The organism is Parvibaculum sp., from assembly GCF_002684405.1.
Lineage (GTDB): Bacteria > Pseudomonadota > Alphaproteobacteria > Parvibaculales > Parvibaculaceae > Parvibaculum.
On the sequence record NZ_NYVD01000002.1, the window covers coordinates 1 to 56,209 of the forward strand.

Genomic DNA, 56,209 nt, shown 5'->3' on the forward strand with positions numbered 1-56,209 from the left:
CCGTATGGCCGGGTGTGCCGCCCCGGATTCTGCCGGCCTGGAGGCGCGACATGGCGTGGACATGGCTGACGGCGGCGCGCTGCGCTTCCTTGCTGACTTTTTTCGCTTTCGCTTCGCCGCCGAACATGCCCTGCCGGTTGTCATAGACGAAGGCGATGAAGCAGAGGGCTGCGAGCGTACCCACCGAGATGCCCGCGCCCTGGTTCTGCAAGAGGATCAGTACGGTAAGGGCCGCGCCGCCAATGGCGAGAACGCCTGCCGTGAACATTCGCAACATACGCATGGTGCCACCTCCCATTTCGTCCTGCCGCATGGCGCATGGGCGCCCGATTGAGGCATTATAACCGCTCATATGGCGATATAGCGACGAGATTGATAGCGAGCGAGGCGAGATGTTCTACGATGCGGAAAAGAACGAACACGGGCTGAAGCACGACCCGTTCAAGGCGCTGGTGGTGCCGCGGCCGATCGGCTGGATTTCGACGCTGGACAAGGAGGGTGTCGCCAATCTCGCGCCCTACAGCTTCTTCAATGGCGTGGCGACCGATCCGCATATCGTGATGTTCGCAAGCGGCCTCCGCAAGGACAGCCAGCGAAATGCGGAGGAGACGGGCGAATTCGTCTGCAATTTTTCCGGCTGGGCGCAGCGCGAGGCGATGAACGCCTCATCCGCCTCGGTGGCGTCGGAGGTCGATGAGTTCGAGCTGGCCGGGCTCGAGAAGCTGCCTTCGCAACTGGTGAAGCCACCCCGCGTGAAAGGCGCTCCCGCGCATTTCGAATGCGTCTATCTCGATACGATCCGCCTGAAGGACCGGCATGGGGAAAAGCACCCGCTCTTCGAAGTAGTACTGGGACAGGTGATCGGCATTCATGTCGACGACCGTTTCATCGCTGACGGCATGGTCGATTCAGCCGCCATGAAACCGCTGTCGCGCCTCGGCTATATGGACTATGCGGTGGTGGAGGAGGTCTTCCGGATGGATCGGCCGAAATAGGTGGGGGCGATGGGGAAGACGGTGGAGATCAAGGGGCTGCTGTTCGACAAGGACGGCACGTTGTTCGATTTTCATCGAAGCTGGACGTCGGTCTTCGGCGACGCCGCGAACCGGCTTGCCCATGGCGATGAGGCTCTTGCTCAGCATTTGATGGTGGCGGGCGGATATGACATTCCCTCAGGCCGGATTGCCGCGGGCAGTATTTTCGCCGCAGGCGATACGCGGGATCTCGCTGAGGCCTGGCGTTCTCATTTGACCGCCTGGGAGAACGACGATCTCGTTTCCTGGCTCGATGTGCTCTTTGCAGAGATGGGACCGGATGCGTCGGTGCCCGTGACCGACCTGGCCACTTTCTTCGCGGAGCTGAAGGCGAGAGGACTCATCCTCGGCGTTGCGACGAATGACAGCTATGCGTCTGCCATGGCGGCGGTGGAGCGTTTCGACTTCGGGCCGCATCTTTCTTTTTGTTGCGGATATGACAGCGGACACGGATCGAAGCCCGGGCCGGGGATGGTGCAGGCCTTTTGCCGGGAAACCGGGCTGGAGGCGCCATCCGTCGCCGTTATCGGCGACAACACGCATGACCTTGAAATGGCGCGCGCGGCGGGCGCCGGGCTTGCCATCGGCGTGCTGACGGGCACAAGCGGGCGCGACGACCTCATGCCGTTTGCCGACATGGTGATCGACAGCATCGCGCTCTTGCCGGAAATACTCGACCGTGGCGCCTAGCGCCGCCAGCTCATCGGCTTGATGTCGAATGCGAGGCTGATGCGCTGCGTGTCACCCTTGAAGGGCAGCGTGCGGTGGAAGAGGTAGGACGGGAAGAAGAAGGCATTACCCGCCTGCGGCTCGAAGGTCACCGTTTCCAAGTCGAAAGCCGGCGTGAAGTCCGGCGGCGGCGCGCCGAACTCGATCCAGCCTTCCCTCGTTTCCTTGTTGGCGTCGTCGTTTACGACTGGCGGCAGCGCAACGTAATAGACACCGCTCATCCAGCCGCCGACATGAATATGAGAGTGCTGGTGGCCGCTTTCAGACAGAAGCGTGCCCCACATGTCGATCTGGTAGCTTTCAGGCACCTGACCGAAAAAGGGGTGTCCCGTCTCGCGGCGGATCGACGCGAAATGCGCATCGACGGCCTTGCGCAGCATCTTTTCGAAAGCGACGAAAGGTTCGCGAGGATGGTCCAGTAGCAGACCGGTCTGGCCGCCGCCGCGTGTGGCTTTGCCGGCGGGCTCCCAAACGGTGGTCGGGTCTTCGCGCAGGGCTTCTGCAAGTGCTGCGTTGAAATCCTCCATCGAGGCGTAGCCTTGCGGCACGTCCAGTGCGGCGCGAGAGACCACACGGCCGATCTCGGCACGATAGCCTGCGGGAAGCTGGCCCAGCTCCTGCGCGCGGACAAAGGGCAGCCATGCGGCGGCACGTCGTTCCGGCCCGTAGCTTCCAAGCGCTTCCTCGAAGATGTCTGCGGCTTCCTTCCAGCGGCCGAGTTTCATCAGTGCCATGCCCCGGCTCACAAGCGGTAGCACATCTTTCGGGCTCAGCTCATGGCAACGCTTGTAGGCTTCTTCCGCCGCCTCGTAGTTCTCGCGCTTCTGCTCGGCATTACCGAGATTGCCATAGGCGGCGGCATTCTTCGGATCCTGTTCGACGGCGGCCTGAAAATGCGGGATCGCTTCATCGACCCGTCCCTGCCGCAGTACCACCATGCCCAGCATGTTGTAGAGCTGTGCGGAAGGATCGAGTTGCAGCGCTGCGCTGAAGGCCGCTTCCGCTTCGGCGAATTTTCCGGCTCGCTGCAGGAGCTGGCCGAAGGTCACGATGACCCGGGCTTCGCCTGGAAAGCTGCGCACCGCATTGGCGTAATGCGTCAGCGCATCGCCCCAGCGGTTCGTCTGTTGCAGGAAGCGTCCGTAATTGAGCCAGGGCGTTACCTCATGAGGCCTCAGCTCGATGCATTTGCGCAATTCCTTCTCGGCGATGTCGAATTTGCCCATGGGCAGCAACGCACTGGCGCGCAGGGCGTGAAGGTCCGGATCGTCAGGGTTCGAGGCGATACGCGCCCGTGCCTTTTCATCGGCCTCCGCGAATTTGCGGGCCTGAAGCAGTTCCTGGATTTCCTGGGTCGGGGACGGGCCAAAGGGATTCGACAAGGGGTGTTCCGTTCTAGGTGGATGATTGCGAAGCGCGCTCGACGAGGCGGCGCGCCTGTTTCAGATGGGGCATGTCGAGCATCACGCCGTCAAGCGAGACGACGCCGACATCGCCTGCGTCCTCGAATGCCTTGATGACGGCATGGGCATGGGCGAGGTCTTCCCCGCTCGGCGTGAAGACGCGGTTGATGATGGGCACCTGCGCCGGGTGGATCGCCATCTTGCCGGTAAAACCGTCCCGCGCGGCGGCGCGGGCATCGGTTTCAAGGCCAGCTTCGTCGCGGAAGTCGGCATAGATGCTGTCCACGGGATCGACGCCTGCGGCGACCGCGCCGAGCAGCGTCAGTGTGCGGGCCAGGCGATAGGGGCCGGTATAGAGGCCGTCATCGTCCTTGTTGGAGCGGGCGCCGAGATCGGCGGCGAGGTCTTCCGCCCCCCAGGTCATCATGGAGAGGCGGGGCGATGCGCCCTGATAGGTACCGAGGGTGAAAAGCGAGGCGGCGGTTTCCGTCGCCACACAGCAGAGCTTGGTCGATCCGGCGGCGATACCGGCTTCCTGCTCATGCTCGGTAAGGGCGAAGGCGACCGTCTTGATACAGTCGCCGGACTTCGTCTTCGGGACCATGATGCCGTCGGGTTTGGCTTTCACCACGGCGGCAAGGTCGTCTTCCCAGAAGGGCGTATCGAGCGCGTTCATGCGCACGAAGAGTTTCGGGCCGGTGCGGTCGGCGCCGGCGAGATAATCGGCGGTGATGCCGCGCGCGGTTTCCTTGTTGGAGAGCGCAACGGAATCCTCCATGTCGAGGATCAGCACATCCGCGCCGCTCAGATGCGCTTTTGCGAGTTTCTTCTCGCTGTCGCCGGGGACGAAAAGCCAGGACCGCATCGCTTACTCGCTTTCCGTCTTCGCATGCATGAAGGCCTGCCGCGTACAGGAGGCCACTTCCTCGCCATGTTGATTATAGGCCTTGTGCTCGAAGGTCACGATGCCCGCTTTCGGCCGCGATTTGGAGCGGCGCTTGCCCATGACTTTCGTTTCGATGCGCAGCGTATCGCCGTGAAAGACCGGCTTGGGGAAGACCACGTCGGTCATCCCCAGATTGGCGATGGTCGTCATATGGGTCGTCTCATGCACCGAAATGCCGATCATCATGCCCAGCGTCAGCAGGCTGTTCACCAGCGGCTTGCCGAACTCCGTCTCGCGGGCGGCATAATCATGGTCGATATGGAGCGCGGCCGGGTTCATGGTCATGGTCGAGAAGAAGGTATTGTCCGCCTCCGTCACCGTGCGGGTGATGGCGTGCTTGAAGAGCTGGCCTTCCTCGAATTCCTCGAAATAGAGTCCCGGCATTTCGTCCTCGGTTGTGTTGTCTTATGTGGCTACCTTATAGCCTCCAAGAGGGACACGAAAAAAGGGATGGCCCGGAAGAAGGCCGAAAGGGAGGAAGCCCATGGATTTCACCTTCTCACCCGAACAGGAGGCGATTCGCGATGCTGTAGGGCGGATTTGCGCGCGTTACGACGATGCCTATTGGCTGGCGCATGATCGAGATGGCGGTTTTCCGGAGGATTTCGTGACCGAAATCGCAGCCGGCGGCTGGCTCGGCATTGCCATGCCGGAGCATCTGGGTGGCGCGGGGCAGGGCGTGACCGAGGCTGCCATCATCGCCCAGACCATTGCCGAATCCGGCGCCTGCCTGTCGGGAGCGTCGGCCATCCACATCAATCTTTTCGGGCCCATGCCGCTCGTCGTCTTCGGGACCGACGAGCAGAAGGAGCGCAATCTGCCGCCGCTCATCCGGGGCGAGGACCGCTGCTGCTTCGGCGTGACAGAGCCCGATGCCGGGCTCAACACGACTTCCATCAGCACCAAGGCCGAGCGCGACGGCGATCACTATGTGGTGCATGGGCGGAAGATGTGGACCTCGACGGCGCAGACCGCGAACAAGATTTTGCTGCTGGCGCGCACCACGCCCAAGGAGCAATGCGCCAAACCGACTGCCGGACTGTCGCTCTTCTATACCGATCTCGACCGGGGCGGGGCGACGGAGGTGCGCGAGATCGAGAAGATGGGCCGCAAGGCGGTCGATTCCAACGCCGTCTTCTTTGATGGGCTTCGCGTGCCGGCGAGCGATCTGATCGGCGAGGAGGGGAAGGGGTTTCAATATCTGCTTCACGGGCTCAATCCGGAGCGCGTGCTGATCGGCGCGGAAGCTGTGGGCGTGGGGCGCGCCGCGCTTCGCAAGGCCACGGACTATGCGCGCGACCGGGTAGTTTTCGGTCGGCCCATCGGCCAGAACCAGGCGATCCAGCATCCGTTGGCCGCCTGCTGGGCGGAGCTGGAGGCGGCCAATCTGATGGTCTTCAAGGCGGCCTCGCTCTACGATTCCGGTGCCTCCTGCGGCGCGGAGGCCAATGCGGGGAAATATCTGGCGGCGGAAGCAGGCTTCAAGGCCTGCGAAACGGCCATCATGACCCATGGCGGCATGGGCTATGCCAAGGAATTTCATGTCGAGCGCTATATGCGCGAGGTGATGATCGCCCGCATCGCGCCGGTGAGCCGGGAGTTGATCCTCAGCCATATCGCGGAGAGAGTGCTGGACCTCCCCAAGAGCTATTGAGGCCAATCATGCCCTTTACCCTCCATGAACGCCTCGCCGCCGACACGTTGCCGGTGGTCGATCTCGACCTTTGTCGTGTGTTGCTGATGAAGGACCGGCGTTATCCATGGCTCATTCTCGTGCCGAGGCGGGAGGGGCTCCGGGATTTCGATGAGGTGCGGCCTGAGGACAAGCACGCCTTCTATGAGGAAATCGAAAGGGTGAGCGAAATTCTCCGGGAGGAAACGGCGGCGGAGAAAATGAACGTGGCCGCGCTGGGCAATATGGTGCCGCAGCTTCACGTCCATATCATTGCCCGTTTCGCGCACGATGCGGCCTGGCCGGGGCCGGTCTGGGGTGTGGGGGAGGCGGAACCCTATGGACCGGGTGAGGCCGAGGCGCTGCTCGGGCGGTTGAGGGAGAGGCTGGGCAATTAGCCGCCGGATGGCCCGGTGGAGAGGCTATTTCCGCATCCGCCCTCTCATGGTTAACCTTTGATTTATTTCTTCGGGCGAGGGTTGTTCGAAAGCGGGACAGGTGAGTCGTCCTGCATGAGCCGGATAGACCTACGCCATGCTTACAGCCCAGATCACAGGCCCGACCGGAGCCACCAAGCTGGGGATCGCCTCGATCCTCACGCGGCTTCGTATCGAGCTCGTACCCGCCTCCATGCAGGCCCGGCTTTATCTCGTCGCCGATGAGCCGGACGAGCAGGCGGCGGTGATCCGTCAGCTGCGCTCGTCGCCTGCGAGCCGCCATGCGCTGGTGCTTGCCGTTGCCGACAATGCCTCGCCCGCCCATGTGCGCGAGGCGCTGGCTGCGGGGGCGGACGATTATCTCGTCTGGCCCTTCGATCCGGAGCTTCTGCTCTTCAAGCTGGAGCAGGCCAGCGCCCGGGGACGCCTCAAAGCCGGCTGAGAAAACGAGTCCGCTTCGCGCTCCAACTCATTGAAACCATACTCTATTTCTCATGTTCCTTACTCCATGCCTCAAGATAGTCGAGGCTCTTGAGATAAGGCTTCAGCGCGAGGAAGCCGGCCGTCGTGGCCAGCGTCAGGATGACGGCGGGCGCCCAGACCAGCGAATAGCGCAGCATCATCTCGTCGCCGAAGACGAAGTCCGTCACCACTGCGATGGAAGTGGGACCGAGGCCGAGGCCGATCAGGTTCACGACGAAGATCAGGGCCGCCGAAGCGAACCCGCGCAGCTGGTTCGGCATCAGCTCCTGCAGGGCGGAGGGCCCGGCGCCGGTGGAGAAGGTGGCAAAGAAGGTCGAGGGGCAGAGCAGGACGAGCGCCCAATGGGGGTCGTTCATCAGCGGATAGCCGAGCGTGAAGGGCATGGCGGCAAGGCCGGTGGCCGCACAGACCAGCATCCGGCCGTTGCGTATGCCTTTTGCCGTCAGCTTGTCGGCGAGCCAGCCCCCCGCCACGACGCCCGAGGTGCCGAAGATGACGATGATCCAGCCATACCACCGACCGGCGTCGACATAGCTCCAGTCATAGGTGCGGACGAAGAAGCTGGGGATCCAGGCGGCGACGCCATAGGCCATCATGGCGCATAGCGCGTAGCACAGGCTGAGGGGCAGAAGGGTCTTCCAGTTGTCCTTGAAATATCCCAGAACCTCGCCAAGCGGCACATCGACCTGCTTTTCCACGCCGTCCGCGCCGATCTCCTTGCGCATATGGCCGCGTCGCACCGGCTCTTTCAGGCTGAGCGTCCAGAGCGCAATCAGGATGCCCGGCAGGCCTACCACGAGGAAGACGACCTGCCAGGCGAAGACGTCACCGACGAGGGGAAGGGTGAGATTGCCGCCATTGGAGACGAGGCCGATCACCTCCGCGCCGATGACGAGCGCCAGGCCTGCGCCGATATAGACGCCCATGCCGTAGACGCCGAGCGCGAAGCCCAGCCGCTTGGGCGGGAAATAGTCGGCGATCATGGAATAGGCCGACGGCGTCAGCGCCGCTTCGCCCACGCCAACGCCCATGCGAAATATGAAGAGTTGCCAGTAAGCCTTTGCCAGACCACAAAAAGCGGTCATCAGGCTCCACACGAAAACACCGGCGGAAATGATGCGGACGCGGTGGCTGCGGTCGACCATGCGGCCGATGGGCAGCCCCATCAGCGTGTAGAAAATAGCGAAGGCCAGGCCCTGCAGCAGGCTCATCTGGGTGTCGGAGATGGCCAGATCGCGCTTCATCGGGCCGACCAGCAGGCTCAATATCTGCCGGTCGATGAAGGAGAAGGTATAGGCGAGCACCAGCACGCCGACCACGTACCATGCGTAAAGCCGGTTGGGATAAGGCAGCCCGATCCGGTCCTTATGGGGATGATGAAGCTCTTCTTCGACCTCGGCGGCGATTTCTGTCTCAGCCATTCCCCAATTCCTCCCTCTTGCAGAATGTCTGCACGATTCCTCCGTGCTTGGCGGGCAGCTTATCCGATCTCCGTATAACCGTTCTCAAAAACCATCATTTTCCGCAAGATGGAATGGCATGGGGCTTGCTCCTGTCTTTTCAGAATTGGAAAGGAAGTCCCATGTCGCTCGTAGCCGCGCTCACCGCGCGTCCCGACATATCCGCCGCCCTGCAGCAGGCAAGCCGGAAGACCGGCGCAGATTTCGACTATCTGCTGCAGACGGCCATGCGCGAGTCGAGCCTCGATTGTTCCGCGAAATCAGGGACTTCGAGCGCGACGGGGCTTTTTCAGTTTACCGAGCAGAGCTGGCTTTCGACGCTCAAGAATTACGGTGGAGAGCTTGGGCTGGGCAATGAGGCGGCCAAGATCACCCAGGGCGCGGACGGCAAATACTGCGTGGCAAATGCTGCCGATCGGTCGGAAATTCTTTCCCTGCGCAAGGACCCGGAAGTGTCCGCGCTGATGGCCGGAGCCTATACGCAGGAAAGCGCGAACATTCTGCAGTCGCGTCTGGGGCGCGAGCCGTCGGGCGGCGAACTCTATATCGCGCATTTCCTCGGGGCGGGCGGGGCGTCGAAGCTGATCTCGACCGCCGAGGACGATCCGACGATGCCCGCGGACATGCTCTTCCCGGCGGCGGCGAAGGCGAACAAGTCGATTTTCTACGAGGCTTCCGGTCGTGCGCGCACGGCGAACGAAGTCTATCAGAAGCTCATCAGCAAACATGCGGATGCCGGCACGGGTGGCGGTGCGGCAAGCATGGCGGCGGCCATTCCTTTCGACGTAAAGGGTGGTACGGGAATGGCCGCCAGCCATGCGGATAGAGAGGCTTCGCCGGGGAGGCGGTACGTACCGTCTTCCGGGCAAGCCCGTCTCTTCAGGCCCGACAACATGCCGGGGAGCGGGGCGCTGAAGCTCAGCCCCGCCGTGGTGCAGATCCTCGCCTCGCTGGATCCGTTGCCGGAAGGCGACAAGGCGGCGAAGGACAAGGACGAACCGAGGGAGCAGCACGGCGCCATTGGTACCTGGCAGGACCTTGCCCGGCCATCTTATGAGGCGTTCAAAGCCACCGCCTGAGCGGCCTAGCCTATCGCGCCGGCCTTTGTCGGTCGGGTCAGCTTTGCTCGACGATAGCGCGGACCGCTTTCACGATGTCCTTGTCGAGTTCGCGCCGCGATACGGCGATCCGGCCTTCGACGCCCCTGAAAAGCGACAAGCCCTCGAACAGGCTCATCAGGATGACGGCGCAGCGCTTAAGCTGTGCCGGTTTCGCCTGGGGATATTCCGAGGCGACGATACTCTCCACATAGGATTGGTAACGCGCGTAATAGCGGGCAAGGACAGCGTTGGCCTTGTCGTCGCGCGCGGCGAGTGCCCAGAGTTCGAAGAACATCCGGCAGTTGCTTGCGGAAAGCTGATCTTCGAGCACGAAGGCGACCATGGCCTCGATCCCTTCGCGTTTCGGGCGGGTTTCGAAAACCTCGATCGAGCGTGTGAGCGAGCGGTCGAAAATCGCCTCCAACAGAGCGTCGGGCCCGTCGAAATAGTACTGAACATGCGAGAGGCGCAAGCCGAGCCGGTCGGCAACACCGCGCATGGACAGGCCTCCATACCCCGCCTCGACCAGTATTTCCTCGGCTGCATCGAGAATTTCTTCGATGCGTCGCTGGCCCTTGGCGCCGGTCCTTCTCGCCATCTTCCCTCGCTGTCTCCGGTCATTCGCGGATATGCCGCCCTTTTATCCCAAAAATGGTCTCTTGACCAAAAAATATAAAAATGGTCACATGACCAAAAATGAGGATGGCAAATGCAGCGACATACAGGTCTTTCAAGGCGGGGTTTTCTGAAAGCCGGGGGCGCGACCGCGGCAGGCGTGGCGGTGCTGGGGCTTGCCGGCGTAGCGGTGCCTGGCGGTGAGCACTATGGCGAGATCGTGGGCGATGAGCGGCCGGGCGTTTTGACGGAAAAGGAGTTCGCCGTTCTCATCCTTGCAGTGGACGGCCTGATCGGCCAAGCGGGGGATCTGCCTTCAACACGCGAGACCCGGACCGCCGCGCGGATCGATAGAGAGCTCTCTCTGGTCGGCGGACAACTTCTCGAGGATATGAAGGCGTCGCTCCTTTATCTCGAATACCGGCCGCTTCTGGGCGGTGGCCTCACGCGGTTCACGAAGATGGCGCCGGGCGAGCGGCTTGGTCTTCTGACGGAGTTGCAGCATTCCGGGGATGTTCTCGAGCGGAGCATCTATGCGGGCATCCGTTTTATGGCTGTCTTCTTCTTCTACACCGACCCTCGGGCATGGGCGCATATGGGCTATGGCGGTCCTCTTGTCTCGCCGAAGTTTTTCCCGGGCGGCAACCGGATCGAAAATCTTGGAGCGCCGGCATGATCGTAGAGGGACGGGACGCAAAGGGGGCACTCCGCGAGACGGTGGATGTCGTCATCATCGGATCGGGCTGTGGCGGCGCCACCGCGGCGAAACATCTCGCGGAGGCGGGGCTTTCGGTCGTCATACTGGAGCAGGGCGGCTATTTCACGGCGGGTCGCGGCGATCTCGATCAGCTTTCCGACAATATGCTGGCCCGCATTGACGGCGGGCGTGGCCTCGGGACGAGCGTGAACGGCGAAATTGCCTTGATGTATGGAAACTGCGTCGGCGGCGCGAGCGTGCATTACTGGGCCGATAGCTGGCGGCTGCCGGAAGACCGCAATGCGCTCTACCAGTCGCGCGGCGTCAGTGGGCATGAAGTCGAGGTGCTGGCACCGATCTTCGAGGAGATCGAGCGCGACCACAATGTGCACAATGCCGCTCCGCACTATCGCAACCGGATGAACGAGTTCTTCATCGAGGGGGCAACGAAGCTTGGCTGGCATGTGGAAGATGTGCCGCAGGCGCGGCGGGGCTGCGTTGCAAGCGGACACTGCTATCAGGGCTGTTCTTACGACGCAAAACAGAGCCAGCTCGTCACCTATGTCCCCGCGGCGCTGAAAGCCGGGGCGCGGCTTTATGCCGATTGCCGTGTCATCGCGATTGAGCGCGATATGAAGACGGGTCGGGCGAGCGGCGTGCGGGCCGTTTTTGTCGACAGTGCGAGTGGACAGCCGACGGATGCGACACTGGAGGTGAAGGCACGGGCGGTGGTGCTTGCGGCAGGCGGTTACGGATCGCCCGCCGTCTGGCTCCAGACGGGGCTTCCCAATGGTTCAGGGCAGGCGGGAAAAAACCTCTTCACCAATCCCAATCCCTATCTCTATGCGCTTTACGACGAGCCGGTCTATATGTGGCAGAATATTCCCGCCGCTGTCGGCACGTCCGATTTCCGCCTTGCCCGCTATGAGGATGGCGTTTATCGCGAAGGCGGTTATCTGCTGCATCCCAATCAACTCCAGCCGGAATTCCTGGCGGCAACATTGCCCGGGTTCGGCAATTCACATGCGTCGCTTATGGCCGAACTGCCGCAGATAGGCGGCGCGGTGAGCTGGATCGACGATGAGCATGGCGGCGAAGTGCGTCTGAACGCCGACGGCTTGCCGGAATATCACTACAAGCTTCGCGGCGACGACATTCTGAAGCTGCGCGATGCGATGAAGAAGCAGGCAATGCTGCTTTTTGCCTCCGGCGCGCGGGAGGTTCTGGTGCCCGATATTCGCGGGACCAGGCTCAGGGGCACGGACGAGATCGGGCTGCTCGACGAAATCGATGTGGAGAACGGTGCGATCCTGTTCGGGGCGCCGCATCCCGCTGGTGCGTTGCGTATGGGAGACGATCCTGCGACCTCGGTTGTTGCGAGTACGCATGAGGCACATGAAGTGCCGGGGCTGTATGTGGCCGATCCGAGCGTCTTTCCGCTACCGCCCAGCGTGGACCCGTCGCTGACCATCATGGCGTTCTCCGTTGTCGCCGCGCGCCATATCCAGAACGCGTTGCTCTAGGGGGTTTCCATGATCCTTGTTCCTTTTCTTCTCTGGCGTTTCTTCTTTCTTGTTCTTGCCGTGAATTACGGCATGACGGTGCAGACCATTCTGGCAGGCGAGTTCGATCACACGGGCCTGCCCGCAGCGATGACGACCATGGAAGCCGTGGCCAATGGCGTCGAGGCTTTCGGCTGGTTGCTGGTGTTCGTGCTTTCGTGGACCGGCAGACGGCAGGGCGCGGCGCGGATTGCGGTGTTCCTGGCGGGACTTCTCTTCTTCGACGTCGTCACGACATTCATCCTGCCGATGCCTTTGCCGCCCTATTTCCTTGCCTGGGGGACGGTGCTTGTCGGCGTCGAGCTGCTGGGCGCACGAGCGCTTTACCGGGAGGTGCAGCATGAATCGGTCGCATAACTCCGAATGGGGACTGCCTCTGTTCTTTGCACTGATCGGTTTCATCTTCTGGGCAAATGTACCGGGTCTCCATGCCGGTCTCTTCGCGCGAACCGGATTGCCTGACGCTGTCATCCCTCTGCACATGATTGCCAATGGGGCCCAGGGGACGGGTTGGTTTCTCGTGGCTTGGCTGAGCTGGACCTGCCGCTGGCGTATGGCGGCGTGGCTTGCCTATTTCCTCGCCGGTATGTGGTGCTGGGACATGATGACTACGGCCTATCTGCCGCATATGCCCGTTCCACCCCTTCAATGGTGCTGGGGGCCGGCAAGCGTCGTGCTGATGGTGGCCGCGGCGAACCGTCTTTGGCGCCGCCCTTCCATTGCATTCTGATCCACCTCTACAACCAGGTATTCCAGTGACCAATGAAACTGTGCTCATTGCCGGCGGTTATGGCGTTGTCGGCTCGCAAATCGCCAGGCTTCTGAGAAAGCGTTATCCGGAAATCGAGATATTGCTGGGCGGGCGATCGCCGGGGCAGGGCAAAGAGCTTGCCGAAGAGCTGGGCCGCGCGGCGGCCGTGCGGCTGGATCTTTCCCGCCCCAATCCGTTGGCCGGGCTCGAAAGGCAGCCCACCATCGTGCTCGGGGCGGTCAACGACATCGATGACAATCTGATGCTCGACGCGATCAGCGCGCATATTCCCTATATCGACATCACGCGCTGGACCGAACGTATGCGGGGATCGATTTTGCGGGCGGCGATGGAAGATACTTCCGGGGCGCCGGTCGTTTTCGCCTCCTCCTGGATGGCCGCGACGATCGGCATATTGGTGCGTGAGATGGCAGCCGGTTTCCGGCAGGTCGACCGGATCGAAGTCGGCATCCTCTATGCGGCGAAGGATAAGTCCGGTCCTAATTCGGTTGAATATATGGACAGGATGGCGCTTCCCTTCGAGGTTCGTGAAGAAGGGCGGGCGGTGATGGCATATCCCTTTCGCAAGGGGATAAAGACAGACTTTCCGGGAGTGGGGCGCTTTCCGCTCTATCGCTTCGATACGCCGGACCAGATGACGCTCCCCTCCATCACAGGGGCGAGAAGCGTGTCGGCGCGTATCGGTTTCGACGACCGAACTTCGGGCCCGTTTCTGAGTTTTCTTGTGCGCTCCGGCTTGTGGGGGCTCATCAGTGGCGAGCGGTTCCGCAAGTTGCGGCATGGGCTGATGTACAATCCCGGAGAAGGCGGGGCGCATCGGGTTCGTATCGATATCGAAGGTGAGGGCGCGCACGGACCGGCGCGGGAGAGCTGGATCGTCACGGATTCGCAGGGCCAGACCCATTTGACCGCGACAGGAGCCATGATCCAGCTCGACCGGCTGCTCCGTCAGGGGACACACCAAGCCGGGATTCAGGTCGCGGAAACGGTTACCGACGCTGAGACGGCGAGGCGGATCATGAATGAGGAGGGTATCTCCGTCGACCGCCTCGCGCAGATGGAGGACGCGGCCTAACCGATCGCCCCGGCTTTTCTCAAGCTCTCGATTTCCTCATCGCTGAAGCCCGAGGCCTTCAAGGTGTCGATGGTGTGCTCGCCGAGCGCGGGCGCGGGGCCTTTAGGGCCGTCATCGGCGCCAGGAAAGCGGATGGGCGAGGCGGGCGACAGATAGGTGCCCTCTCCGCCGCCTTCTTCGGGCACTTCCACATAGGCGCCGGCGGCCTTGGCCTGCGGATCGGCAAAGACATCGGCGGGGCGCAGAAGCGGGGCCCAGATCATGTCCTCGGCGTCCAGCTTCTCGCGCCAATAGTCCAGATCGTGCTGGATGAAGGCCGCGTCCAGGATATCCACAAGGTCGGCTGCATTGGCGCGGCGGTTCTTCGGATTGTCGAAGCGGGAATCGGTTTCGAGTTCGGGCCGGCCGATCACCTTGCAGATCGCGGTCCAGTCGGTCGAGCCCTGACGCGGGACGATCACGATCCAGGTGTCCCTGGTCTTGAAGAAATTGCTGATGGGCTGGACGGCCTCATGGCGCGTCTTGGTGGAGCCGAGCTTGCCGTAGCGCAATTGAACGGCGGTGTCGGATCCGGCGGCATAGATGCCGGCGCGTAGAAGCGAGGCTTCCACCAGGCGGCCCTTGCCGGTGGTCTGGCGTTCGAAGACGGCGGCGAGGATGCCGCCGACCGTGGCCATGCTGGTGGTGTGGTCGCCGATGCCGGTCCGCAGCGATACGGGTTCGCCGCCCTTGACGGTCTGCAGCCAGCCGACGCCGGACCGGGCATAAAAGGCGGCGATGTCGAAGCCGGGGCGGTCCCGGTCAGGGCCTTCCAGCCCGTAGCCGGTGACGCTGGCATAGACGAGGCGCGGATTGATCTCCTTCAGGGAGTCATAGTCCAGCCCTGCGCGCTCCAGCCCGCCGGGCCGCACATTGGTGATGAAGACGTCGGCATCCTCGACCAGCCGTTTCACTGCCGCCACACCCTCGGGCGTCGCGGTATTGATGGCGAGCCCCTTCTTGCCACGATTGTCGAGATCGAAGATGGGGCTGCCCTTCAGATGGTCCGCGCCGACATTCGCCATGGTATAGCGCATCGGGCAGCCGTTCAGCGGTTCGATCTTGATGACGTCCGCTCCCCAGTCGGCAAGGATCCCGCCCGCGCCCGGCGCAGCGATATAGGTTGCCATTTCGATGACTTTAAGACCTTCCAGCATCAGGGTTCCCCGTCCGTTTTCTTGTGTTTCCGGTTGCGGCGATCATCCATGAAAAGCGGGGGGAGTCAAAAGCGCGGTTTTGCCGCCGTCTGACCCGGAAACGGGCGGCCGGACCAGGCAAATCCGGACGCCTGAAGGTCCGGCGAATATCCAGGTCCGGCGGCGATCATCGTAAACCGGTCCTTAATTATCTTCCCTTAATTTGATCAAGCAGATACAGGCGGGTGAGGTGGGATTTGCCCGTTGCTTCTTGAAAATCGGGTTCAAGGCGGGGCAATGCGTAGGAAACTCAGCATACAGGATGTGCAGCGTCTGATGGCGCATCCCTCCGGCACGGCGCGTGCCGAGGTGGCCGAAAAGGTGGCGCAGCAGTTCGAGAATGTCGATCTGTCGCCGCGCGAGCGCGAACTGGCGCGCGAGGTGCTCGGCTATCTGGTGCATGACGTGGCGATCATTGTCCGTGAAGCGCTGTCCGACAGCCTGAAAGACATGCCCGGCGCCCCGCGCGGCATCGTGCTGGAGCTGGCGCGCGATCTCGACGAAGTCGCCATCCCCGTTCTGAGAAATTCGCCGGTCCTCTCCGATGAGGATCTGGTCGGGCTCGTCACCTATGGCAGTCCTGCCAAGCAATGCGCCATTGCCAGCCGCCCGTCAGTCAATTCGTCGGTTTCGGAAGCCATCGTTTCGCAGGGCGACCGTAGTGCGGTGCTGACGCTGGTCGCCAATGAAGGCGCCATCATCGATGAAGCCGCCGCCGGGATGCTGGCCGAGCGATATCCGGACGACCGCGAGATCGTGGAGCCGGTCGTCACGCGCAGAGACGTGCCGCCGCTGCTGATCGAGAAACTCATCTCGCAGGTCTCCGAAAGCCTGCGGGACTATCTGGTCAACAATCATTCCCTCGACACCCGTACAGCCGGGATACTGGAAGCGCAGGCGCGTGAGCGCAGCACGGCGGAGGCCGTCACGCGCATGAGCGACGCAGATATGCGCCGGCTTGTGGACCAGCTTGCCGAAAACCAGCGGCTGACGGGAAGCCTCATTCTGCGTCTTGGCTGCCAGGGCGAGATGCGTTTCGTGGAAGCCTCCATGGCACGGCTCACCGATGTGCCCGAGGTTCGGATCTGGCGCCTGATCCACGATGTGGGGGCGTTGGGCTTTCGCGCGGTCTATGCCCGCGCCGGGATGCCCGAAGCGCTCTATCCTGCCTTTCGGGTGATGCTGGATGCGTTCCATCGCGAAAAGGCGGCCTCGGCTTTCGATCTGGCCCGGTATCAGGCCACGGTTGTGAAGGGGCTTCTTTCCAGCTACGACACGCTGCAGGGCGGAGATTTCGAAGCGCTTATGGACCAGCTTGGTCGCCTCAGCGGTACCGGGCTGAACACGACGGAACCGCTCAGGGCCTCGGCAGGGGCTGCCTGACGCCGCCCTTTACGGGCCGGCAGGGGGCGATGTAGAGGCAAGTTCAAGCTGAGCGGCTCATCAAAAGCTGCTAGTTTGCCGCCTCCATCGATTCAAGCCCCCGGAGAGACGGCCATGACCCATCAGATTCAGGAAGCCTTCATTTGTGACGGAGCCCGCACACCGGTCGGCCGGTATGGCGGATCGCTTGCGCCCGTGCGGGCGGACGATCTGGGGGCGGTCCCTCTGATGGCGCTGATGGAGCGTAACCCTTCGGTCAATTGGGAACGGGTCGACGATGTGATCTTTGGCTGCGCCAACCAGGCCGGCGAGGACAATCGCAATGTCGCGCGCATGTCGACGCTGCTGGCCGGGCTGCCGGACGCGGTGCCGGGCGCCACGGTGAACCGGCTTTGCGGTTCCGGCATGGACGCTATCGGTACGGCAGGCCGGGCGATCAAATCCGGTGAAGCCGAGTTCGTCATCGCGGGCGGCGTGGAAAGCATGTCGCGCGCGCCTTTCGTGATGGGCAAGGCGACCAGCGCCTATGACCGCAATGCCGAAATCTACGACACGACGATTGGCTGGCGTTTCGTCAATCCGCTGATGAAAAGCCAGTATGGCGTCGACAGCATGCCGGAAACGGCCGAGAACGTGGCCGAGGATTTCCAGATTTCGCGCGAAGACCAGGACGCTTTCGCCTGGCGCAGCCAGCAGAAGGCGGGCATCGCGTTGAAGAACGGGCGTCTGGCCGAAGAGATCGTTCCCGTCACCATCTCCACCCGCAAGGGAGAGACGGTGATCGACACGGACGAACATCCCCGGCCCGAGACGACGCTGGAAGCGCTCGGGAAACTCCGCGCGCCGTTCCGCGAGGGCGGGTCGGTCACGGCGGGCAATGCATCGGGTGTGAATGATGGCGCCTGCGCGATGATCATTGCCTCCGGCGACGCGGTGGAGGCTCACGGGCTGACGCCGCGCGCGCGGATCGTTGCCATGGCGACGGCCGGCGTGCCGCCGCGTATCATGGGCATCGGTCCGGCGCCGGCCACGCGCAAGGTGCTGGAAAAGACCGGGCTGACGCTTGCCGATATGGATGTGATCGAACTCAACGAAGCCTTTGCGAGCCAGGGTCTTGCGGTGATGCGGGATCTCGGGCTGCCTGACGATGCGGAGCATGTGAACCCGAATGGCGGCGCCATCGCGCTGGGTCATCCGCTTGGCATGAGCGGTGCGCGGCTGGTGCTGACCGCCACGCATGAGCTTCACAAGCGCGATGGACGTTTCGCCCTTTGCACCATGTGCATCGGTGTGGGGCAGGGCATCGCGATGATCATCGAGAAGGTCTGATCGGCCAGGCTCAAAGTCCGAGCGCACGTTCCAGAAACGACCGCTTCTGCGTCTTGCGACGCTGCCGTTTGCGCGGCGGCGCGGGACGGCGGGGATTGCCTTGCGTGTTCTTTGCGCGGCGTGTGACGGGCGTCTTGCCTCGCGCGGTTTTGGTGCCGGAGCGGGCGGGGCGTTTGCCTGCCGGGCGCCTGCGGCGTTTCGGGCGCGGCATGCGGCGGACAAGCTCCCGGCCCGGGAAGAGGCAGACGCGGTCGATGCGCCACGCCATCATGCGGATTTCCTCGCCCGGCAGCTCGAAATCGAGGGCGGTGTAGTCGAGGATCAGCTCGTCGCCAGTTTCCTGGACAGCTTCTTCGATAGCGGAAGATTGTTCGGCGATGTGAACCGGTTCATCCGTGGCGTCCAAAACGGGGGGCGCTTCGACGACCGTCAGGAAAACCTGGGCTTCTTCCCGTTCGTCGTGCTGATCTTCCTCGTGGGGTTGCACGAATTCGTCTTCGTCTTCGAATTCTTCCTCAAGTTCTTCATCGGGGGCCAGTTCGAACGCGCCGGAAATCATTTCCGGTTCGTCGTATCCGGCGAGGCTCATCACTTCGTCGCGGATGGCTGCGAGCGCTTCCCGGTCGTCATCGACGGGGGGGATGTTCTCCGTCGCGTCGATGTCCTCCAACTCGTCTGCCGGTTCCAGCTCGTCGCATTCGCGGAGTTCGATCGTCGCCGGATCGAAAAGGCTTTCTTCCTGCGCGGGCGTCGCGGCGGGCAGTTCTGCCTCTTGCGTTTCCTCCTCGACCGTCTGCCGGAAGGCGCTTTCGCCCAGCGGCTCCAGCAGCAGAATTTCGTCTTCCTCCGATGCGGCGGGGGCAGCGTAATGCCAGCCGACAAGCTCTTCCGGTTTCATGGGGCGGCAGATATAGGTGCCCTGCGCGGCGGTGAAACCGAGTTCGCGCAGCGCGGTGAGTGTCGTTTCGTTTTCCACGCCCACGGCGGTCGCATCCATGCCGCGCCCGGAGGCGAGCGTCACGCGCTTGCCGACGAAGCCGATGCCGGATTTCTTCACCCGCTTGGCGAACTGGATGATGGAGGCGCCGCCGATCTTCACTTCGTTGAAACAGTCGGGCGTCAAAAGCTCGTCGGGGACGATGACCGCGCCGCCCCCGTCGAGTGCCGTGCGGAACCCCATGCGTTTCAATTCGCGAATGGTGCGGGTTGCGGTATCGGGCGAGCGGGCGATGGCGCCTTCGGGAATTTCGATGGTGAGGCAGGACGGATCGAGGTCATGGGCGGCCATGATGCCGTCCAGCGCGCCGGCCAGCCCCGCATCGTTCACATCGGAGGCTGAAAGGTTGATGGAGATCGGCCAGTCCTGACCTTTCTCCTGCCAGAAGACCAGCGTTTCGGCTGCGCGCGCTGCGACATAGCGTGTGAGTTCACCTGCGCGTTCGCGCCTTTCAAAGAAGGAGAGGAAGAGGCCGGGCGGCAGCAACCCGTATTCCGGATGGGTCCATCTCACATAGGCTTCAACGCCCAATATCGTACCGTCAACCAGCGAAATTCGCGGCTGAAACACCAGAAAGAGGTGCCGGGCTTCGAAGGCGAGATCGATGTCCCGGTTGGTCAGACGAAACGAACTGCTGTACATCTTGAACCGATTGCTGACGGCGTTTCCTGAAGGCGTTTGGGCACAAAACCCCGCGAGACTCGTTCCCGCATAGGGAACAGTTTCCGCGCAAGGAGGTTTCGGCTCACTTAATCCGTCCCATCCAAGCAGGATCAGCGTCGCCAAAGCGTTAATAAGAATGTCCGGATTTTAACCGGGCGGCTGGAGGGAGTGAGACATGGCTGAACGGCAAGCGACGGGGAATGATGCGCTCATTCCCTCATCCACAATCCTGCTGCTGCGCGATGGCGCGGAGGGGCTCGAAGTCTTCATGGTGGTGCGTCATCACCAGATCGATTTTGCTTCGGGCGCACTCGTGTTTCCCGGCGGCAAGGTGGACAAGGCGGATAGCGCGCAGAATGTACGTTCCCGTGTGGACGGGGCCGAGGGGATCGACGATACGCTGCTGGCGCTTCGGGTGGCGGCTATTCGCGAGGCGTTCGAGGAAGCGGGCGTGCTGCTGGCGCGCAACGCGCAGACCGGCAATGTGGTGGATGCCGCGCGGCTTTCCGCGCTGGAACCCTATCGCGATGCGCTCAACAAGGGCGAGCTTGGCATTGCCGAATTCCTGGAGCGGGAGAACCTGCGCGTTGCCGCGGACATGCTGACCCCCTTCGCGCACTGGATCACGCCCAGCATGATGCCGAAGCGTTTCGACACGCATTTCTATCTGGCCGAAGCGCCTGCCGATCATCTGGCGGTCCATGACGGCTCGGAGTCCGTGGACAGCGTCTGGATCCGTCCGCAGGCTGCGCTCGAAGAGGCGGAAGCGGGCAAGCGCACGGTCATTTTTCCGACGCGTATGAATGTCGAGAAAGTGGGGCGGAGCGCCAATGTCGCCCATGCCATCGAAGAGGCGCGCAAAGCGCCCATCGTGACGGTGGAGCCGAAAGTGACGAAGAACGAAGCGGGCGAGCCCATTCTCCGCATTCCGGCCGAGGCGGGCTATTGCGTGACGGACGAACCGCTGGACGCGGTCGCCAATGTCGCCAAGCCGAAAGCGAAGTAAGTCCCATGACGAATACGCTGTTCGAACTGTTTCTCATGCTGACGGCGCTTGTCGGTGCGGTGCGGCTTTTTACGCTCAGGGACAGGCCGGGCCTCGACTTTGCCTGTGCCGCCTTGCTGATCGTGGTGCCGGCGGCGTTTTTCGGGGCTATCCGGTATGGCGGCTATCCGACGCATCTCGTCGTGCTGGCCAATGAGACCATTTCGGTCATGGCCATGATCCTGGGGCCGAGCTGGACCATCGCCGCCATCGTCATTCTGCTGCGCGGTCAGCCCGGCAGGCTGGCGCTTGGCGTGCTCTGGCTGTTGCCCGCGATCATCGTGCCGCTGGCCGTGGCGGAGGCAACCGCGCCGGTCGGCGACATCTATGCGCAGATGGCGAGCCTCGTCATGCTTGTGCTGATGCTGGCGGCGGGCATTGTGATCGCCATTCGCGGCAGCGTGGCGGCGGGGGCCGGATTCGTTATCGGCGCGGCGGGCTATGCGGGCTCGGCGCTGGCGAGCATGGGGTTCTATGGCCTGCCGGCCTCGACCTCCATGGATGTCTTCCATGCGGGGCTTGCCGTCTGGGCGGCAGGGCTTGCCTATGGCGTGCTGGCAACCGACGCCATCAAGCGGCGTGAGGAAGCGCCGTTGCTCTAGGCGGGCAAGCGCCTAGTAGAGGAACTGCTCGCCGAGGATGCGTTCATCCAGGCTGTGGTCGCTGTCGAACATCATCAGCAGGTCTACCGACTGGTCTTCCTTCACATCGACCTCCGCGACCTCGCGGAACTCGGTGTGGTCGGCGACGGCGGAGACGGGACGCTTTTTCGGTTCGAGGATTTCGAACTTCACCTCCGCGCGATGAGAGAGCAGCGCCCCGCGCCAGCGGCGCGGGCGGAAGGCGCTGATGGGCGTGAGCGCGAGAAGTTGCGCGTCGATGGGGATGATCGGCCCCTGTACGGACAGGTTATAGGCGGTGCTGCCCGCGGGCGTCGCCACCAGCACGCCGTCGCAGATCAACTCCTGCATCCGGACCTTGCCGTCGATGGTGATGCGGATTTTGGCGGCCTGGCGGGTTTCGCGCAGCAGGGAGACTTCGTTGATCGCAAGCGCTTCATGCGTCTCGCCATTGGCAAGCCGGGTTTTCATCCGCAGGGGATGCAGGCACGAGATCTCGGCGGCTTCGAGGCGCGCGATCAGATCGTTGTCCCTGTATTCGTTCATCAGAAAGCCGACCGAGCCGCGGTTCATGCCATAGATGGGGATGCCGCGATGGATGCTCTGATGCAGGGTCTGAAGCATCAGACCGTCGCCGCCCAAGGCGACGATGACGTCGGCATGGTCGGGGTCCGCGTCGCCATAGCGCTCCCGCAGCTTTTCCAGCCCTTCCTGAGCTTCGGGCATGTCCGTCGCCACAAAGGCAATCTTCTCGAATTTCATCGGCTTGCGGTTCCTTTAGGGGAAGCAGGCATATTAGCCTCGGCGGAGAAGGGAGATAAGCACATGATCGAAAAGACCGAAACCGGATCGGGGCTGGTTTTCATCTATACCACGCTGCCGGATACAGGCACGGCGGACAGGATCGGCCGGCAACTGGTCGAAAGCAGGCTTGCAGCCTGCGTGAATATCTATCCCGAAATCCGTTCGATCTTCGAGTGGGAAGGGAAGGTGGAGAGCGAAAGCGAAGTGGTCGCCTTCATCAAGACGCGGGTGGAGCTGGCCGACAGGGTGATGGAAGAGACCCGGAAACTTCATCCCTATGACGTGCCTGCGCTGCTGGTGCTGCCGATCGAGGGCGGGAACGAGGATTATATCGGCTGGGCGAAGGAACAGGCGAGGGGCGGTTAGCCTTTCTTCCTACCCGCCGGTCAGCGACATGTGGCGCGAGACGGCCGGTCGCTCGTGTTCACGGTCGATGATGAAGTCGTGCCCCTTCGGCTTGCGGGTGATGGCTTCGTCGATGGCGCGGTCGAGCAATTCGTCGCCTTCGCTGGCGCGGAGCGGTGCGCGCAGGTCGGCGGCATCCTCCTGGCCGAGGCACATATAAAGCGTGCCGGTGCAGGTGAGACGCACGCGGTTGCAGCTTTCACAGAAGTTATGCGTGAGCGGCGTGATGAAGCCGAGCTTGCCGCCGGTTTCCTCCACGCGCACATAGCGCGCCGGGCCGCCGGTGCGTTCGGGCAGATCGGTCAGCGTCCAGCGCTCCGACAGGCTTTCGCGCACCCGGCTCAGCGGCAGGTAACGGTCGGTGCGGTCTTCGTCGATCTCGCCCAGCGGCATGGTCTCGATGAGGGTAAGGTCGTGGCCTTCGCCATGCGCCCAGTCGATGAGGGCGGGGATTTCGGTATCGTTCACGCCCTTGAGCGCCACGCTGTTGATCTTCACCTGAAGCCCGGCGCGTTTCGCGACTTCGATGCCTTCCAGCACCTGGGGCAGGCGGCCCCAGCGGGTGATCTGCTGGAACAGATCCTCCTGCAGCGTGTCGAGCGAGACGTTTACACGGCGAACGCCTGCGGCGTAGAGGTCTTCGGCGAAGCGGGCGAGCTGGCTGCCATTGCTGGTGAGAGTCAGTTCGTCGAGCGCGCCTGTCTCCAGATGGCGGCCAAGGCTTTTGACCAGCGTCATCACATCGCGGCGGACCAGCGGCTCGCCGCCCGTCAGGCGCAGCTTCCTCACGCCCTTGCGGATGAAGGCGGAACAGACGCGATCCAGCTCCTCCAGCGTGAGGAGCTCCTTTTTCGGCAGGAACGTCATGTGTTCCGCCATGCAATAGGTGCAGCGGAAGTCGCAGCGATCCGTCACCGAGACGCGCAGATAGGTCACCGCGCGGCCGAACGGGTCGATCATGTCGGTGGTCTGCGGGGGCGTGTTGATGTCAGGTTCCATGTCCATGACCGGAATATAGCAATCGGTCAGCCGATTTTCGCCCCTGTAAGGTACAGGGTTTTAGCGGTTTCTAAGGAAAATGTTGGTTTTCTGGGGCCGGACAAGCGGGGAGTGGCGATATGGCCGGCTGGCCCAAGGAACTCGATCTGGCGGAAGGGGATCTCGTGGCCTATGTCGGCCCGAATGCCGACACCTACCTCGATTACTTCCGGAAATGCCGCGTGGCAGGCAAGTTCAAGATGGGGTTCGTCTGGGGCGCATTTGCCACCACGCCCGTCTGGCTCGCCTACCGCAAGCTCTGGCTGTGGATGCTTGTGATCTTCATCGTCGGTATCGGTGTGCCGAAGCTCCTGCCGACGGGCGCTTCGGGCGTCGCGACGGGCATCGGTGTCGCCATGGCCATGCTCGGCCAGTCGCTCGTGGTCAAAGGGGCCTGGAAGGCGGCGCAGGAAGCCGACGAAGAAGGGCTTCAGGGGGAAGGGCGTCGCGCCTTTCTCCGGCGCAAGGGCGGTACGTCGCCGGTCGCCGCCATCATCGCGTCCGTTTTGACGGCGCTGGTGGTGGTGGTTGCCATTATCGGCCGTCTGGAGGACGCCAGCTCGTCCATAACCGCGCCCGCAAGCCACCCCGCAAGCCAAAAGGCGCCGGCGGCCACGCAGGGCGGCGATGATCCCTTCGACAATATCTACAAGCCGCAATCGGAAAAGAAGAGCGCGCCGCCCGACTGGCTGCGGCATTCGGTCGAGTAGGGCTTTTGTACGCGCGCGACTGCGGCTAGCCTCTGCCTCAACAAAAACGAGGGAGGCACGCATGGCGGCGGAAGAGGCCCGGTATATCCTTGCCATCGATCAGGGGACGACGAGCACGAGAGCGCTCCTGTTCGACAGGTCCGGCTCGCCCATGCGGGTGCGGCAGCGCGAGCTTACCCAGCATTTTCCGCAGGATGGCTGGGTGGAGCATGACGCCGAGGAAATCTGGACGGCGACGCTCAATGTTTGCCGGGGATTGCTGACGGGCGGCACCACGGTTGCGAATATCGCGGCCATCGGCATCACCAATCAGCGCGAGACGACGGTGCTCTGGGACCGGGAGAGCGGGGAGCCGCTTCACCACGCCATCGTCTGGCAGGACCGGCGCACCGCCGGAATCTGCAGCGGGCTCAAGGCGGAAGGTAAGGAGCCCGCCGTTCAGGAAAAGACCGGGCTGCTGCTCGATCCCTATTTTTCGGGCACCAAGCTCGCCTGGCTTCTGGACAATGTGCCGGGCGCGCGCCCGCGCGCGGAAGCGGGCGAGCTTTGCTTCGGCACGATCGACAGCTGGCTTATCTACAAGCTGACGGGCGGCAAGCGCCACGTGACAGATGCGACCAACGCCTCTCGCACCATGCTCTTCAATATCGATACCCAGGACTGGGACGACGACATTCTCGGCTGGTTCGACATTCCGCGCAGCGTGCTGCCGGAAGTGAAGGATTGCTGCGACGATTTCGGTGTGACGGCGATGGAGCTCTTCGGGGCGGAAATTCCGATCGCGGGCGTGGCGGGCGACCAGCAGGCGGCGACGGTCGGTCAGGCCTGTTTCGAGCCGGGGCTGATGAAGTCGACCTATGGCACGGGCTGCTTCGCGCTGGTGAATACAGGGAGCAAGCGCGTGCAGAGCCAGAACCGTCTGCTCAGCACGGTCGCCTATCGCATCGGCGGCAAGACGACCTATGCGCTGGAGGGGTCGATCTTCATGGCGGGGGCCATCGTGCAATGGCTGCGCGACGAGATGGGATTGATCTCTTCTTCCGAAGAAAGCGAGGCCATGGCGCGGGACGCGAACCCGATGAGCCATGTGATCCTCGTGCCCGCTTTTACGGGCCTCGGCGCGCCCTATTGGGAGCCGGAGGCGCGGGCGGCGTTGTTCGGCATGGTGCGCGATACGGGCGCGCCGGAAATCGTGCGGGCGGCGCTTGAAAGCGTGTCGTTCCAGACGCGCGATCTGATGGATGCGATGGGTGAGGATATGCGCGAGGCCGGGCTTACCGCGCCCAAGGCGCTGCGTGTCGATGGCGGCATGGTGATGAACGACTGGTTCGTGCAGAACATGACCGACATTCTGGGCCGTCCGGTCGAACGCCCGGAAGTGACGGAGACGACCGCGCTGGGCGCGGCCTATCTGGCCGGCATTCAGGCGGGCTTCTACGGTGGGCCGAAGGATGTGGCCGAGCACTGGCGATGCGAAAAGGCCTTCGCCCCGCAAATGGCGGAAGAGGAGCGCAACGAGCGCTACGGACGCTGGCAGGGGGCGGTAAAGCGGGTGCTCGGAGCCTAGGATCAGGGCCTCCGGCTCTCCATGACGCTTAGCCCCGTCTGCGCTATATTGGCCTTCAATCAAAAGCCATATCGGCAAAAGCATATCCGGGAGAACGTTCATGCCTGCCGCGACTAAGGAATTGATCGCCAAGCTGAAATCAGCGCTGGGCGAGGGCAGTGTGCTCGAGGGCGAGGCCGCGCATGAAAAGGCGCAAGGGGCTTGGAGCCATCTGGGCAGCCCGCGCGCCGTACTCCGCCCCGCCAGCACCGAAGAGGTGTCGAAGGCGCTCGCCCTTTGCCATCAGGCGGGCGTCGGCGTGGTTCCATGGGGCGGCAAGACCGGCCTTGTGGAAGGCGCGGCCTGCGAGGGCATGATCGCGCTCTCCGTGGACCGGATGAACCGGATCGAGGAAATCGACGAGACGGGCGGGACGGCGACGGTCGAGGCCGGTGCGATCCTGCAGGCGCTTTGCGAGGCGGTGGAGGCCAAGGGATATTTCTTTCCGCTCGATCTGGGCGCGCGTGGTTCGGCGACCATCGGCGGCAACATCTCGACCAATGCGGGCGGCAACCGCGTGCTGCGCTACGGCATGATGCGCGACATGGTGCTGGGCGTGGAAGCGGTGTTGGCGGACGGCACGGTGGTTTCCTCGCTCAACAAGCTCATCAAGAACAATGCGGGCTACGATCTGAAGCAGCTCTTCATCGGCTCGGAGGGGACGCTGGGTGTCGTGACGCGCGCCGTGCTTCGGCTGCGTCCGAAACCCGTGTCGCAGGACACGGCTTTTGTCGCGATCGAGGATTTCGACAATCTGCCGAAGCTCCTGCGCCATATGGAGCGCGCGCTGGGCGGTACGCTCTCGGCCTATGAGGTGATGTGGGAGGATTTCTACAAGCTCGTCACCAGCGAGCCGGCCAAGGGCCGCCCGCCCATTCCCCATGGCCATCCCTATTATGTGCTGATCGAATCCATGGGCGGCAATCAGGAAGAGGACAGCGCGCGCTTCGAGGCGGCGCTTACGGAAGCGCTGGAGCAGGAGATCGCGTCCGACGCGGTGATTGCCAAGAATCAGGCTGAACGCGACGGGATGTGGGCGCTGCGCGACGACGTGGCCCAAGTCGTGAACACTTATCCGATGTTCACCTTCGATGTGAGCCTGCGCATCGCCGATATGGAAAGTTACATTGCGGAAATCCGCGAGGCTTTCGTGGCGAAATGGCCGGATTATTCGCTGATGGTGTTCGGTCATCTGGGAGACGGCAATCTGCACGTCATTCCGGGCCGCTTCCCCGACGCGTCGCCGGAGACGCGCCGCGCGGTGGAAGAGATCGTCTATGGCGCTCTCCAGAAGCGGCAGGGCTCGGTGTCGGCGGAGCACGGGATCGGTCTCGAAAAGCGGCCCTATCTCGGTTGGTCGCGCGCGCCGGAGGAAGTCGCGCTGATGCGGACGCTGAAGCAGGCGCTGGACCCGAAGGACATCCTCAATCCCGGCAAGGTGCTGGAGCCGGTACCGCATGCCCAGGCTGCCGAATAAGGCGGATTTCCGCTCCCGGCTTGGCTGAGGCCTGAGGGCGTGTCACACTGACCGGAAACGCTATTCCGGTACAATGACATTCGTGGAGGTGCCCCCATGTCCGTTGCAGAAGATTTCAGCGGCCTATCGATGCGCGATCAGGTGTCGCAGGAGGAGTGGGAGGTTCGCGTCAATCTTGCGGCGACCTACCGGCTCGTAGCGCATTATGGCTGGAGCGACCTGATCTATACGCATATCTCTGCGCGTGTGCCGGGGCCGGAACACCACTTCCTGATCAACCCCTATGGCATGACCTTCGACGAGATCACGGCATCGAGCCTGGTGAAGATCGATCTCGACGGCAATATCGTGCAGGAAACGGATTACATGGTGAACCCGGCGGGCTTCACCATTCACTCCGCGGTGCATTCCACCGGCAATGACGCCAATTGCGTGATCCATACGCATTCCGACGACGGCGTGGCCGTGTCCGCGCAGGCGGAGGGCCTTCTGCCATTGAGCCAGACCGCGATGATCGTGCTCGGCGATCTTGCCTATCATGACTATGAAGGCATCGCTCTGGAACTCGACGAGCGCGAAAGGCTGATCCGCGATCTCGATGACAAGCACTGCATGATCCTGCGCAATCACGGTCTGCTGACGGTCGGCGCGAGCTGCGCGGATGCGTTCCTTCGGCTTTTCTTCCTGGAACGTGCCTGCTCCATCCAGGTGCGGGCGTTGTCCGGTGGGCGGGCTCTGACCATGCCCCATGACGGCGTGCCGGAGAAGACGGCGGATCAGGGGCAGTTCCACAAGCGGCACGGCATCGGCAAGCTGGCCTGGCCTGCGCTTCTGCGCACGCTCGACAGGGTCGATCCGTCCTATCGCGACTGAGCGGCGGTCGCCGTCCGGTCCATCCATATATTTGTCACTTGAGATGCGGCGCGGCGCCGCGTCTCCTTTCCGTTTAAATGCGTCTTCGTTCGAGAGGGTTTCCCATGGTCAAGTTCGGTGTCGGGCAGTCGGTACAGCGTGTCGAGGATGAGCGGCTGGTTACGGGCCATGGCCGCTATACGGGCGACATATCGCTGGAGGGGCAGGCCTATGCCTTTATGGTCCGCTCGCCTTATGCCCATGCGAAGATCGGCAATATCGATACCGAGGACGCAAAGGCCGCGCCCGGCGTGATTGCTATCTATACCGGAGAGGATGCGAAGGCGGCGGGCCTCGGGATCATCGGCAGCCCGGCAGCCGACATGATCAAGAACCGCGACGGTTCGGATATCTACAAGACCACGCGCCATCTCATCGCGCAGGAGCGTGTGCGCTATGTGGGCGACACGGTGGCGGTGGTCGTGGCCGAGACCGCGGATCAGGCGCGCGACGCAGCCGAACTCATTATGGTCGATTACGACGACCTGCCGGTGATCGCCGACACGGAAGGGGCGACCGATCCGTCTTCGCCCGTCATCTGGGAAGAGAATGGCAGCAACATCGCCTATGACTGGGATCTGGGCGACGAGGACGCCGTGAAGGCCGGTTTCGACAAGGCGCATCACGTGACCAAGCTGCGTCTCGTCAACAACCGTATCGTCGTCAATGCGATGGAGCCGCGCGCGGCGCTGGGCGAATACGATGCTTCGCGCGATCACTACACGCTCTATACGGGCTGTCAGGGCGTGCACGGGCTTCGCAATTTCATTGCCGGCTATTCGCTGGGTATCGAGCCGACGCAGCTTCGGGTCGTCAGTGACGATGTCGGCGGCGGTTTCGGCATGAAGACTTTCAACTATGCCGAATATCCGCTGGTGCTGTTCGCGGCCAAGCAGCTTGGCCGTCCGGTGAAATGGGTGGCGGACCGCTCCGACAGCTTCATCACCGATACGCAAGGACGCGATCATGTGACGGAAGCAGAGGTCGCACTCGATGCCGATGGCAAGATCCTCGGGCTTCGGGTTGAGACCATCGCCAATCTCGGCGCCTATCAGGGGCAGTTCGGTCCGTTCATCCCGACGCTTGCGCCGCGCGGCATGCATGTGGGCGTCTATATGGTGCCCGCGCTCTATAACCGCGTCCGCGCCGTCTATACCAACACAACGCCGGTCGATGCCTATCGTGGGGCGGGGCGGCCGGAAGCCTCCTATGTGATCGAGCGGCTGATGGAAAAGGCTGCGAAGGAATTTGGCGTGACGCCCGCGGAACTGCGCCGCCGTAATTTCGTGCCGTCCGACATGATGCCGATCGATCAGAAGCCGGTGCTGCCTTTCGACTCCGGCGATTTCGACCGCAACCTGACGGATGCGCTGGCGCATTCCGATTATGACGGCTTCGAAGCGCGCCGCGCAAAGGCGGCCAGCGAAGGCAAGCTGCGAGGCATCGGCATCAGCTATTATGTCGAGCGCACGGCGGCGGGCATGTCCGATTATGCCCGTATCGCCGTCGACCCCGAGCAGGGCACGGTTCATGTCTGGACGGGGCAGCAGACCAACGGGCAGGGACACGAGACCGTCTGGACGCAGCTCATCTGCCAGCGTCTGGGACTCGATTCGGAGAAGGTGAAAATCCATCTCGGCGACAGCGACATCCTGCCGGGCGGCGCGGGCACGGGCGGGTCCAAGGCCGTTTATATGGTCTCGGGCGCCATCTCCAGCGCGTCCGACGACCTCATCGACAAAGGCCGGGAAATCGCGGCGAACGAGCTTGAAGCCGCCAAGGCGGATATCGAGTATCGCGGCGAATATGGAGAGCCGGTTTTCGCCGTTTCGGGCACGGACAAGTCGATCGACCTGTTCGATGTCGCGCGCAAGGCGAGCACGCAGGCCGATCTCGGCGAGCTTTCGGGCGATGGCGAGTACAGCCAGAAGGAAAACACTTTCCCGAACGGCGCGCATATCTGCGAAGTGGAAATCGACGCGGATACGGGCCGCTATCACATCGTCAAATTCACGGCGGTGGACGATTTCGGCCAGATCCTGAACCCGCTCATCGTAGCGGGGCAGGTGCATGGCGGTATCGCGCAGGGCCTCGGCCAGGCGATGGGCGAACTCGCCAAATATGACGAGAACGGCCAGCTCATGACCGGCTCCTTCATGGATTACTGGATGCCGCGCGCCGACGATATGCCGAGCTTCGACATCAGCTGGAACGAGATCCCCTCGCGCTCCAATGCGCTGGGCGTGAAGGGCGCGGGCGAGGCGGGGACGGTCGGTGCGCCGGCCGCCTTCATCAATGCGGTCATCGATGCGCTGAAGCCTTACGGGGTGGAGGAAATCGACATGCCGGTGACGCCGCTGAAGCTCTGGGAAATCATCCAGGCTGGTGGCGCGAAGGCGGCGGAGTAACCCCGCGGCCTGCCGCTAACTTGCTGCAGTGCACATACAAAAATGTCAGCGAAATGGGCTTGACCTAATTGACAAATTGTCAATTTAGGCCAAGCCTGTTCTTTATGACGCATGGGGAAACGACATCAGGCGTCGGCGAAGACATCGCAGAAGCGATGCATGCCGACAAGGTAAACGAAGACAGCAAGCCGGTGACGGCTGCGGTTCGCCGCAAGCAGGAGAGCCGCCGCAAATTGCTGGCGGCGGCGCGCAAGCTTTTCGTCGAGCGCGGCTATCACGAGACACGGCCGCAGGATATTTCCAAGGCCGCCGGTGTCGGGCACGGCACGTTCTATCTTCATTTCGAGGACAAGCTGGATTGCTTTCTCGCCTTCACGGAGGAGGCGGCGGGGGAGCTTGAACTCTTCCTCGAGAAGCATCTGGCCGAGGCGCATACCCTGGAAGAGGGGGTGCGGGAAATCCTCAAGGCGATCTTCGAATATTCGGAAGCCAACCCGGCTGTGCTGGGCGCGGCGCTTACCGATATCGCCGTTCTTTCCACGGGCGATATGGGGCGCAAGATGCCGGCGGACCGTTGGGCGGACAGCTGGGCCGCGGTGATCGACCGCTGGAAGGAGGCGGGCGAGGTTGCCGCCGATATCGACAGCAAGTTTGCCGGTTATCTCATTCTCGGCGCCGTGAAACATGGCGGCGCCTATGCGTACCGAAAAAAGATGCCCTATGACCGCGTCATCGATCAGACGACCAAAGTTGTCGTGCGTGCGCTGGAGGCGCGCTAGGGCCGTCGAAAAGAAAAAAGAATTGCCACAGGGAGGAACCGGAGGATGGCAAAGCTTGTATACAGCCGCGATGAAGTGATGGCGTCGCATGAGGCGGCCAAGCCGCATGAGGCGGCCGGCTACCTGCTGCATGGCGGCATCGCCGCCGATGGGAGCTATCTCTCGCCGCGCACGCTCAATCGCTGGCCGGCGGTTCACGCCTGGCAGGAACAGTTGACGAAGAACGGGTGGCCGCTCATCGATGCGAGCGTGCAGCTTCTGAAGCGCGGCAATTATCCGAGCATCGAGCAGCAGCGCCTTCTCCTGAAGAACGGATATGGGGAGAGCCTGTGGAACTCGCTCACCATCACCGGCATCATCGAGGCGCGCGGGCGGGCGCTTTGCGACCTGCAGGCGCCGGACTTCCAGCAGATCATCGAAGACGACATCTCGCAGACCTGCACCGGCCATCTGCACAAGGGGCTGCTCTATGCGCATGGCGCGGATGAGGGCGGCGATCCGGATCATCCGGAATTCGGTGCGCATGATGCGATGTGGTTTGCCGCGCGCGATCTTCTTTTCGGGGCGGGTGCCTATCCGGTTCCGGAGGTGCCTGAAAGCATCGGACGGCCGGATCAGGGGCGGCTTATGCCGCAGCTTCCCGAAGGTTTCGAGCAGCTCATCCTTCTGCTGATGAATGTGCTGATGATCGAGGTGCGGGCGGAAAGCTTCTTCAGCTTCTGCTGCGAGATCATGCGCGATCCGACCCTCTTTACCGACCGCCGCGCCGATGCGGAGATGGCAGCCGAGATGGTGGAGCGTATCCGGATCGACGAAGCAATCCATGTCGGCTATCTGCAGACGGCGATTTCCGAGATGCGCAGCTTCACCTTCAAGGCCGTCGATGGCGGCACGGTGAAGGGCAAGGATCTCATCGATCCGATCTGGGAGGGGATGGTTGAATGGCACGCCGTGACCCAGGCCGATTTTTCCAGGCAGCAGTCGCATGATGCGATCAAGGCGCGGCTGGAAACGACGCCGGAGGGTAAGCGGCTCTTTACGCAATTCGAGGCGCTAGAGCACAAGGCGCACGCGGCCTGAGCGGCATATAAAAGTCAGAACAGGGGGAGGAGGGATCCATGAAATTCGGGATCTTCTACGAACACCAGTTGCCGCGCCCCTGGGCGCAAGGCGATGAGCAGCGGCTCATTCAGGAAGCGCTGGATCAGGTGGAGCTCGCCGACAGGCTCGGTATCGACTACGCGTGGGAAGTGGAGCATCACTTCCTGGAGGAGTATTCGCATTCCTCAGCGCCGGAAGTGTTTCTCGCGGCCTGCTCGCAGCGCACCAAGAACATTCGCCTCGGCCACGGCATTGTGCTGATGCCGCCGAAATATAATCACCCTGCGCGTGTGGCGGAGCGGATCGGCATGCTCGATCTCGTTTCCAACGGGCGCGTGGAGTGGGGCACGGGCGAAAGCTCTTCCATCATGGAACTGGGCGGGTTCGGGATCGATCCGTCGGAGAAGCGCGATATGTGGCGCGAGGGCGTGGAGCAATGCGCCAACATGATGGCGATGGATCCCTATCCCGGTTTCGACGGCAAGTATTTTTCCATGCCCTGCCGGAACGTGGTGCCGAAGCCTGCGCAGCGGCCGCATCCGCCGATCTGGGTGGCATGTTCCAACCGCGAGACGATCAAGCTTGCGGCGCGGCTGGGCATCGGGGCGCTCACCTTTGCCTTCGTCGATACCGAGGAAGCGAAGAAATGGGTCGACGACTATTACCGTATCTTCAAGGAAGAATGCGTGCCGATCGGCCATACGGTAAACCCCAACATCGCCATGGTGACGGGCTTTTCCGTGCATGAGGATGAGGAAGAGGCCAAGCGCCGCGGCATGGACGGGTTCCGTTTCTTCAGCTATGGGCTCGGTCATCATTACATCTTCGGCGAACACAAGCCTGGCCGGACCGACATCTGGGCGAATTTCGAAGCGGCGCGGGACCAGATCCCGGAAGAGGGCGCCAATCGTGGCATCGGCACGCCGGAGCAGGTCCGCGAGCATCTGAAAGGGTTCCGCGATGCGGGGGTCGACCAGGTGATCTTCATCCAGCAGGGCGGCAAGAACCGGCACCAGCATATCTGCGAGGCGATGGAACTCTTCGCCGAGAAGGTGATGCCGGAATTCAAGGCCGAGGAAGAAGAGCGCGAACGCCGCAAGATGGAAGAGCTCGCGCCCTATATCGAAGCAGCCATGCAGCGAAAGAAAGCGATGAAACCGCTTTCCGATGAGGAAATCCCGGCCTATCTCGCGCTGGGGCGGCAGATCACCGAGAATGATGAAAAGGCCAACGCCGCGCAGGCGGCAGGGGCCAAGGGCGCATCGGTGCGAAGCGGAGATTGATCTGGCGTAAATTGCCGAATGTTCATCTCATGGCACATTGCACAATACGCTGCATCAGCCAACATTAGAGAAGACCCCGCGTCGATCATCAGAAGGAGGAGCCCCGATGAAATATTTCGTTGTCCCGGCAACCGCTGCATTTTTGTTTGCCGTCGGCGCCAGCCTGTCCGCCCCTGTTCAGGCTTCGGCATCGCGCGTGGAAACCGGCGCGCAACTCGTGCAGTCCTGCAAATCCTTTTTGAAGGGCGATGCGAATGTCGACGATGTCGTCGGGTCAGCATCCTGCAAGAGCTATGCGGTGGGACTGGTCAGTGCCGTCAATAACGGCCGCGAGCCCGGCGCGCCGTTCGAAGTCCATCGCCTCGGCCCCAAAGAAGACGAGACCGTCTGTTTCGAACCGCCCAAATTGATCCGTTTCGACGAGTTCGCGAAGGTGGCCGTCGATTATGCCAAGAGCCATCCGGATCTTCTGGACAAGCCCGCGCTTGAACTTTCCGCCCGCGCGCTGGCATCGAAATATCCTTGTCCCAAGGATTGATGGATTCCGCGTTAACGCCGGTGAGAGGGTTTCGACAGGGATGTAGTCGTCTTTCGGCGAGACCATGCTCAACGTAGAATAGATGCAGGGTGACGCTTGGGCCGGTCCGGCAAGCGGAGGCCGCATTGTCTTATGGCGGGTGAAGGTGAGCGGAATGTTGCGCGAGAAGAAGCGGAAGGAGGGTGAGGTCGAAACGGCGTTACCTCTTCTTCCTCCTCTTTTCACAGTTCTTGTGGATGCCCGCGCGGCAAGCCATGCGGAGATCACGGCGACGCTCCGCGCGCTCGACGATCAGATTTACCGCAATATCGAAGTTTGTCTTCTGACTCAGGAGGGTTTGCGGATCGATCCCGCATGGGACGCGCTGTGCCGGGCGTTGCGCGGCATCAGCTACATGACCGCCTCGGAACAATCGACCGGCGGCAGGCGGAACTGGCGGGGAGATTTTGCGTGTCTCATTGCGCCAGGCAGCAAAATCGGGGCCTCCTGTTTCGCACGCCTTGTCTCAGCCTTGAGAAATACGCTCGATCTCGACACCGCGTGCCGAATTCGCGTCCAGGATGAAACGGTCCTCGATGTGATCGGTCGCGAGCGTCTGGAAGACGAGCCGTTTTTGGAAGCGCTTTTCAGGCCTCGCGGCAGCATCGATCTTGTTGTTCGGCCGACACAAACGATCGCATCCTGGATGGATCCTGAAGGGACGACCCGGCAAGAGGCGCTTTCCACAAGTCCATCGCGGTTGATGAGGATGTTTCGGCGCCTGAGAAGGTCCGACCCGGTCACGTCTGAGAAATCCGACGGGGACAACGAGGACGCGAAGCAATGGATACTGCGATCCGGTCTCTTTGACGGAGACTGGTATCTTCAGGCCAATGCCGATGTCAAAGAGGCCAGCATGGACCCGCTCTATCACTACCTGACGTTCGGATGGAAGGAGAAGCGTTCGCCCACTCGCTGGTTTTCTCCGTCCTTTCCCACTCTTTTCGGGATCGATACCGCCGGCAAGAAAAGCCCTTTGTCTTTCATTTCGCAATTGCCCGCCGCCGAGCGCGACGATTTGCTCGATCGAATGAATGTGGTTGCCCGGCGCGTGGTCGGCACACCCCCATTCAAGCCGGGCGTTAGTGTGCTAGGCCATTTTAGTTCGGTAATAGGGCTTGGGCAGTCGGCTCGAAACCTGATCTATGCAGCGGATGCAAGCCGGCTCCCGGTTTCCGCGTACAATGTGCCGTCGGGCGCGAATACCCCGACCGATACCGAGTTTCACACGAAGTGCGCCCGTGCGGTCGACCGGCGTGCGGCCATACACGTATTCGACGCAATCACTTTCATGCGTCTTACCCACCATGTCCGATCAGGGCGGACGGACATCCTGTATCCGTTTTGGGAGCTTTCAAGACTTCCCGCCGGTGCCGAAGCCTTTGCCGATACCTATGACGAGATTTGGGCACCTTCCACTTTCGTTGCGGAGGCATTTGCCTCGGGGTGCAACCGGCCTGTGCATGTGGTTCCGCAGCCGGTACGCATTCCCGCGACGACGTGGGATGAGCGCGATGGGCCATTGCGATTTCTAGCTCTGCTGGATTTCGACTCCTTCGCGACACGCAAAAACCCCGAAGGTGCCGTCGCGGCTTACCTCCGTGCGTTTCCCGACCCTGCGGAAGATGTCCGGCTATGCGTCAAGGTTCGCGGAACCAGTGATCGGGGGAGCCGGCCCTTACTCCTCGAAGCTGCGCGGCGCGACCATCGGATCGAGGTCATCGACCGTACCCTGAGCAGGTCTGAAATGGACAGCCTCGTCATGTCTTGTGATGCGATTGTTTCGTTGCATCGATCGGAAGGTTTCGGTTTCGCTGCTGCCGAGGCGATGGCTGCCGCGAAACCGGTCATTTCGACGGACTATTCGGCAACCACGGATTTCGTTACGCCGGAAACCGGCTATCCGGTCGCCTATGAGATCAAACCGCTGGCGCCGGAAAGTTACGTCGACTGGAAAGGGCAGGTCTGGGCCGAACCGGATATCGACGACGCGGCGCGGGCGATGCGCGAAATCGCAAATGACTGGGAGACGGCGAAAGCAAAGGGCGCGCGCGGACGCCAGCTGATGATCGACCGCTTCTCCCCCGAAGCGGTGGGACGGCAAATGCGCATGATGCTGCTTGAAAGGGACCTGCTCTGACGAGACGCGGAAGGTAGGCTGGTGCCGGCTGCAGGATTCGAACCCGCGACCCCCTGATTACAAATCAGGTGCTCTACCAACTGAGCTAAGCCGGCAATGTGCGCGCAAGATAGTGGCGGCCGGTAGGCCGGGCAAGGCGCGAATTGCGTCCCCCTAGAGTGTGCGGCGGAAAAGTTCGTAAAGCGCGACGGCGGCGGCGTTGGAGACGTTGAGGCTGCGCATGTCGCCCGAGGCGGGAAGTTTCGCCAGCAGGTCGCAATGCTCCCGGGTGAGGCGTCTGAGGCCTGCGCCCTCCGCGCCGAGCACGAGGCCGACCCGTTCGCCGAGATCGAGGGCGGGGAGGGTGGCGTCGGCGTCGCCGTCGAGGCCGACCAGTTCGAAGCCCAGCTCCTGCAGCTCCTCCATCGCCCGGGCGAGATTGGGCACACGGGCGATCTTCACCTTTTCCAGCGCGCCGGACGCGGCCTTGGCGAGTACACCGCCCAGCGGCGGAGAATGGCGGGCCGTGGTGACGAGGGCGGTGGCGCCGAAAACGGCAGCAGAGCGAAGGATGGCCCCGAAATTATGCGGATCGGTCACCTGATCGAGAATCACCGCGCATCGTGCGTCTTCGCAGGCATCGGGAAGATCGTAATCGGGCAGGGGGCTCGCATGGAGGGCTATTCCCTGATGAACCGCCCCGGGGGGCAGCAGGGAGGCGATTTCCTCGCCCGAGGCCGGCTCGGGCGTCAGCGGCAGGGCGGCGCGGCCCTGGCGGTGCAGCTCGGCGCTGGCGTTTTTCGTCAGGAGCAGGCGTTTCGGCGTCCGGGCCGGATTTTCCAGCGCGGCCAGAACGGCATGGAAGCCATAGAGCCAGTTTTCCTCCTGGGAGGGGCCTTGAGACCCACCTCTCTGGCGCCTTTTCGGGGGCGCGGGGCGGTCCGGGCGATGATCGCGGGAGGGAGAATCGCCCTCGCGCGGCCTCCGGGAGGTCGAATCGTGCCGATTTTGCTTCGGGGATTGCTTGCGCCTGCTCATAGGCGCGCTTATATTGCGCCACTCAGGCTCATGCAATCGCCTCTGCATCAGTGCCTTCGGTTGGCTGAAAAGCTGGACAGAAGACGCTGCGGGGGCGTTTCAGCATTTGCCAAGCGGGATAACTCAACGGTCAAGCCAGCTTTTCTGCGGGATTTCTGTTGACACAGGCCCGGCAAAGCTCAATAAAGCCGCCCGGGCGCAAGCTGGCGGTGCTCGAAAGAAACGCGCGAACTCATTGGGAATTCAAGAGAATTAGCATCGGACATATCTCGTCGGAGAACGGAGGGGTGCCCGAGTGGCTAAAGGGGGCGGACTGTAAATCCGCTGGCTATGCCTACGTTGGTTCGAATCCAACCCCCTCCACCACCGACGATATATAGATGTGGCGCGGCTCGCGCGCCGGCTCTGAGGGTAGAGCGCCGTGACAGGCAGACCCCGAAGCGCCTCAAGCGGGACAGGAGCGGCCTTGTAAAAGGGCATCAGGAATTCGGGCGGGTGTAGCTCAATGGTAGAGCAGAAGCCTTCCAAGCTTACGACGAGGGTTCGATTCCCTTCACCCGCTCCAGAGTTTTCGGCGCCTATGTCGTGGCGGCGAAGAAAAGTGGAAGAGTTCGACGGGCCGGGTCTCCCGGCGGCTATGGACTGATCGATCAACTGAAGGTGACGTGAGCCGATGGCTAAAGAGAAATTTGCGCGCAACAAGCCGCACTGCAATATCGGAACGATTGGTCATGTTGACCACGGAAAGACGACGCTGACGGCGGCGATCACGAAGGTGCTTGCCGAGACGGGTGGCGCGACGTTTTCGGCGTATGACGCGATCGACAAGGCGCCTGAAGAGAAGGCGCGCGGCATCACGATTTCGACGTCGCATGTTGAGTATGAGACGGAGAACCGTCACTACGCGCATGTGGACTGCCCCGGCCATGCCGACTATGTGAAGAACATGATCACGGGCGCGGCGCAGATGGACGGCGCGATCCTGGTTGTGTCGGCCGCCGACGGCCCGATGCCGCAGACGCGCGAGCACATTCTGCTTGCCCGCCAGGTTGGCGTTCCGGCGCTTGTGGTGTTCATGAACAAGGTCGACCAGGTGGATGACGAGGAGCTTCTGGAGCTCGTCGAAATGGAAATCCGCGAGCTTCTGTCGGCTTACGAGTTCCCGGGCGACGACATTCCGATCGTGAAGGGCTCTGCTCTCGTGGCGCTTGAAGGTGGCGATCCCAAGATCGGTGCCGATGCGATCCTCGAGCTGATGCGCGCGGTCGACGACTACATTCCGCAGCCGGAGCGTCCGGTTGACCAGCCGTTCCTGATGCCGATCGAAGACGTGTTCTCGATCTCGGGTCGCGGCACGGTTGTGACGGGCCGCGTGGAGCGCGGTATCGTGAAGGTTGGCGACGAGCTTGAAATCGTCGGCATCAAGGACACGCAGAAGACGACCTGCACGGGCGTCGAGATGTTCCGCAAGCTGCTCGACCAGGGCGAGGCGGGCGACAATGTGTGTGTTCTGCTTCGCGGTACGAAGCGCGAAGACGTGGAGCGCGGCCAGGTTCTGTGCCAGCCGGGTTCGATCACGCCGCATACGCGTTTCGAGGCCGAGGCCTACATCCTGACGAAGGATGAAGGTGGACGTCATACGCCGTTCTTCACGAACTACCGTCCGCAGTTCTACTTCCGCACGACGGACGTGACGGGCGTGGTGACGCTTCCGGAGGGGACCGAGATGGTCATGCCGGGCGACAATGTGAAGATGGTGGTTCAGCTGATCGCGCCGATCGCGATGGAAGAGAAGCTGCGCTTCGCCATCCGCGAAGGCGGTCGTACCGTCGGCGCCGGCGTCGTCTCCAAGATCATCGAGTGATCTTGAAATCAGCCCTTCGCGGGGTACCGCGGAGGGCTTCGGCGTCTCGAATGGTTCTGGACCGGCTTTAGAGGGTTCAGGTGCTGCAGGGCGCGCCTAGGAGTGTAGCTCAACTGGTAGAGCACCGGTCTCCAAAACCGGGGGTTGGGGGTTCGAGCCCCTCCACTCCTGCCAGCGCCGGCAGTCGGGTGGCGGGGTCAGGAGACCCGGTCGGTCCCGGCAGATGGACAGGATGGTCGGCGTAATCCGGCCAGGCGCGCAATAGAGGATTTAGGCAGGAATGGCGAAGACCAATCCGCTCCAGTTTTTGCAGCAGGTTCGTTCGGAGGTCACGAAAGTGACCTGGCCGACGCGCCGGGAGACCGTGATCACGACCGTCATGGTGTTCATTATGGTGGCGTTTGCGACGGTTTTCTTCTTTCTCGCCGATCAGGTGCTGAGCATGGGCGTATCTTTCGTGCTCGGGCTTGGCGGCAGTTGAGGCAATAGGGGCCCCATGGCCAAACGCTGGTACATCGTTCACGCCTACTCGAACTTCGAGAAGAAGGTGGCCGAGGCGCTCCGCGAGCAGGCGGAGCAGCACGGGCTTGCCGATGAGTTCGAGGAGATTCTCGTGCCGACCGAAGAGGTCGTCGAGTNGCGCCGCGGACGGAAAATTAATGCGGAACGCAAATTCTTCCCGGGCTATGTGCTGGTGAAGATGGAGCTGACCGACCAGACCTATCATCTGGTCAAGGAAACGCCGAAGGTGACGGGTTTCCTGGGTGCGGATAACAAGCCGATGCCCATCAGTCAGGCGGAAGTCGATCGCATCCTGCATCAGGTGCAGGAAGGCGTGGAGCGTCCCAAGCCGTCGATCACGTTCGAGATCGGCGAACAGGTGCGCGTCGCGGATGGACCTTTCGCCTCGTTCAACGGTTTCGTCGAGGAAGTCGACGAGGAAAAGGCACGGCTCAAGGTCGCTGTGTCGATTTTCGGGCGCGCCACGCCGGTGGAGCTCGAATATTCGCAGGTCGAAAAGCTCTAGGGCTTTTCGGTCTGTTGTCGTGTGTGGGAGGCGAGGGACGGCGCGCAATAGCCGGTCCGAACCGATGAACCACTAACCCAAAGATCCGGCAGGTGCCGGAAGGGGATTAGAGATGGCTAAGAAAATCGAAGGCTACATCAAGTTGCAGGTGCCGGCCGGACAGGCGAACCCTTCGCCGCCGATCGGTCCCGCGCTCGGTCAGCGTGGTCTGAACATCATGGAATTCTGCAAGGCGTTCAACGCGGCGTCTCAGCAGATGGAACAGGGCATGCCGATCCCGGTGATCATCACCGCCTATTCGGACCGCTCTTTCACGTTCGAGATGAAGACCCCGCCTGCCTCCTTCTTCCTGAAGAAGGTAGCGAAAATTAAGTCCGGCTCGAAGACGCCGGGCCGCGAAAGCGCGGGCACCGTCACGATGGCGCAGTGCCGCGAAATCGCAGAGCAGAAGATGAAGGATCTCAACGCCAACGATCTCGATCAGGCGACGAAGATCATTGCCGGTTCCGCCCGTTCCATGGGCCTTCAGGTGACGGAGTAAGGCCATGGCGAAAGCAGGAAAACGCATTACGAACGCCCGTGAGGGCATCGACCGCAAGGCGACCTATTCGCTCGACGAAGCTGTGAAGCTCGTCAAGTCGAAGGCCGGCGCGAAATTCGACGAGACGGTGGAAGTGGCCATCGCGCTCGGCGTCGACCCCCGCCATGCAGACCAGATGGTCCGCGGCGTGGTGACACTGCCGAACGGGTCCGGCCGGTCCGTCCGTGTGGCGGTTTTCGCCAAGGGCGACAAGGCCGAGGCGGCGAAGGCCGCAGGCGCGGATGTCGTCGGCGCGGAAGACCTCGCCGAGGAAGTCCAGGGCGGCAAGATCGATTTCGATCGCTGCATCGCGACGCCGGACATGATGCCGCTCGTCGGCCGTCTGGGTAAGGTGCTGGGTCCGCGCGGCCTGATGCCGAACCCGAAGGTCGGCACGGTGACGCCGGATGTCGAGGAAGCCGTCAAGGCTGCCAAGGGCGGTGCCGTGGAATTCCGCGTCGAGAAGGCCGGTATCGTACATGCCGGCGTTGGCAAGGCGAGCTTCACGGAAGATCAGATTGCGGGGAACATCCGCGCGCTGGTCGATGCCGTGAACAAGGCCAAGCCGACAGGCGCCAAGGGCACGTATATCAAGCGCATCGCGATCAGCTCGACCATGGGCCCCGGGGTCAAGGTCGACACGGCGACGGCGCTGCAGCCGGCCTGAGGCCGGTAACGAGTTTCCATCCGCTGGGCTCTCGGGGCTCCGCGGATGGTTGAAACGGACGGGACGCAGGCACTCTGGCTTTACCTGATGGTGAACCGGGGTGGCTGCGCCATCGTCCGTTTACCTGTCCGAGACTGCAGGTGCCGGATCCCTCTATAGGGGTGATGGCTAAGCGCCAGGAAAGGCGGCCGGCACAGACGGGAGCTGAAACGGTTTTGAAGATCGGCATGGTCCGGTCTTCGGGATCGGTTGGAGCCCGGGACAGGCAAGTGAGCGCCGTGTGATGCGGAGGTGCGGCTTGACTGCCAAACCGAAGTGACGCGCGGCATTTGCCAAAGACGGGTAACCGTCCCCAAGCGCACAGGGGTTGTGCGCGAAGGAGAGAGCTTAAGTGGATAGAGCGGAAAAATCCGAGCTCGTAACGCACCTCAATGGCGTGTTCAGCACGACCGGCGTGGTTGTCGTTGCCCACTACACCGGCCTCACCGTGACGGAGATTACAGACCTCCGTGCACGCATGGGTGAGGTGGGGGCCTCGTTCAAGGTAACGAAGAACAGGCTCGCCAAGCTCGCTCTTGATGGCACCCCGATGGCAGGGATCTCTGATCTCTTCACGGGGCCGACGGCCATTGCCTATTCGGACGATCCGGTCGCAGCACCCAAGATTGCGGCCAAGTTCGCCAAGGAAAACCAGAAGCTGGTGATCCTGGGCGGCGCGATGGGCGAGACCGTACTGGACGCGGACGGCGTGAAGCAGCTTGCTGATATGCCGTCGCTGGATGAGCTGCGCGCCAAGATCGTGGGCATGATCAACACGCCCGCCACGCGTATTGCCGGTGTCGTTCAGGCGCCTGCCGGCCAGCTCGCACGCGTGCTGAATGCCTATGCCACCAAGGACGAAGCGGCCTGAGGCCGATCCGGTGAAATCGAAACCAACCGAATCCAAGAGAGATTGAAAAATGGCTGATCTGGAAAAGATTGTTGAAGACCTTTCGAACCTGACCGTCCTCGAGGCGGCCGAGCTTTCCAAGATGCTCGAAGAGAAGTGGGGCGTCTCCGCCGCTGCGCCGGTTGCCGTCGCAGCTGCCGGTGGTGCCGCTGCCGGTGGCGAAGCCGCTGCCGAGCAGAGCGAGTTCGACGTGATCCTGACCGATGCGGGCGACAAGAAGATCAACGTGATCAAGGAAGTCCGTGCGATCACCGGCCTTGGCCTCAAGGAAGCCAAGGACATGGTGGAAGGCGCTCCGAAGCCCATCAAGGAAGGTGTGGAAAAGGAAGAAGCCGAGAAGCTCAAGGCGCAGCTCGAAGGCGCCGGCGCCAAGGTCGAACTCAAGTAAGACCTTACGACTACGCGGTCCGGGATGGAGCTTCGGCTTCCGTCCCGGCCGACCCCTCAGCCGCCGCCCCCTGATACGGGATACAGGCGCGAGGACTACCGGAGATACCGGGAGAGAAGGGCATGAGACCGGGCGGCCCTTCTTCCGGACAAAACGCCCGGCCGCCGTTCTTACTCAGAGCGTTGCGAGGAGCACATATGACGCAGTCCTTCACGGGTCGCAAGCGAGTTCGCAAGACATTCGGCCGCATCCCCCAAGTGGCCGCCATGCCGAACCTCATCGAGGTTCAGAAGTATTCCTATGACCAGTTCCTGCAGGTAGAGGAACTGGAAGGTGGCCGCGAAGAACAGGGACTTCAGGCTGTTTTCAAGTCGGTCTTTCCGATCAGCGATTTTTCGGAAACGGCGACCCTCGAATTCGTGCGCTATGAATTCGAGCAGCCCAAATACGATGTCGAGGAATGCCAGCAGCGCGGCATGACCTTCGCGGCGCCGCTGAAGGTGACGCTTCGCCTCATCGTGTTCGAAGTCGATGAAGATACGGGTGCGAAGTCGGTCAAGGACATCAAGGAGCAGGATGTCTATATGGGCGACATGCCGTTCATGACCGAGAACGGCACTTTCGTGGTCAACGGCACGGAGCGCGTCATCGTCTCGCAGATGCATCGCAGCCCGGGCGTGTTCTTCGACCATGACAAGGGCAAGACGCATTCGAGCGGCAAGCTCCTCTTCGCTGCGCGCGTCATTCCCTATCGCGGTTCGTGGCTCGATTTCGAGTTCGACGCGAAGGACATCGTCTATGTGCGTATCGACCGTCGCCGCAAACTGCCGGTGACGACGCTTCTTTATGCGCTGGGTCTCGACTCGGAAGAAATCCTGTCGACCTTCTATAACACCGTGCCCTTCACCAAGAGCAAGGATGGCTGGCGCGTGCCGTTCGATGCGGAACGCTGGCGCGGTGCGAAGCCGGAGCGCGACCTCATCGACGCCAAGACCGGCAAGGCCGTGGTCGAGGCCGGCAAGAAGGTGACGCCGCGCCTGGCGCGCAAGCTCGCCGAAGAAGGCCTTCAGGAACTTCTCCTGCAGGACGAAGACCTGTTCGGCCGCTTCCTGGGCGAAGAAATCGTCAACACGGAAACCGGCGAAATCTATGCCGAAGCCGGTGACGAGATCACGCCGGAACTCCTCGAGCAGCTCCTTGAGGGTGGCTACAAGGAGATCACCACGCTCGACATCGACAATGTGTCGACGGGGCCGTTCATCCGCAACACGCTGGCGCTCGACAAGTGCACCAATCGTGATCAGGCGCTGATCGACATCTATCGCGTGATGCGTCCGGGCGAGCCGCCGACGCCGGAAACGGCCGAAGCGCTGTTCGGCAGCCTGTTCTTCGATTCCGAGCGCTACGACCTTTCCGCGGTCGGCCGCGTGAAGATGAACATGCGCCTGAACCTCGACGCCGAGGACACGGTGCGCGTGCTGCGCAAGGAAGACATTCTGGCGGTCATCAAGACGCTGGTCGGTCTGCGCGACGGCCGGGGCGAGATCGACGACATCGACAATCTCGGCAACCGCCGCGTGCGTTCGGTCGGCGAGCTGATGGAAAACCAGTATCGCGTCGGCCTGCTGCGTATGGAACGTGCGATCAAGGAGCGTATGTCGTCTGTCGATATCGACACCGTCATGCCGCATGACCTGATCAATGCGAAGCCCGCCGCGGCTGCCGTGCGCGAGTTCTTCGGTTCCTCGCAGCTCTCGCAGTTCATGGACCAGACGAACCCGCTGTCGGAAATTACGCATAAGCGCCGCCTTTCGGCGCTTGGCCCGGGCGGTCTCACGCGCGAACGTGCCGGCTTCGAGGTGCGCGACGTGCATCCGACGCATTACGGCCGTATCTGCCCGATCGAGACGCCGGAAGGTCCGAATATCGGTCTCATCAACTCGCTGGCGACTTTCGCGCGCGTGAACAAATACGGCTTCATCGAAAGCCCGTATCGCCGTGTGAAGGAAGGGCAGATGACCGATGAGGTTGTCTATCTCTCCGCCATGGAAGAGAGCCGCTACCGCGTTGCGCAGGCCAATATCGAGGTCAGCGACAAGGGCGAGATCCAGGGCGAACTGGTGAACTGCCGCGTCGATGGCGACTTCGAGATGGTGCCGCCGGAGCAGGTCGACCTCGTCGACGTGTCGCCCAAGCAGATCGTGTCTGTGGCCGCGGCGCTCATTCCGTTCCTGGAAAACGACGACGCCAACCGTGCTCTCATGGGCTCGAACATGCAGCGTCAGGCCGTGCCGCTCATCCGCGCCGAGGCGCCGCTTGTCGGCACCGGCATGGAAGAGGTCGTGGCGCGCGACTCCGGTGCTGCGATCAGCGCCCGTCGTGCCGGCGTCATCGACCAGGTGGATGCGGAGCGTATCGTTATCCGTGCGACCGAAGAGGTCGATCCGTCCAAGTCAGGCGTCGACATCTACAACCTGCGCAAGTTCCAGCGGTCGAACCAGAACACCTGCATCAACCAGCGTCCGCTGGTGCGTGTGGGCGATCAGGTGGCCAAGGGCGACATCATCGCCGACGGTCCGTCTACGGAGCTTGGCGATCTTGCCCTCGGCCGCAACGTGCTCGTCGCGTTCATGCCGTGGAATGGCTACAACTTCGAGGACTCCATCCTCATCTCCGAGCGCATCGTGCGCGACGACGTCTTCACTTCGATCCATATCGAGGAATTCGAAGTGATGGCGCGTGACACGAAGCTTGGCCCGGAGGAAATCACCCGCGACATTCCGAATGTGGGTGAAGAGGCGCTGAAGAACCTCGACGAGGCGGGTATCGTCTATATCGGTGCGGAAGTGCATCCGGGCGATATCCTGGTCGGCAAGATCACGCCGAAGGGCGAGAGCCCGATGACGCCGGAAGAAAAGCTTCTGCGCGCCATCTTCGGCGAGAAGGCTTCCGACGTTCGCGATACGTCGCTGCGTCTGCCGCCCGGCGTTGCCGGTACGGTGGTCGAGGTCCGGGTGTTCAACCGCCACGGCATCGACAAGGACGAGCGCGCCATGGCGATCGAGCGTGAAGAGATCGAACGCCTTGCCAAGGACCGCGACGACGAATTCGCGATCCTGGACCGTAACGTCTATGCGCGTCTGGCCGATATTCTCCTCGGCAAGCAGGCGGCGAGCGGCCCGAACGGCATCGAGGAAGGCGCCAAGATCACCCAGCAGATGCTGGACGATCTTTCCCGCGGCCAGTGGTGGCAGATCGCCCTTGGCAACGAGAAGGCGCAGGCTGAACTCGAAGCGCTGAAGAAGCAGTATGACGACGGCAAGGAACGTCTCGAAGCCCGCTTCGCCGACAAGGTGGACAAGCTTCAGCGTGGCGACGAGCTGCCGCCCGGCGTCATGAAGATGGTCAAGGTGTTCGTCGCGGTGAAGCGCAAGCTGCAGCCGGGCGACAAGATGGCCGGCCGTCACGGCAACAAGGGTGTGATCTCCAAGATCGTGCCGATGGAAGACATGCCGTATCTGGAAGACGGGACGCCGGTCGACATCGTGCTGAACCCGCTCGGCGTGCCGAGCCGCATGAATGTCGGTCAGATCCTGGAAACCCATCTGGGCTGGGCCTGCGCAGGCCTTGGCCGGAAGATCCAGACGGCGCTTCAGACCTATCAGCGTGAAGGCAAGCTCGAGGACCTCAAGTCGACCGTCAACACGATCTATGGCGATGACGAGACCGTGGCCTCGCTCGATGACGATCAGCTGATCGAAATGGCGGGCAATCTGACCAATGGCGTGCCGATGGCGACGCCGGTCTTCGACGGCGCTCACGAAGAAGACATTTGTGAGATGCTGGAGAAGGCGGGTATCGACCGCTCCGGTCAGGAACAGCTTCACGACGGACGCACGGGTGAACCGTTCGACCGCCGGGTGACGGTTGGCTACATCTATATGCTGAAGCTCCATCACCTTGTGGACGACAAGATCCATGCCCGTTCCATCGGCCCGTACAGCCTGGTGACCCAGCAGCCGCTGGGCGGCAAGGCCCAGTTCGGCGGACAGCGCTTCGGCGAAATGGAAGTGTGGGCGCTCGAGGCTTACGGCGCGGCCTATACGCTGCAGGAAATGCTGACTGTGAAGTCGGACGACGTGGCGGGCCGTACCAAGGTCTATGAGGCAATCGTGCGCGGTGACGACACGTTCGAAGCCGGTATTCCGGAGAGCTTCAATGTGCTCGTGAAGGAAATGCGTTCGCTTGGCCTCAATGTGGAGCTTGCCGCCTCGCAGGCAAGCTGACGATCAGGACGAAAGGCGGTGCGCCCAAGGCGGGCGCGCCGTCATCCTCCCGCGAAAGCGCGGAAGGGAATATGGGTATCGAAATACGGGGTAGGCGGAAGGAAGGCCCCACCATCCGCGAAAATCACCCCCGTTGGCCTGGCGGCCAAAGCTCAGGAGACGTCTCATGAACCAAGAGGTCATGAACATTTTCAATCCGACGGCGCCCACGCAGACCTTCGACCAGCTGAAGATCTCTATCGCGAGCCCTGAACGGATCCTGTCCTGGTCTTTCGGTGAGATCAAAAAACCCGAGACGATCAACTACCGTACGTTCAAGCCCGAGCGGGACGGCCTCTTCTGCGCGCGCATCTTCGGTCCGATCAAGGACTATGAGTGCCTGTGCGGCAAGTACAAGAGGATGAAGTACAAGGGCATCATCTGCGAAAAGTGCGGCGTGGAAGTGACGCTCTCGAAGGTCCGCCGCGAGCGGATGGGCCATATCGAGCTTGCCGCTCCCGTTGCGCATATCTGGTTCCTGAAGTCGCTGCCGAGCCGTATCGGCCTGCTTCTCGACATGACGCTGAAGGATCTGGAACGGGTTCTCTATTTCGAGAACTACATCGTTCTGGAGCCGGGCCTCACGCCGCTCAAGGAGCGTCAGCTCCTGACGGAAGAGGAGTATATGGATGCGCAGGAACAGTATGGCGAAGACAGCTTCACGGCTGCCATCGGCGCGGAAGCGATCCGCGAGATCCTGATCGGTCTCGACCTTGAGAAGACCGCGGCGGATCTGCGCGTCGAGATCGCCGAGGCGACGACCGAACTGAAGCCGAAGAAGCTTGCCAAGCGCCTGAAGATCATCGAGGCCTTCATCGAGTCCGGCAATCGTCCCGAGTGGATGATCATGACGGTCGTTCCGGTCATTCCGCCGGAACTGCGTCCGCTGGTGCCGCTGGATGGCGGTCGCTTCGCGACGTCGGATCTCAACGATCTCTATCGCCGCGTCATCAACCGTAACAACCGTCTGAAGCGGCTGATGGAGTTGCGCGCGCCGGATATCATCATCCGTAACGAAAAGCGCATGCTTCAGGAATCCGTCGATGCGCTGTTCGACAATGGCCGCCGCGGTCGCGTCATCACGGGCGCCAACAAGCGTCCGCTGAAGTCGCTCGCCGACATGCTCAAGGGCAAGCAGGGCCGTTTCCGCCAGAACCTGCTCGGCAAGCGCGTGGACTATTCCGGCCGTTCGGTGATCGTGGTGGGGCCGGAGCTGAAGCTCCATCAGTGCGGCCTGCCCAAGAAGATGGCGCTCGAGCTCTTCAAGCCCTTCATCTATTCGCGCCTGGAGGCCAAGGGCCTGTCGGCGACGGTGAAGCAGGCCAAGAAGCTTGTGGAAAAGGAGCGTCCGGAAGTCTGGGATATCCTCGAAGAGGTGATCCGCGAACATCCCGTTCTGCTCAACCGTGCGCCGACGCTTCACCGTCTCGGTATTCAGGCGTTCGAGCCGACACTCATCGAAGGCAAGGCGATCCAGCTTCATCCGCTGGTCTGCGCGGCGTTCAATGCCGACTTCGACGGCGACCAGATGGCCGTTCACGTGCCGCTGTCGCTCGAAGCCCAGCTTGAAGCCCGCGTGCTGATGATGTCGACGAACAACATCCTGCATCCGGCCAATGGTCAGCCGATCATCGTGCCGTCGCAGGATATCGTTCTCGGCCTCTATTACGTGACGCAGCAGAAAGAGAACGAGCCGGGCGAGGGCATGGTCTTCGGTTCCCTGTCCGAAATCGAGTATGCGCTGGAAAACAAGGTCGTTACGCTGCACGCCAAGGTGAAGGCGCGCCGCCAGACCAAGAACGCAGACGGCGAGCTTGTCTGGGAAGTCGTGGACACGACCCCGGGCCGCATGATGGTGGGCGAACGCCTGCCCAAGCACCCGAACGTGCCGTTCGATCTCGTGAACCGTCTGCTCACGAAGAAAGACATCTCCAACATGATCGATGTGGTCTACCGCCACACCGGCCAGAAGGAGACGGTCATCTTCTGCGACCAGATCATGGCGCTCGGTTTCCGCCAGGCCTTCAAGGCAGGCATTTCCTTCGGCAAGGATGACATGGTCATTCCTGAAGAGAAGGAAGCGCTGGTCGAGGAGACCAAGAAGCTCGCGACCGAATATGAGCAGCAGTATATCGACGGCCTCATCACGCAGGGCGAGAAGTACAACAAGGTGGTCGATGCCTGGGCCAAGTGCACCGACCGCGTCGCCGATGTGATGATGCAGAAGATCTCCGCCGTTCAGGTCGACGAGGAGACCAAGCGCGAAAAGCCCATCAACTCGATCTACATGATGGCTCACTCCGGTGCGCGTGGTTCGCCCGCCCAGATGAAGCAGCTTGCCGGTATGCGTGGCCTGATGGCCAAGCCGTCGGGCGAAATCATCGAGACGCCGATCATCTCGAACTTCAAGGAAGGCCTCACCGTTCTCGAGTACTTCAACTCGACCCATGGTGCGCGTAAGGGCCTTGCCGATACCGCGCTCAAGACGGCGAACTCGGGTTACCTGACCCGCCGTCTGGTGGACGTGGCGCAGGACTCCATCATCACCGAGGAGGATTGCGGCACGGATGCGGGCATCACGGTTCAGGCCGTGATCGAGTCCGGCGACGTGATCGTTTCGCTGGGCGCGCGCGTCCTTGGCCGTACCACGGCCGACGAAGTTGCGAACCCGGCGACGGGCGAAGTGATCGTGCCGAAGAACCACCTCATCGAAGAAGCCGATGTGGACCGGATCGAGGAAGCCAATATCCAGTCGATCCGCATTCGTTCGGTTCTGACCTGCGAAACCCGTGGCGGCGTTTGCGGTGCCTGTTACGGCCGCGACCTTGCACGCGGTACGCCGGTCAATATGGGCGAGGCGGTCGGCGTGATCGCGGCCCAGTCGATCGGCGAGCCGGGCACGCAGCTCACCATGCGTACCTTCCATATCGGCGGTACGGCGCAGGTGGCCGACAACTCCTATGTGGAGTCCAACCATGAAGGTACGGTGCGCATTGCGAACCGGAACATCGTGACGGACTCTTCCGGTCAGCTCGTGGTCATGGGCCGCAACGTGCAGGTGCAGGTGATCGACGAGCACGGGACGGAACGGGCCGCGCACAAGCTGGTCTATGGTTCGCGCCTGCGCGTGGACGATGGCGATAAGGTCGAGCGCGGTCAGCGCATTGCGGAATGGGATCCCTACACCATGCCGCTGCTGACCGAAGTCGATGGCACGATCGGGTTCGAAGACCTCATCGAGGGCGTTTCGATCCGCGAAGTGGCGGACGAGGCGACGGGCATTTCGAGCCGCGTCGTGGTCGACTGGCGTGCCGCGCCGAAGGGCAACGAGCTTCGCCCGGCCATGGTCATTCGCGATGAGAATGGCGAAATCCGCACGCTGGCCAACGGCAATGAAGCCCGTTACCTGCTTTCGGTGGATGCCATTCTGTCGGTCGAAAACGGGTCGAAGATCCATGCCGGCGACGTGCTGGCGCGTATCCCGACCGAAGGCGCCAAGACGCGCGACATCACGGGCGGTCTGCCGCGCGTGGCGGAGCTCTTCGAAGCGCGCCGTCCGAAGGATCATGCGATCATTTCGGAGGTCACGGGCCGCGTCGAGTTCGGCAAGGACTACAAGAACAAGCGTCGCATCATCGTGCATCCGTCCGACGAGAGCATGGAGCCTGTCGAGTATCTGATCCCGAAGGGCAAGCATATTGCCATTCAGGAAGGCGACATCATCGAAAAGGGCGAGTTCATCCTGGACGGCCATCCGGCCCCGCATGACATCCTGGCGATTTCGGGTGTCGAGGAGCTGGCGGCCTATCTGGTGAACGAGATCCAGGACGTCTACCGCCTGCAGGGCGTGGGCATCAACGACAAGCACATCGAAGTGATTGTCCGTAACATGCTCCAGAAGGTGGAAGTCACGGATCCGGGCGAGTCCAGCACGCTGTCCGGCGAGCAGATGGACCGCATCGAGTTCGATCAGATGAACGAACGTCTCGAGGCGGAGGGCAAGAAGCCGGCAACGGCAAGCCCGGTGCTGCTTGGCATCACCAAGGCCAGCCTGCAGACGCGCTCCTTCATCTCGGCCGCCTCCTTCCAGGAGACGACCCGGGTGCTCACCGAAGCCGCGGTCGCCGGCAAGGCGGACGAGCTGATGGGCCTGAAGGAAAACGTCATCGTGGGCCGTCTCATCCCGGCGGGTACGGGCGGTATGCTTCAGCGCCTGCGGGGCGAGGCCGGCAAACGCGATGCCGAGCTTCTCGAAGCCCAGGGCGAGGAAGAGATCGTGGCGAGCGAACTCTCTCCGGAGCCTGCGGGCGAAGAAGAAGCGATCTAAGGCGTTTCTTGACGATTGAGGAAGCGGGCTGCGCGGGAATCCCGCGCAGCCCGTTTTCGTTCAGGAGGAGATTTCAGGGATGTTCGTGAAGACCTTCCGGTCGCTTCTGGCGGCTTGCATCGTTCTGCCGCTCATGGCGGTTGCGGCGTCGGCCCGGCCGCTCGACAAGACCGAGCTCGATGCCTTGCGGACCGAATATGTCCTTGCCAATGCGGAGTTCACCTTGCTGCATGAGTTCGGTCATGCGGCGTTCGATGCCTTCGATGTGCCGCTCTTCAGCCGGGAGGAGGAGGCCGCCGATACGGTTGCGACCGTGCTCATGATCCTCAACTATGACGTGCAGAGCGGTCCTGCCGGTGTGGACCGGCTGCTGATGGTTTCGGCTGAGTGGTATCAGGAGTGGGAAGCCAGAGGGCGGGTGACGGAGCTGAAGCCCTATTGGGACGAACACCCGCTATCCATCGTGAGGTTCTACAACATCAACTGCCTTGCCATGGGGTCGAACGAGGATTTGCTGTCCCTCTCGCTCGATACAAAGCTGTTGCCTGTGGAGCGGGGCTGGTTCTGCGATCAGGAGTTCGCCCGGGCCAAGCACGCGGTGGAGTGGCTGTACCGCCAGTACAGGCGCGCTCCGGAGGTGTCGAAGGGGCGTGGCGCGCGAACGCCCATGCTGTCGGTTCACTACGATAAGCCGGTCGGCGAGGATAACCGGCGCGTTTACGAAATCCTGAGGCAGAGCCGTATTTTCGCGCGCATCGCGGGGCGGCTCGACCAGGTGATGGACTGGCCGTTCCCGGTCAAGGTATCCGTCACGAATTGCGGCGGGAGCCCGGATGCGTTCTACAAGTCGCAGGTCCATACCATCTTCGTCTGCCTCGACCTTCTGGCGGATTTCGGACGGCTGGCCGACCGGCGGGCGGCGGAGGGATTCGCGGATCTGTGTGCGAATCCCCTCATCTCGAATGTCATGGGGCGCCGTTTGGGCTGCGAATCCGGCGCGCGGCCAGACGATTCTCCCGGAAAATGACCGCCAAGCGGCCGCCGGATACAAGGTTGAGGCGGATTTATTGCCTCTCAGGCGCATCTCGGAGCGATATTTTCCCGTTTTTGTCCTCAAGGCGGCCTGGACGGCAGAAATCTGGGCATTTCGTTAAGGTTGGGGTTGACGGGGGCAGGGGCCGGAAGTAACTTCCGCGCACTTTCGCTTCAGGTAGTAGAGCACTGGGCCCGAAGGCAGCCGCAACAGGCGCCGTCTCAAGGCCGATCTAGACACTGAGGCCGGTAAACCGAATACGAGGAATGGCGCATGATCCCGGGTTCCGGGGTCCTCTGCATTCTGGGCACAGGGCCGATAGGGTCTTGTGTTCCGCAGCGCGCTCAGCCCATTTCGATATGAAACGGGGCTGTGCGACGTTTTTGTTTTGGACAATTAAGGTCGACAGGCGAAAAGACGAATGCCCACAGTCAACCAGCTAATCCGCAATCCGCGCAAGCCGCAGGTGAAGCGGAACAAAGTACCGGCGATGCAGGCCTGCCCGCAGAAGCGAGGCGTGTGCACGCGCGTTTATACGACGACCCCGAAGAAGCCGAACTCGGCCCTTCGTAAGGTTGCTCGTATTCGCCTGACCAACGGTTACGAAGTGACCGGCTATATCCCGGGCGAGGGCCACAATCTCCAGGAACATTCCGTGGTGATGATCCGTGGCGGCCGCGTGAAGGACTTGCCGGGCGTTCGCTACCACATCATCCGTGGCGTGCTCGATACGCAGGGTGTCAAAGATCGCCGCCAGCGCCGTTCGAAGTATGGCGCGAAGCGTCCGAAGTAAGAGGATCTAGAGATGTCTCGTCGCCATCGCGCAGAAAAGCGGGAAGTCATTCCGGACGCCAAATACGGCGACCTGGTTCTCGCCAAGTTCATGAACAGCCTGATGTATGACGGCAAGAAGTCCGTCACCGAACGCATCATCTACGGGGCGTTCGACAAGATGCAGGACAAGGCCGGCGTCGACCCGCTTCGCACTTTCCATGAAGCGCTCGAAAATGTGATGCCCGCCATCGAAGTGCGCTCCCGCCGTGTGGGCGGTGCGACCTATCAGGTCCCGGTCGAGGTTCGTCCGGAGCGCCGTCGTGCGCTGGCGATCCGTTGGGTTATCACCGCGGCCCGGGCACGTAACGAAACGACCATGGTTGACCGCCTGTCGGGCGAACTGCTCGATGCGGCCAACAATCGAGGCGCTGCGGTGAAGAAGCGTGAAGACACGCACCGCATGGCGGAAGCCAACCGCGCCTTCTCGCACTATCGCTGGTAATCAAAGGGTCCTGACGGGATCCTAGTCGCTGAGGCTGCTGCTATGACGCGTACACATAAAATCGAGGATTATCGGAACTTCGGCATCATGGCCCATATCGATGCGGGCAAGACGACGACGACCGAGCGTATCCTTTTCTACACCGGCCGCAGCCACAAGATCGGCGAAGTGCATGATGGCGCGGCGACGATGGACTGGATGGAGCAGGAGCAGGAGCGTGGCATCACGATCACGTCCGCTGCGACGACCTGCTTCTGGAACGACAAGCGTCTGAACATCATCGACACGCCCGGTCACGTGGACTTCACCATTGAGGTGGAGCGCAGTCTTCGTGTGCTGGACGGCGCGGTGGCGCTGCTCGACGCCAATGCCGGCGTGGAACCGCAGACCGAAACCGTGTGGCGCCAGGCCGACAAGTATCACGTGCCGCGCATGTTCTTCGTGAACAAGATGGACAAGACCGGCGCCGATTTCTATCGCTGCGTCGACATGATGAAGACCCGCCTGGGTGCGAAACCGGTATGCATGCAGCTTCCGGTCGGCGCCGAAAGCGACTTCCGCGGCGTGATCGACCTTCTTCACATGAAGGCGATCATCTGGGACGAAGAAGGCCTTGGCGCCGAGTACCATGAAGAAGAAATTCCGGCCGACCTCGCCGACAGGGCGCAGGAATATCGCGACTACCTGATCGAGAATGCCGTCGAGCAGGACGAGGCCGCGATGGAGGCCTATCTCGAAGGCAACGAGCCCGACATCGATACGATCAAGAAGCTGATCCGCAAGGGCACGATCGCGAACGAATTCGTTCCGGTTCTCTGCGGTACGGCGTTCAAGAACAAGGGTGTGCAGCCCCTGCTCGACGCGGTGGTGGATTACCTCCCGAGCCCGGTCGAAGTGGCGGCGATCAAAGGCATCGACCCGAAGACCGATGGCGAAATCATCCGCAAGTCGAGCGACGAAGAGCCGCTTTCGCTGCTGGCCTTCAAGATCGCGAACGACCCCTTCGTCGGTTCGCTGACTTTCTGCCGCATTTACTCGGGCGTGCTCGAGAAGGGTGTTTCCCTGCTCAACACGGTCAAGGACAAGCGCGAGCGCGTCGGTCGTATGATGCAGATGCATTCCAACAGCCGTGAAGACATCACGGTGGCCTATGCCGGTGACATCGTTGCCATTGCGGGCCTGAAGGAAACGACCACGGGCGACACGCTTTGCGACGCGCTGAAGCCGGTCATTCTGGAGCGCATGGAATTCCCCGACCCCGTGATCGAGATCGCGGTCGAGCCGAAATCCAAGGCGGACCAGGAAAAGATGGGCCTGGCGCTGCAGCGTCTCGCGGCCGAGGATCCGTCCTTCCGCGTGAAGTCTGACGAAGAATCCGGTCAGACGATCATCGCTGGCATGGGCGAGCTTCATCTCGACATCATCGTCGATCGCATGAAGCGCGAGTTCAAGGTCGAGGCGAATATCGGTGCGCCGCAGGTGGCGTATCGCGAAACGATCACGCAGCTTGCTGAAATCGACTACACGCATAAGAAGCAGACCGGCGGTTCCGGTCAGTTCGCCCGCGTGAAGCTCGTTTTCGAACCGACGGAGCAGGGCGAAGGCTTTGTCTTCGAAAGCAAGATCGTCGGTGGTTCCGTGCCGCGCGAATATATTCCGGGTGTTCAGAAGGGCATCGAGAGCGTCAAGGACAGCGGTCCGCTGGCCGGCTTCCCGATGATCGACTTCAAGGCCACCCTGATCGACGGCGCCTACCACGATGTGGACTCCAGCGTGATGGCCTTCGAAATCGCGGCACGTGCCGCGTTCCGTGAGGCCGCACCGAAAGCCGGTGTGAAGCTCCTCGAGCCTGTGATGGCCGTCGAGGTGGTGACGCCGGAGGAATACATGGGTGACGTCATCGGCGACCTGAACAGCCGCCGTGGACAGATCCAGGGTACGGAGCAGCGGGGCATTGCCCAGGTGATCCACGCCATGGTGCCGCTTGCGAACATGTTCGGTTATGTGGGCACGCTGCGCTCGATGAGCCAGGGTCGCGCCCAGTACACCATGCAGTTCGATCACTATGAGCAGGTGCCGCAGGCGGTGTCCGACGAAGTCCGGGCGAAGCTCGCCTGATCCCGTTAAACGAAGTCAGTTCCAGAAGGATGGAGCGCCGAAATGGCTAAAGAGAAATTTGCGCGCAACAAGCCGCACTGCAATATCGGAACGATTGGTCATGTTGACCACGGAAAGACGACGCTGACGGCGGCGATCACG

Annotated in this window: 51 protein-coding genes and 4 tRNA genes; 43 read left to right on the top strand and 12 right to left on the bottom strand. The window is 62.1% G+C overall.

Features of this window, described 5'->3' with window-relative positions; genetic code table 11:
- On the bottom strand, positions 1–283 hold a 283-nt coding region (locus CMI59_RS00190), incomplete at its 3' end, for a hypothetical protein (RefSeq protein ID WP_293323083.1).
- A 109-nt stretch (positions 284–392) separates the two neighbouring features.
- Here CMI59_RS00190 and CMI59_RS00195 point away from each other — a divergent pair.
- On the top strand, positions 393–995 hold the full coding sequence (locus CMI59_RS00195; RefSeq protein WP_293323085.1) for a flavin reductase family protein: 603 nt from the start codon (positions 393–395) through the stop codon (positions 993–995).
- Between the two features lie 9 nt (positions 996–1,004).
- The gene (locus tag CMI59_RS00200) at positions 1,005–1,724 is read left to right on the top strand and encodes an HAD family hydrolase (RefSeq protein WP_293323087.1); all 720 of its coding nucleotides are present in this window, start codon (positions 1,005–1,007) and stop codon (positions 1,722–1,724) included.
- Here CMI59_RS00200 and CMI59_RS00205 read toward each other — a convergent pair.
- The 3 genes from CMI59_RS00205 to CMI59_RS00215 are packed head-to-tail and all read right to left on the bottom strand — an operon-like array spanning position 1,721 to position 4,496.
- Positions 1,721–3,145, bottom strand: a complete 1,425-nt coding sequence (locus CMI59_RS00205) for a tetratricopeptide repeat protein (RefSeq protein WP_293323089.1) — start codon at positions 3,143–3,145, stop codon at positions 1,721–1,723. The two genes, CMI59_RS00200 and CMI59_RS00205, sit on opposite strands and share 4 nt — an antisense overlap.
- Positions 3,146–3,158: 13 nt before the next feature.
- A complete protein-coding gene (locus CMI59_RS00210) occupies positions 3,159–4,031 on the bottom strand; it encodes a CoA ester lyase (protein WP_293323091.1) in 873 nt (290 codons plus the stop codon).
- A gap of 3 nt (positions 4,032–4,034) precedes the next feature.
- On the bottom strand, positions 4,035–4,496 hold the full coding sequence (locus CMI59_RS00215; protein WP_293323093.1) for a MaoC family dehydratase: 462 nt from the start codon (positions 4,494–4,496) through the stop codon (positions 4,035–4,037).
- 100 nt (positions 4,497–4,596) lie between these two features.
- On the opposite strand from CMI59_RS00215, the gene CMI59_RS00220 reads away from it, so the two are divergent.
- From CMI59_RS00220 to CMI59_RS00230, 3 genes are all read left to right on the top strand, one after another.
- Positions 4,597–5,766: an acyl-CoA dehydrogenase family protein gene (locus CMI59_RS00220; RefSeq protein WP_293323095.1), complete on the top strand. Its 1,170-nt coding sequence runs from the start codon at positions 4,597–4,599 to the stop codon at positions 5,764–5,766.
- Positions 5,767–5,774: 8 nt separating this feature from the next.
- Positions 5,775–6,182 carry an HIT family protein gene (locus tag CMI59_RS00225; RefSeq protein WP_293323097.1) on the top strand — a complete coding sequence of 136 codons (408 nt, stop codon included), beginning with the start codon at positions 5,775–5,777 and terminating at the stop codon, positions 6,180–6,182.
- Positions 6,183–6,318: 136 nt separating this feature from the next.
- Positions 6,319–6,663 carry a hypothetical protein gene (locus tag CMI59_RS00230; protein WP_293323099.1) on the top strand — a complete coding sequence of 115 codons (345 nt, stop codon included), beginning with the start codon at positions 6,319–6,321 and terminating at the stop codon, positions 6,661–6,663.
- 43 nt (positions 6,664–6,706) lie between these two features.
- On the opposite strand, the gene CMI59_RS00235 is transcribed toward CMI59_RS00230, so the two are convergent.
- A complete protein-coding gene (locus CMI59_RS00235) occupies positions 6,707–8,125 on the bottom strand; it encodes an MFS transporter (protein WP_293323101.1) in 1,419 nt (472 codons plus the stop codon).
- Between the two features lie 161 nt (positions 8,126–8,286).
- Between CMI59_RS00235 and CMI59_RS00240 the strand changes: the two genes are divergently transcribed.
- Positions 8,287–9,243: a lytic transglycosylase domain-containing protein gene (locus tag CMI59_RS00240; protein WP_293323103.1), complete on the top strand. Its 957-nt coding sequence runs from the start codon at positions 8,287–8,289 to the stop codon at positions 9,241–9,243.
- Between the two features lie 37 nt (positions 9,244–9,280).
- Here the strand turns inward: CMI59_RS00240 and CMI59_RS00245 are convergent, their stop codons facing one another.
- Positions 9,281–9,862: a TetR/AcrR family transcriptional regulator gene (locus tag CMI59_RS00245; protein ID WP_293323105.1), complete on the bottom strand. Its 582-nt coding sequence runs from the start codon at positions 9,860–9,862 to the stop codon at positions 9,281–9,283.
- 111 nt (positions 9,863–9,973) lie between these two features.
- Here CMI59_RS00245 and CMI59_RS00250 point away from each other — a divergent pair, with 111 nt between their 5' ends.
- The 5 genes from CMI59_RS00250 to CMI59_RS00270 are packed head-to-tail and all read left to right on the top strand — an operon-like array spanning position 9,974 to position 13,985.
- Positions 9,974–10,555: a twin-arginine translocation signal domain-containing protein gene (locus tag CMI59_RS00250; protein WP_293323107.1), complete on the top strand. Its 582-nt coding sequence runs from the start codon at positions 9,974–9,976 to the stop codon at positions 10,553–10,555.
- Positions 10,552–12,099, top strand: a complete 1,548-nt coding sequence (locus tag CMI59_RS00255) for a GMC family oxidoreductase (protein ID WP_293323109.1) — start codon at positions 10,552–10,554, stop codon at positions 12,097–12,099. The genes CMI59_RS00250 and CMI59_RS00255 overlap by 4 nt, the downstream gene beginning before the upstream one ends.
- Before the next feature lie 9 nt (positions 12,100–12,108).
- On the top strand, positions 12,109–12,495 hold the full coding sequence (locus tag CMI59_RS00260) for a hypothetical protein (RefSeq protein WP_293323111.1): 387 nt from the start codon (positions 12,109–12,111) through the stop codon (positions 12,493–12,495).
- A complete protein-coding gene (locus tag CMI59_RS00265; protein ID WP_293323113.1) occupies positions 12,479–12,868 on the top strand; it encodes a hypothetical protein in 390 nt (129 codons plus the stop codon). The genes CMI59_RS00260 and CMI59_RS00265 overlap by 17 nt, the downstream gene beginning before the upstream one ends.
- Before the next feature lie 25 nt (positions 12,869–12,893).
- Positions 12,894–13,985 (top strand): hypothetical protein, encoded by a 1,092-nt coding sequence (locus tag CMI59_RS00270; protein ID WP_293323115.1) that lies wholly within the window; start codon positions 12,894–12,896, stop codon positions 13,983–13,985.
- On the opposite strand, the gene CMI59_RS00275 is transcribed toward CMI59_RS00270, so the two are convergent.
- On the bottom strand, positions 13,982–15,181 hold the full coding sequence (locus CMI59_RS00275) for a CaiB/BaiF CoA-transferase family protein (RefSeq protein ID WP_293323117.1): 1,200 nt from the start codon (positions 15,179–15,181) through the stop codon (positions 13,982–13,984). The two genes, CMI59_RS00270 and CMI59_RS00275, sit on opposite strands and share 4 nt — an antisense overlap.
- 276 nt (positions 15,182–15,457) lie before the next feature.
- On the opposite strand from CMI59_RS00275, the gene CMI59_RS00280 reads away from it, so the two are divergent.
- Entirely contained in the window at positions 15,458–16,603 is a 1,146-nt protein-coding gene (locus CMI59_RS00280; RefSeq protein WP_293323119.1) for a DUF2336 domain-containing protein, read from the top strand.
- A 126-nt stretch (positions 16,604–16,729) separates the two neighbouring features.
- On the top strand, positions 16,730–17,932 hold the full coding sequence (pcaF, locus tag CMI59_RS00285; protein ID WP_293323182.1) for a 3-oxoadipyl-CoA thiolase: 1,203 nt from the start codon (positions 16,730–16,732) through the stop codon (positions 17,930–17,932).
- 10 nt (positions 17,933–17,942) lie between these two features.
- Here the strand turns inward: pcaF and CMI59_RS00290 are convergent, their stop codons facing one another.
- Positions 17,943–19,571, bottom strand: a complete 1,629-nt coding sequence (locus CMI59_RS00290; protein ID WP_293323121.1) for an EAL domain-containing protein — start codon at positions 19,569–19,571, stop codon at positions 17,943–17,945.
- Positions 19,572–19,767: 196 nt separating this feature from the next.
- Between CMI59_RS00290 and CMI59_RS00295 the strand changes: the two genes are divergently transcribed.
- A complete protein-coding gene (locus CMI59_RS00295) occupies positions 19,768–20,598 on the top strand; it encodes an NUDIX hydrolase (RefSeq protein WP_293323123.1) in 831 nt (276 codons plus the stop codon).
- Positions 20,599–20,603: 5 nt separating this feature from the next.
- On the top strand, positions 20,604–21,239 hold the full coding sequence (locus tag CMI59_RS00300) for a hypothetical protein (RefSeq protein WP_293323125.1): 636 nt from the start codon (positions 20,604–20,606) through the stop codon (positions 21,237–21,239).
- A gap of 12 nt (positions 21,240–21,251) precedes the next feature.
- Here the strand turns inward: CMI59_RS00300 and CMI59_RS00305 are convergent, their stop codons facing one another.
- Complete coding sequence (locus tag CMI59_RS00305) at positions 21,252–22,019, bottom strand: NAD kinase (protein WP_293323127.1); 768 nt, start codon at positions 22,017–22,019, stop codon at positions 21,252–21,254.
- 63 nt (positions 22,020–22,082) lie between these two features.
- Here CMI59_RS00305 and cutA point away from each other — a divergent pair, with 63 nt between their 5' ends.
- Positions 22,083–22,427: a divalent-cation tolerance protein CutA gene (gene cutA / locus CMI59_RS00310; protein WP_293323129.1), complete on the top strand. Its 345-nt coding sequence runs from the start codon at positions 22,083–22,085 to the stop codon at positions 22,425–22,427.
- Between the two features lie 9 nt (positions 22,428–22,436).
- On the opposite strand, the gene moaA is transcribed toward cutA, so the two are convergent.
- Positions 22,437–23,471, bottom strand: a complete 1,035-nt coding sequence (moaA, locus tag CMI59_RS00315; RefSeq protein WP_293323131.1) for a GTP 3',8-cyclase MoaA — start codon at positions 23,469–23,471, stop codon at positions 22,437–22,439.
- A 113-nt stretch (positions 23,472–23,584) separates the two neighbouring features.
- Here moaA and CMI59_RS00320 point away from each other — a divergent pair, with 113 nt between their 5' ends.
- From CMI59_RS00320 to CMI59_RS00365, 10 genes are all read left to right on the top strand, one after another.
- Positions 23,585–24,214 carry a DUF2628 domain-containing protein gene (locus CMI59_RS00320; protein WP_293323133.1) on the top strand — a complete coding sequence of 210 codons (630 nt, stop codon included), beginning with the start codon at positions 23,585–23,587 and terminating at the stop codon, positions 24,212–24,214.
- Positions 24,215–24,275: 61 nt separating this feature from the next.
- Entirely contained in the window at positions 24,276–25,781 is a 1,506-nt protein-coding gene (gene glpK, locus CMI59_RS00325; RefSeq protein ID WP_293323135.1) for a glycerol kinase GlpK, read from the top strand.
- Between the two features lie 100 nt (positions 25,782–25,881).
- Positions 25,882–27,297: an FAD-binding oxidoreductase gene (locus CMI59_RS00330; RefSeq protein WP_293323137.1), complete on the top strand. Its 1,416-nt coding sequence runs from the start codon at positions 25,882–25,884 to the stop codon at positions 27,295–27,297.
- 96 nt (positions 27,298–27,393) lie between these two features.
- Positions 27,394–28,170 carry a class II aldolase/adducin family protein gene (locus CMI59_RS00335; protein WP_293323139.1) on the top strand — a complete coding sequence of 259 codons (777 nt, stop codon included), beginning with the start codon at positions 27,394–27,396 and terminating at the stop codon, positions 28,168–28,170.
- A 104-nt stretch (positions 28,171–28,274) separates the two neighbouring features.
- Positions 28,275–30,617: a xanthine dehydrogenase family protein molybdopterin-binding subunit gene (locus CMI59_RS00340; protein WP_293323141.1), complete on the top strand. Its 2,343-nt coding sequence runs from the start codon at positions 28,275–28,277 to the stop codon at positions 30,615–30,617.
- A 104-nt stretch (positions 30,618–30,721) separates the two neighbouring features.
- Positions 30,722–31,396, top strand: a complete 675-nt coding sequence (locus CMI59_RS00345) for a TetR/AcrR family transcriptional regulator (RefSeq protein WP_293323143.1) — start codon at positions 30,722–30,724, stop codon at positions 31,394–31,396.
- Positions 31,397–31,441: 45 nt separating this feature from the next.
- On the top strand, positions 31,442–32,476 hold the full coding sequence (locus tag CMI59_RS00350) for a hypothetical protein (RefSeq protein WP_293323145.1): 1,035 nt from the start codon (positions 31,442–31,444) through the stop codon (positions 32,474–32,476).
- Between the two features lie 38 nt (positions 32,477–32,514).
- Positions 32,515–33,780 (top strand): LLM class flavin-dependent oxidoreductase, encoded by a 1,266-nt coding sequence (locus CMI59_RS00355; protein ID WP_293323147.1) that lies wholly within the window; start codon positions 32,515–32,517, stop codon positions 33,778–33,780.
- Positions 33,781–33,886: 106 nt separating this feature from the next.
- Positions 33,887–34,318, top strand: a complete 432-nt coding sequence (locus CMI59_RS00360; protein WP_293323149.1) for a Rap1a/Tai family immunity protein — start codon at positions 33,887–33,889, stop codon at positions 34,316–34,318.
- Positions 34,319–34,472: 154 nt separating this feature from the next.
- Positions 34,473–36,497 (top strand): glycosyltransferase, encoded by a 2,025-nt coding sequence (locus tag CMI59_RS00365; RefSeq protein ID WP_293323151.1) that lies wholly within the window; start codon positions 34,473–34,475, stop codon positions 36,495–36,497.
- A 19-nt stretch (positions 36,498–36,516) separates the two neighbouring features.
- Here the strand turns inward: CMI59_RS00365 and CMI59_RS00370 are convergent.
- Together CMI59_RS00370 and rlmB are read right to left on the bottom strand one after the other, a co-directional pair.
- Positions 36,517–36,592, bottom strand: a tRNA-Thr gene (locus CMI59_RS00370).
- A 58-nt stretch (positions 36,593–36,650) separates the two neighbouring features.
- Complete coding sequence (gene rlmB, locus CMI59_RS00375; protein ID WP_293323153.1) at positions 36,651–37,514, bottom strand: 23S rRNA (guanosine(2251)-2'-O)-methyltransferase RlmB; 864 nt, start codon at positions 37,512–37,514, stop codon at positions 36,651–36,653.
- A 281-nt stretch (positions 37,515–37,795) separates the two neighbouring features.
- Here rlmB and CMI59_RS00380 point away from each other — a divergent pair.
- The 17 genes from CMI59_RS00380 to CMI59_RS00460 form a co-directional block, all read left to right on the top strand.
- A tRNA-Tyr gene (locus tag CMI59_RS00380) sits at positions 37,796–37,880 on the top strand.
- Positions 37,881–38,005: 125 nt separating this feature from the next.
- Positions 38,006–38,079: transfer RNA gene (locus CMI59_RS00385), tRNA-Gly, on the top strand.
- A gap of 108 nt (positions 38,080–38,187) precedes the next feature.
- Complete coding sequence (tuf, locus tag CMI59_RS00390; RefSeq protein WP_293323155.1) at positions 38,188–39,378, top strand: elongation factor Tu; 1,191 nt, start codon at positions 38,188–38,190, stop codon at positions 39,376–39,378.
- A gap of 98 nt (positions 39,379–39,476) precedes the next feature.
- A tRNA-Trp gene (locus CMI59_RS00395) sits at positions 39,477–39,552 on the top strand.
- Positions 39,553–39,658: 106 nt separating this feature from the next.
- Positions 39,659–39,859: a preprotein translocase subunit SecE gene (gene secE / locus CMI59_RS00400; RefSeq protein ID WP_293323157.1), complete on the top strand. Its 201-nt coding sequence runs from the start codon at positions 39,659–39,661 to the stop codon at positions 39,857–39,859.
- Positions 39,860–39,874: 15 nt separating this feature from the next.
- Entirely contained in the window at positions 39,875–40,405 is a 531-nt protein-coding gene (gene nusG, locus CMI59_RS00405; RefSeq protein WP_293323159.1) for a transcription termination/antitermination protein NusG, read from the top strand.
- A 112-nt stretch (positions 40,406–40,517) separates the two neighbouring features.
- Complete coding sequence (gene rplK, locus CMI59_RS00410) at positions 40,518–40,946, top strand: 50S ribosomal protein L11 (RefSeq protein ID WP_293323161.1); 429 nt, start codon at positions 40,518–40,520, stop codon at positions 40,944–40,946.
- Between the two features lie 4 nt (positions 40,947–40,950).
- Positions 40,951–41,652 (top strand): 50S ribosomal protein L1, encoded by a 702-nt coding sequence (rplA, locus tag CMI59_RS00415; RefSeq protein WP_293323163.1) that lies wholly within the window; start codon positions 40,951–40,953, stop codon positions 41,650–41,652.
- A gap of 391 nt (positions 41,653–42,043) precedes the next feature.
- Positions 42,044–42,562, top strand: a complete 519-nt coding sequence (rplJ, locus tag CMI59_RS00420) for a 50S ribosomal protein L10 (protein ID WP_293323165.1) — start codon at positions 42,044–42,046, stop codon at positions 42,560–42,562.
- Positions 42,563–42,611: 49 nt separating this feature from the next.
- Entirely contained in the window at positions 42,612–42,989 is a 378-nt protein-coding gene (gene rplL / locus CMI59_RS00425; RefSeq protein ID WP_293323167.1) for a 50S ribosomal protein L7/L12, read from the top strand.
- Positions 42,990–43,186: 197 nt separating this feature from the next.
- The gene (rpoB, locus tag CMI59_RS00430; RefSeq protein ID WP_293323169.1) at positions 43,187–47,275 is read left to right on the top strand and encodes a DNA-directed RNA polymerase subunit beta; all 4,089 of its coding nucleotides are present in this window, start codon (positions 43,187–43,189) and stop codon (positions 47,273–47,275) included.
- A gap of 166 nt (positions 47,276–47,441) precedes the next feature.
- Positions 47,442–51,641: a DNA-directed RNA polymerase subunit beta' gene (gene rpoC, locus CMI59_RS00435; RefSeq protein WP_293323171.1), complete on the top strand. Its 4,200-nt coding sequence runs from the start codon at positions 47,442–47,444 to the stop codon at positions 51,639–51,641.
- Between the two features lie 79 nt (positions 51,642–51,720).
- Positions 51,721–52,668, top strand: coding sequence for a DUF4344 domain-containing metallopeptidase (locus tag CMI59_RS00440; protein ID WP_293323173.1), 948 nt, complete (start codon positions 51,721–51,723; stop codon positions 52,666–52,668).
- Between the two features lie 427 nt (positions 52,669–53,095).
- Positions 53,096–53,467, top strand: coding sequence for a 30S ribosomal protein S12 (gene rpsL, locus CMI59_RS00445; protein ID WP_167089964.1), 372 nt, complete (start codon positions 53,096–53,098; stop codon positions 53,465–53,467).
- Positions 53,468–53,479: 12 nt separating this feature from the next.
- Entirely contained in the window at positions 53,480–53,950 is a 471-nt protein-coding gene (gene rpsG, locus CMI59_RS00450) for a 30S ribosomal protein S7 (protein WP_293323178.1), read from the top strand.
- Positions 53,951–53,992: 42 nt separating this feature from the next.
- Positions 53,993–56,068 carry an elongation factor G gene (gene fusA, locus CMI59_RS00455; RefSeq protein WP_293323180.1) on the top strand — a complete coding sequence of 692 codons (2,076 nt, stop codon included), beginning with the start codon at positions 53,993–53,995 and terminating at the stop codon, positions 56,066–56,068.
- Positions 56,069–56,110: 42 nt separating this feature from the next.
- Positions 56,111–56,209, top strand: a 99-nt coding sequence (locus CMI59_RS00460; RefSeq protein ID WP_293323184.1) for a GTP-binding protein, incomplete at its 3' end; no start/stop codon positions are given.

Bases quoted from the DNA above. Each gene is read 5' to 3' on its own strand.
- CMI59_RS00195 (WP_293323085.1), top strand. From the start codon at position 393: ATGTTCTACGATGCGGAAAAGAACGAACACGGGCTGAAGCACGACCCG.
- CMI59_RS00200 (WP_293323087.1), top strand. From the start codon at position 1,005: ATGGGGAAGACGGTGGAGATCAAGGGGCTGCTGTTCGACAAGGACGGC.
- CMI59_RS00210 (WP_293323091.1), bottom strand. From the start codon at position 4,031: ATGCGGTCCTGGCTTTTCGTCCCCGGCGACAGCGAGAAGAAACTCGCA.
- CMI59_RS00215 (WP_293323093.1), bottom strand. From the start codon at position 4,496: ATGCCGGGACTCTATTTCGAGGAATTCGAGGAAGGCCAGCTCTTCAAG.
- CMI59_RS00220 (WP_293323095.1), top strand. From the start codon at position 4,597: ATGGATTTCACCTTCTCACCCGAACAGGAGGCGATTCGCGATGCTGTA.
- CMI59_RS00225 (WP_293323097.1), top strand. From the start codon at position 5,775: ATGCCCTTTACCCTCCATGAACGCCTCGCCGCCGACACGTTGCCGGTG.
- CMI59_RS00230 (WP_293323099.1), top strand. From the start codon at position 6,319: ATGCTTACAGCCCAGATCACAGGCCCGACCGGAGCCACCAAGCTGGGG.
- CMI59_RS00235 (WP_293323101.1), bottom strand. From the start codon at position 8,125: ATGGCTGAGACAGAAATCGCCGCCGAGGTCGAAGAAGAGCTTCATCAT.
- CMI59_RS00240 (WP_293323103.1), top strand. From the start codon at position 8,287: ATGTCGCTCGTAGCCGCGCTCACCGCGCGTCCCGACATATCCGCCGCC.
- CMI59_RS00245 (WP_293323105.1), bottom strand. From the start codon at position 9,862: ATGGCGAGAAGGACCGGCGCCAAGGGCCAGCGACGCATCGAAGAAATT.
- CMI59_RS00250 (WP_293323107.1), top strand. From the start codon at position 9,974: ATGCAGCGACATACAGGTCTTTCAAGGCGGGGTTTTCTGAAAGCCGGG.
- CMI59_RS00255 (WP_293323109.1), top strand. From the start codon at position 10,552: ATGATCGTAGAGGGACGGGACGCAAAGGGGGCACTCCGCGAGACGGTG.
- CMI59_RS00260 (WP_293323111.1), top strand. From the start codon at position 12,109: ATGATCCTTGTTCCTTTTCTTCTCTGGCGTTTCTTCTTTCTTGTTCTT.
- CMI59_RS00265 (WP_293323113.1), top strand. From the start codon at position 12,479: ATGAATCGGTCGCATAACTCCGAATGGGGACTGCCTCTGTTCTTTGCA.
- CMI59_RS00275 (WP_293323117.1), bottom strand. From the start codon at position 15,181: ATGCTGGAAGGTCTTAAAGTCATCGAAATGGCAACCTATATCGCTGCG.
- CMI59_RS00280 (WP_293323119.1), top strand. From the start codon at position 15,458: ATGCGTAGGAAACTCAGCATACAGGATGTGCAGCGTCTGATGGCGCAT.
- CMI59_RS00290 (WP_293323121.1), bottom strand. From the start codon at position 19,571: ATGTACAGCAGTTCGTTTCGTCTGACCAACCGGGACATCGATCTCGCC.
- CMI59_RS00295 (WP_293323123.1), top strand. From the start codon at position 19,768: ATGGCTGAACGGCAAGCGACGGGGAATGATGCGCTCATTCCCTCATCC.
- CMI59_RS00300 (WP_293323125.1), top strand. From the start codon at position 20,604: ATGACGAATACGCTGTTCGAACTGTTTCTCATGCTGACGGCGCTTGTC.
- CMI59_RS00305 (WP_293323127.1), bottom strand. From the start codon at position 22,019: ATGAAATTCGAGAAGATTGCCTTTGTGGCGACGGACATGCCCGAAGCT.
- cutA (WP_293323129.1), top strand. From the start codon at position 22,083: ATGATCGAAAAGACCGAAACCGGATCGGGGCTGGTTTTCATCTATACC.
- moaA (WP_293323131.1), bottom strand. From the start codon at position 23,471: ATGGACATGGAACCTGACATCAACACGCCCCCGCAGACCACCGACATG.
- CMI59_RS00320 (WP_293323133.1), top strand. From the start codon at position 23,585: ATGGCCGGCTGGCCCAAGGAACTCGATCTGGCGGAAGGGGATCTCGTG.
- glpK (WP_293323135.1), top strand. From the start codon at position 24,276: ATGGCGGCGGAAGAGGCCCGGTATATCCTTGCCATCGATCAGGGGACG.
- CMI59_RS00330 (WP_293323137.1), top strand. From the start codon at position 25,882: ATGCCTGCCGCGACTAAGGAATTGATCGCCAAGCTGAAATCAGCGCTG.
- CMI59_RS00335 (WP_293323139.1), top strand. From the start codon at position 27,394: ATGTCCGTTGCAGAAGATTTCAGCGGCCTATCGATGCGCGATCAGGTG.
- CMI59_RS00340 (WP_293323141.1), top strand. From the start codon at position 28,275: ATGGTCAAGTTCGGTGTCGGGCAGTCGGTACAGCGTGTCGAGGATGAG.
- CMI59_RS00345 (WP_293323143.1), top strand. From the start codon at position 30,722: ATGACGCATGGGGAAACGACATCAGGCGTCGGCGAAGACATCGCAGAA.
- CMI59_RS00350 (WP_293323145.1), top strand. From the start codon at position 31,442: ATGGCAAAGCTTGTATACAGCCGCGATGAAGTGATGGCGTCGCATGAG.
- CMI59_RS00355 (WP_293323147.1), top strand. From the start codon at position 32,515: ATGAAATTCGGGATCTTCTACGAACACCAGTTGCCGCGCCCCTGGGCG.
- CMI59_RS00360 (WP_293323149.1), top strand. From the start codon at position 33,887: ATGAAATATTTCGTTGTCCCGGCAACCGCTGCATTTTTGTTTGCCGTC.
- CMI59_RS00365 (WP_293323151.1), top strand. From the start codon at position 34,473: ATGTTGCGCGAGAAGAAGCGGAAGGAGGGTGAGGTCGAAACGGCGTTA.
- rlmB (WP_293323153.1), bottom strand. From the start codon at position 37,514: ATGAGCAGGCGCAAGCAATCCCCGAAGCAAAATCGGCACGATTCGACC.
- tuf (WP_293323155.1), top strand. From the start codon at position 38,188: ATGGCTAAAGAGAAATTTGCGCGCAACAAGCCGCACTGCAATATCGGA.
- secE (WP_293323157.1), top strand. From the start codon at position 39,659: ATGGCGAAGACCAATCCGCTCCAGTTTTTGCAGCAGGTTCGTTCGGAG.
- rplK (WP_293323161.1), top strand. From the start codon at position 40,518: ATGGCTAAGAAAATCGAAGGCTACATCAAGTTGCAGGTGCCGGCCGGA.
- rplA (WP_293323163.1), top strand. From the start codon at position 40,951: ATGGCGAAAGCAGGAAAACGCATTACGAACGCCCGTGAGGGCATCGAC.
- rplL (WP_293323167.1), top strand. From the start codon at position 42,612: ATGGCTGATCTGGAAAAGATTGTTGAAGACCTTTCGAACCTGACCGTC.
- rpoB (WP_293323169.1), top strand. From the start codon at position 43,187: ATGACGCAGTCCTTCACGGGTCGCAAGCGAGTTCGCAAGACATTCGGC.
- rpoC (WP_293323171.1), top strand. From the start codon at position 47,442: ATGAACCAAGAGGTCATGAACATTTTCAATCCGACGGCGCCCACGCAG.
- CMI59_RS00440 (WP_293323173.1), top strand. From the start codon at position 51,721: ATGTTCGTGAAGACCTTCCGGTCGCTTCTGGCGGCTTGCATCGTTCTG.
- rpsL (WP_167089964.1), top strand. From the start codon at position 53,096: ATGCCCACAGTCAACCAGCTAATCCGCAATCCGCGCAAGCCGCAGGTG.
- rpsG (WP_293323178.1), top strand. From the start codon at position 53,480: ATGTCTCGTCGCCATCGCGCAGAAAAGCGGGAAGTCATTCCGGACGCC.
- fusA (WP_293323180.1), top strand. From the start codon at position 53,993: ATGACGCGTACACATAAAATCGAGGATTATCGGAACTTCGGCATCATG.